Source organism: Rugosimonospora acidiphila (assembly GCF_039543385.1).
GTDB classification, from domain to species: Bacteria; Actinomycetota; Actinomycetes; order Mycobacteriales; family Micromonosporaceae; genus Rugosimonospora; species Rugosimonospora acidiphila.
Map to the genome: position 1 here is coordinate 57,672 of NZ_BAABJQ010000013.1, position 57,089 is coordinate 114,760.

A 57,089-nucleotide genomic window follows, 5' to 3' on the forward strand; every position below is an offset into this window, starting at 1 on the left:
CCGAGCCGTCCACCCCGCGTGGCGTCGTACCCGTGGCCGACCCGCCGGAGGTCGCCGGCTCCCTGCCCTGCCCGATGGCGGCGTACACCTCCGGCCGGATGGACCGCAGGACGAGCGCCCAGGCGATGCCGACGATCGCCGCGACGCCGAAGATGGCCGGGAGCACCCTCGCGGACGTGGACCCGGGCGCCACGCCGAGCAGGGTCGAGTAGTTGTCCAGCGCCAGGCCCAGCATGATCAGCACCGCCACCGCCGCGATCCCGGGTGCGACCACCCGGTGCCAGGCGGTCTCGCCGTGACGGTCGCGGGCGAAGAACCTGATCACCGCTATCGAGGTCAGCGCTATCAGCAGCAGGATGCCAAAGCCGCCGGTGGTGCCGACCCAGAAGAACAGCTTGACCATCGGGTCCCAGCCGGCCAGCGCGAACACCGCGATGAACACCAGGCCCACGAGGCTCTGCGCGGCCGATGCGGTCTTGGGTACGTTGTTGCGCCCGGTGCGCCCGAGCACCGCCGGAAGCACCGACTCGCGGCCGAGGGCGTACATGTACCGCCAGACCGCGTTGTGGAAGGCCAGCGCGGCCGCGAACAGCGAGGTCAGGAACAGGACCCGCCCGGCGTCCGGCAGGATGCCGCGCCCCATGGTGAACAGCAGCTCCGGCCCCTGCCGCGCGGCGGCGGACGCGACCTGGCCGTCGCCGTTGTGCACCGCCATCGCCCAGCTCGCCCCGGCATAGAGCAGCGCGATCATGGCGAGCGAGAAGTAGGTGGCGACGCGCACGGTACGCCCCGGATTCCGGGCCTCCTCGGCGAACACCGCGCTCTGCTCGAAGCCGACAAAGCCGAGTACGGCGATGACCAGGGCGGCGCCGATGCCGCTGGTGGTCAGCTTCAGCGGCGACAGCGTAGCGAAGCTGACGTGCCCGCCGGCCGGGTGCGACAGGCCGGAGACCGCCAGCGCGACCGCCACCACGATCTCGATCGACAACAGCACGGCCAGTACCTTGCCGTTCAGGTCGACGCGCAGCAGGCCCAGTACGGTGACGATGGCCCACGCCGCGAGCGCCCACACCCACCACGGGGCGTGGATGCCCAGCTTGTCGGCCATGAAGCCGGCCGTGCTCGGCCCGAACGCGCCGTAGAGCCCGACCTGCAGCAGGTTGTAGGCGACCACGGCCACCATCGCCGCGCCGACGCCGACGGGACGGCCCAGGCCACGCGACACGAAGGCGTAGAACGCGCCAGCATTGGTGATGTGTCGCGCCATCGCCACGTACCCGACGGAGAACAGGCCGAGCACGACGGCCACGGCCAGGAACGCGGCCGGCACGCTGGTCAGGCCGGTGACGGCGTACGCTGTGGTGACCACGCCGGCGGCCACGGTCAGCGGGGCCACCCCGGACAGCACGAAGAAGACCACCGCCGGTATGCCCAGTCGGTCACGGGCGAGCGCCCGCGGGACGTCGGTGCCGCTGCTGCTTGGCATGGGTACTCCAGGGGTCGCGGGGTGATGGAGTGCTATGCGTCGATGGCATTGTCCGTCGCGCGGGCCGGCGGGCCACCCCTCCGGCGCCCCACCGGACACCCGCGTTTCAACCTTTCGCGGGGGTGACCGGCAGCGCGACGGGGGCGGTACCGCTGACCGACGGAGTGGGCGTGCTGACCGCGAAGGTGCCGGCGACCATCGAGGTGCGTGCGGGCGGCCACACCGCCCAGGTTGCCGAGCCGGCCGGCGCGGCGCGGCTGGTCTTCGGAGTGGCGTACACGGCGGGCTGAGGCCACTCACATCGCGCGGGCCGCCGCCGGGGCGCTTCGGTGCTCGGGCGGCGGCCCGCGCGCATTGACAGGAGGGTCAGCCGAGTTCGGCGATCAACCGGCGCAGGGTGTGGAACGCCGGCTTGGGGGAGTAGTCGTCGCGCAGCACGCCGAACCGGTGGAACAGGTCGTCCTTGGAGCTGTCGGCGTCGCGGAGGGTGAACAGCTCCCAGTGCGTGACGTTGAGTTCCGCGCGCAGGGCGTACACGGTGCGGATGATGGTCTCCAGGACCACCGCCTGCCGCTCCTCGGGCCGGTCCGGGCCGGTCGGCCAGCCGTTCTCGCAGATCCGGATGGGTACCGAGGCCGGGATGCCCGCCGTCGCCAGGTCCCGTTCCCGGAAGTCGCCCAGCAACCGCTCCACAGTGGACGGTAGCTCGTCGGGGCTGCGCCTCGGCCCGAACACGTCCGGGTAGATGTCGATGCCCGCGTAGTCCACCGCCGCCGCGAAGTCCGCGCCGCCGGAGTCCCGTACCCCCGCCCAGAAACCATTCGCGGCCGGGTCGATGTCCGGAACCACGGCGAACCCGATCGCGACGGTAGCGCCCGTCTCGCGCTTCGCCGCCGCGCCGGCCAGCACCCCCTGGACCAGGGCGTCCCGCGCGTTGAGGAACGCCCCGTCCGCGGCGGCCCCGGCCCAGGTCAGGTTCGGCTCGCCGGTGACCTGGAGCGCGGCGAACTCCCGCCCGTGCCGGGTCACCACCTGCGACACGAACGAGGCCCACGCCGCCACGTCGCCGCCGGGATCCCGGAAGCACAGGACCAGATCCCACGGCACACCGGCCGCGGCCAACTGGTCCAGCTGCGCGTGCGCCGCCGCGGTCGACTCGGGGCCGGACCAGACCACGTACATCCGCGGCAGCAGGGTCTTGCCGTCCCCCTGCAGCTCGGACAGCGCGCGCCCGATCGCCTCGATATTGTCCGGCGGCCCCACGGCGAGCCCGCCGGGGGCGCCGGCCATGCCGAGCGGAAAGACACCGAAGATCAGGGGAGCGGCCACGGGCCGATCCTAGGCATACACCTCAAGCTATCCGGTGACGACCGCCACGATGGTGGTGCCGCCGCCAAACGCCCCCGCGTCCACCAGGTCGAAGACGCCGAACATCATCTTCGCCACGTACACCCGGTCCAGAATGATCCCGTGGCGGTCCGCGAAATCGTCGATGAAGGCCGCCAGCCGCGGCGTCGTCTTGGCGAATCCCCCGAAGTGGTAGCCGCACTCGACGCGCCAGTTGGCGGACACCGTGCCGGCCTCGGACTGCAGCCGCCCCACCTCGCCGGCGAGGAACTCTCCGCCGGCCAGCGCGGAGAAGCCGATCGCCCGCTGGCCGGTCCGCAGGCCGGCCGCGATGCCGGCGAGGGTCGCACCCGTGCCGACCGCGCAGCACAGCACGTCGAACGGCTCGTCGATCTCCCCGGGCAGCTCGGCGCAGCCCTTGACCGCGAGCGTATTGCTGCCGCCCTCGGGCAGCAGGTAGAAGCGGCCCCACTCGCGCCGCAGCGCCTCGATCACGGCCGGGTCGCGCTTGTTCCGGTAGGTCGCGCGGTCGAGGTACGCGAGCCGCATGCCCCGCCGCTCGGCGTACGCCAGGGACGAATTGAGGGGCAGGTGTTCCTCGCCGCGGACCACGCCGATGGTGCGGAACCCGAAGTAGTGTCCGGCGGCCGCGGTGGCGCGCAGGTGGTTGGAGTAGGCGCCGCCAAAGGTCAGCAGGGTGTCGTGGCCGCCGTCGGCCGCCGCCGTCAGGTTGTACTTCAGCTTGCGCCACTTGTTGCCCGGCACCTCGGAGTGGATCAGGTCGTCGCGCTTGATCAGTAGCCGGACGCCGGCTCGCTCCATCCGGTCGTCGCGCACCTCCAACACGGGCGACGGAAGTCGCAGTGCCATCGGGGTACGCCGGATCTCGTCCACCCCCACAGCCTGCCACCACCCTCAACCTAGTGTCCTAGGATCCCCAACGGGATGTGACGCACCCGGCCAGCATCGCCTCGGAAATCAGCTCTACCGCCTCCACGAACCGGCCCTGCCGCAGCCGCAGCTCGCCCCAGGTGCAGGCGGGTGACGCGCCATCTCCTCGCCGGTCCTGCCCGCCAACCGCCGCGCCGCGGCGGGCTGTCGCCGACAACAATTCTGCAAGCCATTGACCTACAGCGGTGTCCCATCGTAGAGCGGTCGGGCCCGCGCCGGCGAGGGCAAGATCAAACGGGGGACGCCGGGGCGGGCTCGACCGGCCGGCGCCCGCGACGATATGCGCGACGGATGGGGACCGGGGGCTCTTGTCGTGGCGCACGTCGTCGCGGGTCACGCCGGTCGGTGGCCGGGCCGCGCCGGTGGCACCCCGGCGCGGCCGTCGCCGTCGCACTGCCGTGTGGACCGGCCGACACCGCGGTGCCCCGGCGGGAAGCTCTCCCGTCGGGGCACCGGCGTGTGCGGCTACCAGCGATACCAGCGGCCGCGGGTACCGGTCGAGCCCGTGCTCCGGAAGACGAACCCGACCAGCCAGACCACCAGCACGATCAGCGCTATCCACCACAGCACATGGACGGCGAAGCCCAGGCCACCCAGGATCAGTGCGAGCAGCAGGACGAGGAGAAGGATGGCCATGTCACGCTCCTTTGTTCGATGCTGTTCGGTGCCCGATCGGCGCCGGGACCAAACCCGGCCCGCGGTGGTATACCCGAGGTTGGCCGAGTTCGAGGGGAGCCCACGATGGCGGATGAGTGGCATGGCGCGCTGCACCACGTCCGGGCCGGGCAGCTGACTGGTCAGACCGGCCAGACGGCGGGGATGACCCGGCTCGAGGCGGTGTCCGGGAAGACGGTCGGGTCGTCGAAGATCTGGATGGGACAGACGCACGTGGCGCCCGGTACGTCGTCCGGCGACCACCACCACGGTGAGGCGGAGACGGCCATCTACGTCGTGTCGGGCCGCCCGGTCTTCGTGTTCGCCGAGGCCGGCTCCGAGGTGCGGATCGAGACCGAGCCCGGCGACTACGTGTTCGTGCCGCCGTTCGCGCCGCACCGCGAGGAGAACCCGGGTGCCGAGGAGGCGGTGGTGGTCATCGCCCGCAGCAGCCAGGAGGGCATCGTGGTCAACCTGCCCGGCCTGTGGCCGGGCCGCGCCGGATGACGGTCCGGCATCGCCCGGGGCCGGTGGTCAGCGGCGCGGGGCGAGGTCGCGCGGGCTGACCAGGCCACTCTGGTAGGCGAACACGACGAGCTGCGCGCGGTCGCGCGCGCCGAGCTTGGTCATCGCCCGGCTGATGTGAGTCTTCGCGGTGGTGGGGCTGAGCACCATGGACTCCGCGATCTCGTCGTTGCTCAGCCCGTGCGCGGCGAGCGCCACCACCTCGCGTTCCCGGTTCGTCAGCGACTCCATTCCCGTCGCCGCTATCGCGTCCGGCGGCCGGGCGACGAACTCGCTGATCAGCCGCCGGGTGACGGCCGGGGACAGCAGCGCCTCCCCGCTCACCACCACGCGCAGGGCCCGCAGCAGCTCGGCCGGCTGGGTGTCCTTGAGCAGGAAGCCGCTCGCGCCGGCCCGCAGCGCGCGGAAGATGTACTCGTCGAGTCCGTAGTTGGTCAGGATGACGACGTGCAGGCTGGCCAGCCGCTCGTCGGCGACGATCTGCCTGGTGGCCTCGATGCCGTCGAGCACGGGCATCTGGATGTCCACCAGTGCGATGTCCGGGCGGTGCACTCTGGCCAGCGCCACGGCCTGGGCGCCGTCGGTGGCCTCGGCGACCACCTCGATGTCGTCCTCCGCCTCGAGCAGCGCCCGGATCCCACTGCGGATCAGCGCCTGGTCGTCGGCCAGCAGAATCCTGATCACGGCGCCGCCTGTACCGGTAGCTCGGCCCACACCCGGAAGCCGCCGAGCGCCCGCGGTCCGGCGTCCAGCCGGCCGCCGAGCGCGCTGACCCGTTCCCGCATGCCGATCAGGCCGAGCCCCTGGCCCGCCGACGGGGCGCCGCTGCCCTTACCGTCGTCGTCGATCTGCACCGTCAGGGCGTGCGGCGCGTATCGCAGGTGGACCGCCGCGTTGGCCTCGCCGGCGTGGCGGCCGACGTTGGTGAGCGCCTCCTGCACGATCCGGTACGCCGCCTGGTCGACGTCGGGGGGGAGCGGCCGTTGCGGGCCGGTCACGGTCACGGTCACCGGCAGTCCGGCCGAGCGTGCGCGGTCGACCAGGCCGTCCAGGTGACCGAGGCCGCTGCCGTCGCAGTCGTCCTGGGTGCGCAGCACGCTGAGCGTCGCGCGCAGTTCCCGCGCGGCGTCCGCGCCCGCCTCCTCGATCGCCAGCAGCGCGGGCGGGACCTCCTCGCCGCGCTTGCGCGCCAGGTGCACCGCCACGCCGGCCTGAAGCTGAACCACCGAGATGCTGTGCGTCAGGGAATCGTGCAGTTCCCGGGCGATGCGCAGCCGTTCCTCCACGGCCCTGCGGCGGGCGACCTCGTCCCTGGTCCGCTCGGCCTCCTCGGCGCGCTGCTCGACCTCCCGAAGGTGTAGCTGCCACATGCGAAACGCCACCACCATGACGCCGGCCGAGATGAGCCAGCCCGCCCTGTAGAACCTTCCCCACCCGCGATCGGTCAGCATTCTTCGAGCGTACGCGCCGGGTTCGCCGACACATCCGCTCGCCGGACCCATTGCGGCCTACTCCACGTGGAGTACTGCGCGGGTCGGCCGCACCCCAGCCGGCCAGTGGGAACTCGCTTCCCGGGTACGACGACGGGAGGGTCGCCGGGTCGGCACCATCGGCTCCAGCTTGTGCCGGCACCGACAACCGGTGTGACGGCCGTTCGCGAAGGAGCCCTATGTCCCAGACCCGAGCCGCGCTGGCTCCCCCCACCGTCCTTCGACCGCAGTTGCCGCTCGGCGTCATCGTGGCGATGGCCTGCCTGGCGCAGTTCATGGTCGTGCTCGACTCGACCATCGTCACCGTGGCCCTGCCGGACATGCGCACGGAGCTGGGACTGTCGACCAACCAGCAGCAGTGGGTGGTCAGCGGCTACCTGATCACCCTGGGTGGCTTCCTGCTGCTGGCCGCCAGGGCCGGCGACCTGTTGGGCCGCAAACGGGTGTTCCTGTTCGGCGCGGCCGTCTTCACCGCCGCCAGCCTGGCCGGCGGCCTCGCATCGAGCCCCACCACGCTGCTCGTGGCCCGGATCGTGCAGGGCGTCGGCGCCGCCGCGCTGGCACCCAGCAGCCTGAGCCTCATCACCGCCAGCCACACCGACGAACACCGGCGGCACCGCGCGCTGGCCCTGTGGAGCATCATGGGCGGGGCTGCCGGGGCGGTCGGGGTCGTGCTCGGCGGAGTCCTCACCGCCGGGTTGAGCTGGCGGTGGGTGCTGTTCGTCAACCTCCCGCTGGGCGTCGGGCTGCTCGTCGCCGGGATCCTCACCCCGCTGCCGTCCTCGGCCGGCGCCGAGCGGACCGGGCTCGATGTTCCCGGCGCGCTGAGTGCCACCCTCGGGATCGGTGCACTCACCTATGGGCTGTCGCAGGCGTCCTCCGACGGGTGGGGGTCGCGCGGCGTGGTGACCGCACTCGTCGTGGCCGCGGTGCTCATCGCCGGCTTCGTGGCGGTCGAGGCCACCAGCTCCCGGCCGCTGATCCCGCTCGCCCTGTTCCGCCCGCGCGCCCTGCGCATCGGGAACCTGGCCATGCTCAGCCTGGGGGTGACCATGACGTCCGCGTCCTTCTTCATCTCCCTGTACCTGCAGCAGGCCCTTGGCTACAGCGCACTGCGTACCGGCCTGGCCCTGCTGCCGCTGACCATCGTGCTCGTCGTCGGCGGCCTCGCCTCGCGCCGGCTCGTGCCCCTCGTCGGCGCCCGCAACCTGCTCGTCGCCGGCGGGCTCATCACGGCCGGTGGCGTCGCCTGGCTGGCCGGTACGCCCGCTCACCCGGCCTACCTGAGTCACCTCCTGGGCCCGAGCCTCGTCGCCGGGGCGGGCATCAGCCTCATGCTCCTGCCGATCACCCTGGCCGCCACCACCGGCGTCGACCCGAGGGACGCCGGTGCCGCCTCCGGTCTGGTCAACACCGCCCGCCAGCTCGGCGGGGCGATCGGCCTCGCGGTGCTGGTCACCGTCGCCGCCACCGCGACCACCCACGCCGCCGGCCACTCCACCCGCCTCGTCGCCCTCGTGCACGGCTACCACGTCGCGTTCCTCGTCAACGCGGCCGTGCTGGTCCTCGCCGCCCTGGCGGCCCTGGCCCTGCCCGCCGAGGCGCGGGCGCGGCGGCGCCAGTCCCTCCGGTGAGCTGAGGGCCCCGGCCGGTCGCCGGACCGGCCGGGGCCGGCACCCCGGCGGGGGAGGTCCCGCGCGCATCCGCGATCGGAGTGTGCCTCCGTGGGCAGACTGGCGGTTGAGGCGGGCGGGAGAGGCGGCGGGATGACCGGCAATCAGGCGGAGCAGGTACTCCGCGGGCGCGAACGGGCGCCCTCCGCCTCCTACATGGAGCTGTTCTTCGACCTGGCGTTCATCTTCTCGCTGACCGAGCTGACCCGCGTCCTGCTGGTGGATCTCAGCGTGGGTGGGGCGCTGCGCTTCCTGCTGCTGCTGGCCGCCATGTGGTGGGTGTGGACGGTCACCGCCTGGTCGACCGACTGGTTCGACCCCGAGCAGCGGTTCGTGCGGGCGCTGCTCGCCTGGGTGATGATCGGGATTCTGCTGCAGGCCGTCGCGTTGACGAGGGCGTTCGGCCCGGAAGCGCTGGTCTTCGCCGGTACCTATGTGGCCATCCATCTCGGTCGCGGCGCGGGCCTGGCGTACCGGCTGCGCGGGCATCCCGCCGCGCGGCGCAGCGCCCGGGTGGCGATCTGGTTCGTCATCACCGGCGTGGCGTGGATCGTCGGGGCTCTGGTGCCGGCCGCCCGCCATCCGCTGTGGGCGGTGGCCATCGTCATCGACGGGACGATCGGGCTGTTCGGGTACCCGGTGCCCGGGCTGGGCCGGTCGACGCAGGCTGAGCTTCGAGTGTCCGGCGAGCACTTCTCCGAGCGGTTCGGTCAGTTCGTCATCGTGGCCATCGGCGAGTTGATCCTGATGTCGAGCCTCGCCATCCGCGAGGTCGGTTTCCACCCGGCCAGCACCGTCGCGTTCGTGCTGTCGTTCATCAACGCACTGCTGTTCACCCAGATCTACCACCTGCCGCTCGGGCGCGGGCTGCCCGCCTTCATGGAGGAGTCCCGCACCCCGGGTCGCACGGCGCTGATCTCCGGATATCTCCACTATCTGCTGCTGGCCGGCATCCTGACCGCCAGCGCCGGCAACGTGTTGGTGATCGAGCACGCGGGCGGGCCGGGGCAGATCCGGTACAGCCTGGTCGTGGTCGTCGGGGCCGCGGTGTTCCTGGCCTGGCGAATCGTGCTGCTGTTCGCGGCGGCCGGCCGGGCGGCGTGGTGGCGGGCGCTCGCGCTGGTGGCGGTCCTCGCCGTGGTCCCGGCCACGGCGCGGCTGCACCCCGTCACGGCGACCGCGGGGGTGGACCTCGTGCTGTTCGCCACCGGCCTGGCCGAGGGGGCCCGGGCGCGGCGCGACCTGGGCAAGCCGGCATGGCGTAGCGCCAGCTGAGTCCAGCGGGCCGGCTGAGTCCGCCGCGCCGGCACCCGCGCGGATTCGCGGTATCGCGGCGGCCGGAGGCCGTGCTAAGTTCTTCTCGTGCCGAGAAATACTCACTATGAGAGGAACTGGCGATGACCGAGGAGGAGTTCCTCGCGGCGTACGACCCGAGCGCGTTCCCGCCGGTCGCCGTGACCGTCGATGTCGTGGTCCTGACGATCCGCGACGAACAGCTGAACGTGCTGCTCGTGCGGCGGGGAGAGGCGCCGTACGAGGGCCGCTGGGCGCTGCCGGGCGGCTTCGTGCGGCCCGACGAGGACCTGGCCGCCGGTGCGCAGCGCGAGCTGGCCGAGGAGACCGGTGTCGGCGCCCGGTTGCGCCGCGTCCACCTGGAGCAGCTGGCCAGCTACGGCGCACCGCGCCGCGATCCGCGCATGCGCGTGGTCTCCGTGGCGTACCTGGCGTTCGTGCCCGACCTGCCGGAGCCGGCCGCTGGAACCGACGCGCGCGAGTCGGCCTGGGTGCCGGTCGCCGGGCTCGGGCTGCCCGACGCCGCCGGCGCACCCGGCCGGCCGGTCCGCCAACGGCCCGGTGCGACCCGCGGGCTGGCCTTCGACCACGCCCAGATCCTCGCCGACGGCCTGGAACGGGCTCGGTCCAAACTGGAGTACACCCCGCTGGCCACCCGCTTCGTCGGCGAGGAGTTCACCATCGCCGAGCTGCGCCGGGTGTACGAGACGGTGTGGGACGACTCGCTGCACGCCGGCAACTTCCACCGCAAGGTGCTGTCCGTGCCCGGCTTCATGGAGAGCACCGGGGTCACCACCGACCGCGGCGGTTCCCGGGGCGGCCCGCGCTCCCGCCTGTACCGGGCCGGCGACGCCCGGCTGCTGCACCCGGCCCTGCTGCGACCGTCCCGAGAGGACTCGATCCGATGAGCCGGACCGGCGCCCCCACCGCCCCGCGGGACCTCGCGCTCGGCGAGGCCATCCGGCAGGTGATGTCGGCGGCCGGCGCGCGGGAGCTGTTCGGCGTCCACCAGCCGGAGCGCCGCTACCGGCAGTTGGCCCGGGCGCTGCACCCGGACCGGGTGCCGGCGGCCGACCGTCCACAAGCGACGGATGCGTTCGTCCGGCTGACCTCGCTGTGGCGCGAGCGCCGGGGCGTGGTCATCCGGTCCCGGCACGACGAGTACCGGCTGACCGACCGCCGGTACGCCGGCGACCTGGCCGACCTGTACGACGTCGGCGCCGACCGGCTGCTCAAGCTGCCCCGGCAACCGGCCAACAACGACCTCATGGGGCGCGAGGCGTACGCCCTGCGCACGCTGGCGCTGGCGCTGGCCGAGAATTCCCGCTACCTGCCGTACGTGCCGCGGCTGGTGGACTCGTTCCGGCTCGAGGACACCGCGACCGGTGCCCGTCGGCTGGTGAATGTCGTGTCGGCGGCGCCCGGACTGCACAGCCTCGCCGAGGTGCGCCGGGCCTACCCGGACGGCGTCGATCCACGGGACGTGGCCTGGATGTGGCGGCGGCTGCTCGTCGCGCTCGGCTTCGCGCACCGCGCCGGGTTCGTGCACGGGGCCGTGCTGCCCGATCACGTGCTCATCGAACCGACGGGGCACGGGCTGGTGCTGATCGACTGGTGCTACTCGGCCGACCTGGACACGGGGATGGGCGGCGACCGGATCCCGGCGATGGTGCCGCAGTACGCCGCGTGGTACCCGGCCGAGGTGTCCGGCCGCCAGGACCCGGGGCCGGGTACCGACCTCGCCATGGCCAGCCGGTGCATGACCTGGCTGATGGGCGAGCGAGCGCCCCAGCCGCTGCGCCGCTTCGCCGCCGGCTGCCAGCTGGATCCCATGAGCCACCGCCCGAACGACGCCTGGCGGCTGCTCGCCGAACTCGACGAGCTATTGGAAAGACTGTTCGGCCCTCGAAGGTTTCGACCGTTCACCCTCTAAGGTTCTAGGAGGAGCCATGGGAAGCGGAATCTGGTCCACCGACGTGTACGACGCCGCGAAGCGCTACCGCGCGGCAACCGGTACCAGCGCGTTCGCCTACAGCGACGGCGGGGCGCGCACGGTCCACGCCGACCTCGACCCGCGTGGCGTGAGGGCACGGGAGAGCCGGGACTCGGCCGAGCACCCCGACTCGCTGGCCATCGCCGTGCTGTTCGACGTCACCGGATCGATGGGACACGTGCCCCGGGTGCTGCAGACCAAGCTGCCGCAGCTGTTGGGTCTGTTGCTGCGCAAGGGGTACGCCACCGACCCGCAGATCATGTTCGGCGCGATCGGCGACGCCACCTGCGACCGGGCGCCCCTGCAGGTCGGCCAGTTCGAGTCGGACAACCGGATGGACGACGACCTCGGCCGCATCGTGCTGGAGGGCGGCGGTGGCGGCCAGCTGACGGAATCCTACGAGCTGGCCATGTACTTCATGGCCCGGCACACGACGATCGACTGCCAGGTGCGGCGCGGCCGGCGCGGATACCTGTTCATCATCGGTGACGAGCTGGCCTACCCCCGGGTCAAGGCGCATGAGGTGCGCGACGTGATCGGCGACGACCTGACCGAGGACATCCCGGTGCGGCAGATAGTGGACGAGGTGCGCCGCTCCTACGACACCTACTACCTGCTGCCGGCCGGCAGCGCGCACGCGGGCGACGGCCGCGTGCTCGGCTTCTGGCGGGGCCTGCTGGGCCAGAACGCGATCGAGCTGGACGACCTGGACGCGGTGTGCGAGACCATCGCGTTGACCGTCGGGCTCGGCGAGGCGGCCGTGGACCTCGACGAGGGCCTGGCCGACCTGGACGAGTTCGGCTCGGATGCCACGGGGTCGGTGTCCAAGGCACTGGCCCGGGTGGGCGCCGACCTCGGCGCGGTGGCCCGTTCGGCGCTGCCGGACACGGCGGCCACCGACGACCGGGTGGCCCGGCTGTGAGACCCGTCGTCCTGGTCGATCTGGGGTACGGCGACGCCGGCAAGGGCACCGTCGTGGACTGGCTGTGCGCGAGCCGGCCGGTCCGCACGGTGATCCGGTTCAACGGCGGCGCGCAGGCGGCGCACAACGTCGTGCTGCGCGATGGCCGGCGGCACACGTTCGCCCAGTTCGGCTCGGGTACTTTGCGCCCGGGCGTGGGTACCCACCTGTCCCGGTTCGTGGCGGTCGACCCGGTGGCACTGGCCGCCGAGGCCCGCCACCTCGCCGAGATCGGTGTGCCGGACGCCCTGTCCCGGCTCACCGTGGACCGGGACGCGCCGCTGGCCACGCCGTACCATCGGGCCGCCAACCGGGCGCGCGAACGAGCTCGGGGAGCCGGACGGCACGGGTCGTGCGGCATGGGGGTGGGCGAGACGGTGGCGTACCAGCTCGCCCACCCCGACGAGGCGCCGCGGGTGGCCGACTGCCAGGACCCGCGGCGGCTGCGGCGCCGGCTGCTGGCCCTGCGCGAGCGCCTGGCCGCGGACGTCGGGCCGCTCGACGCGCCACCGGTGGACGACTGCGTGGCCGCGTTCACCGGGTTCGCCGACCGGGTGTCCATTGTGGACCAGACGTTCGCCGGGCAACTGATCCGCGCCGGTGGCGTGGTGTTCGAGGGCGCGCAGGGGGTGCTGCTGGACGAGTGGCACGGGTTCCACCCGTACACCACGTGGAGCACCACCACGTTCGCCAACGCGGACAAGCTGCTCGCCGAGGCGGGCCTGGCGGGCGAGGCGACCCGGCTCGGTGTGCTGCGCGTGGTCACCACGCGGCACGGGCCGGGGCCGCTGGTCACCGAGGACCCGGCGCTGCGGCTGACCGACCCGAACAACCCGACCAACCCATGGCAGGGCCGGTTCCGGTTCGGGCACTTCGACGCGGTCGCCCACCGGTACGCGCTGGAGGTGGCCGGCGGCGTGGACGGTCTGGCCCTGACCCACCTGGACCTGACCCACCGCGACCTGACCCACCGCGACCTGACCCACCGCGACCCGACCCACCGCGACCCGACCCACCGCGACCCGACCCACCGCGACCCGACCGATCGCGACCTGTTGATGTGCCACGGGTACGACTGGACCGACCGGCTGGAGCCCGGCTCCGCCGGCGACCTGGACCGGCAGGCCGCGCTGACCCGGCGGCTGTTGGCGACCCGGCCCCGGTACGGTGCGCCGCCCGGGCGCGATCCGGCCGGCCCGACCGCCGGCTGGATCGCGGCGGTCGAGCGGGTGCTGGAGGTACCGGTGGTGCTCGCCTCGCACGGCCCGACCGCCGAGGACAAGTCGCCGCTTTCGCCGCTGGCATAGCGGCGCCAGCCTCCGCCTCGCGCCGCCTCGCGCCGCCACTCGCCGGTCGCGGGCCGGGCTGTGGCCTCCCGTGCCGGGCCGTGGTCTCCCGTGCCGGGGGTCGTAGGGTGGCGGGTGCCACCCGTGCGGGTGAGGGTGACTGTCCCGCCATTGGGGTAACGGTCAGCATGTCGAACGAACAGCCCCCGCCACCACGCCACGGCGGACACCTCTATCTGCAGACGAACGAGGTCCGCAACGCCGTCATCCACTACCGCCGGTCCACCGACGGCGCACTCACCGAGGTGGCCCGCATCCCGACGGGTGGCTCCGGTTCCGGTGGCTTCAAGCCGATCAGCGGCCAGCCCAGCGCGCCGAACGACTTCGAGGGCGCGGGCAGCGTCATCCTCACGCCGGATCGCCGGTTCCTGTTCGCCACCAACGGGGGCGACAACTCGGTGTCCAGCTTCGCGGTCGGCGCGGACGGCGGGCTCACCCCGCTGGACGTCCAGCCCACCGGAAACCCGGTCACCGGCCGCAGCGGTACGGCCAAGTCGCTGGCCTACTCGCCGTCCCGGCGCACGCTGTTCGTGCTGCACGCGTTCGGCCCGGACCACGTGCGGCTGATGTCGGTCGACGGCGACGGCCGGCTGTCGGTGCGCCTGGAGCGGTACTCGGTGAACACCAAGGACAAGCCCGACCGGGTGGCCACCATGGTCACCCTCTCGCCGGACGAGCGGTTCCTGCTCGCCGGTACCACCTTCGACCAGCCGCCCACCGCCAATCCGGACGGCTCGGCGATCCTGTGGGTACCGGGGCCGGACGGCGCGCCGAAGTCGATCGCCTCCAACGAACCGGACCCCGACGGACTCGTGGTGTTCCCGGTGAGCGGCGACGGCACCCTGGGCGCGGCCTCGTTCCACGACGGCGGGGGCGGCTCTCCGTTCTACATCGCCTTCCTGCACGGGCGGCCGGACACCTTCGTCCTGGGGGAGGCCGTCGGCGACGGGATCGTCATGGGCACCCTCGACGGGGACGGCGGTATCGGCATCGGCCCGCTCGTCACGGTCGACACGAGCAAGGGCAAGCCCTCAGAACTGTGTTGGCTGGCCGTTTCCCCGGACGACCGGACGGTGTTCGCCACCAACTTCGGCTACAGCGACGTCAGCAGCTTCCACATCGACGGCACCGAGATCATTCTGGCGAAGGATCCGGCGTGCCCGCCGGTGCCGGGGGACGGCACGTTCCGGGCGCTCAACGGGACGGTCAGCAGCGGCCCGAGCGACAACTGGTTCAGCCCCGACGGCGCGTACCTCTACCAGATCTACGGCAACGCCTCCGCGCTGGTGGGCTATGCCGTCCAGCCGGACGGCTCGCTCGAGGAGATCACCCGCGTGGCCATCCCGTACAACAGTCCGCAGGGACTGGCCGGAGTCTGACTCCGGCTGTTCGCTTCCGAGGCGTTTGACCGTTTTTGGGGCTCCGCGTCGCCTATGGTGAACCAGGTGCCGGATTTAGGCACCGGCAGCCAGCGGCGTCCGTCGATCGCGGAGGGCAACGCATGTACCTGACCCCCAGAGAGTTCGACAAACTGACCATTCTTTCGGTGGCCCAGATCGCCGCCGCCCGCAGGGGCAGGGGAATCAAGCTCAACCATCCGGAGGCGGTCGCCGTGGTCGCCGCGGCGGCGCTGGAGGGTGCCCGCGAGGGTAAGACCGTCGAGGAGGTGATGCACGTGGCGAGTCACGTGCTCACCCGGGACGATGTCATGGAGGGAGTGGCCGAGCTGATGCCGATCCTCCAGGTCGAGGCCGTGTTCACCGACGGCTCGCGACTGGTCACCGTGCACTCGCCCATCCAGTAGCGGGTGGAACCGGAGATGCCCGACTCCCCACCGCCCGCCGGCGCGGATTCCGTCCGGCCCGCCGACCCCATCCCGCCCGCCGACGGCGAGCGCCCGCCGCCCGGCGGGTACCTGCTGCGCGGCGAGCCGCTGGAGCTGAACGCGGGGCGGCCCACCATCCGGGTCGAGGTCCGCAACACCGGGGACCGGCCGATCCAGGTGGGCTCGCACTTCCACTTCTACGAGGCCAACCGGTACCTCGAATTCGACCGGGACGCCACGTTCGGCACTCGGTTGGACATCCCGGCCAGCACCTCGATCCGGTTCGAGCCCGGCGACCAGAAAACGGTCCAGCTCGTTCCGTACGGGGGGCGGCAACGGGTCTACGGATTCAACGGACTGGTGAACGCCTGGACCGGCGGCGGGCCGGCCCCCGGCTACCAACCGGACCGAGCGCGGGCCGCCCGGCGTGCCGGTATCCGCGGCTTCACCTCCACGCCCGACACCTGAGCGGCCCGACACCCGAGCGGCCCGACACCCGAGCGGCACGGCGGCCCCGCCTCACGCCATCGAAGGCAGCGCGATGAGTCAGATATCCCGGCAGGAGTACGCCGGACTGTACGGCCCGACGACCGGCGACCGGATCCGGCTGGCCGACACCGACCTCTACCTCGAGATCGAGAAGGATCTGCGGTGCCTCGGCGACGAGGCCGTGTACGGCGGCGGCAAGACGCTGCGCGACGGCATGGGTGCCAGCGCCGAGCTGACCAACGCCAACGGGGCGCTGGACCTGGTCATCACCAACGTGACCGTCCTGGACGCCGGACTGGGTGTGGTCAAGGCCGACGTCGGGGTCAAGGACGGGTTGATCGCCGGGATCGGCAAGGCCGGCAACCCCGACACCATGGACGGCGTCAGCCCCGAACTGGTCATCGGCCCGGGCACCGACGCCATCTCCGGTGAGCATCTCATCCTCACGGCCGGCGGCATCGACGCGCACGTGCACCTCGTGTCGCCACAACAGGCGTACGCCGCGTTGAGCAACGGCACCACGACCATGTGGGGCGGCGGCACCGGTCCGAGCGACAGCACGAACGGGGTCAACGCCACTCCCGGGCCGTGGAACCTGCATGCGATGATGCGCGCCTTCGAGGGGATCCCGGTCAACATCGGGCTGCTGGCCAAGGGCAACAGTTCCGGGCTGGGCCCGCTGGAGGAGCAGGTGCTCGCCGGGGCGGCCGGGTACAAGCTGCACGAGGACTGGGGAGCCACCCCGCAGGCGATCCGCTCGGTGCTGTCGGTGGCGGAGCGGTTCGATGTTCAGGTGGCCATCCACACGGACACCCTCAACGAGAGCGGCTACGTGGAGGACACCATCGCCGCGTTCGAGGGCCGGACGATCCACACGTATCACACGGAGGGCTCCGGCGGTGGCCACGCGCCGGACATCATCAAGGTGGCCGGGCAGATGAACTGCCTACCCAGTTCCACCACGCCGACCAACCCGTACGGCATCAACACCCAGGCCGAGCTGTTCGACATGACGATGGTCGCCCACAACTTCAACCCGAAGGTGCCGGCCGACGTGGCGTTCGTGGAGAGCCGCATCCGCGCGGAGACCATCGCCGCCGAGGACGTCCTGCACGACCTGGGCGTCATCTCGATGATGTCCAGCGACTCGCAGGCGATGGGGCGGGTGGGCGAGAACTGGCTACGCACGATCCAGCTCGCCGCCACGATGAAGACGACCCGCGGCAAGCTACCCGAGGACTCGCCGGACAACGACAACTTCCGGGTGCTGCGGTACGTGGCTAAGGTGACCATCAACCCGGCGATCACCCACGGCATCTCCCATGTGCTCGGCTCCGTCGCGCCGGGCAAGCTGGCCGATCTGGTGCTGTGGGAGCCGGCCTTCTTCGGCGCCAAGCCCAAGCTGGTCGTCAAGAGCGGCATGATCGTCTGGTCGCTGATGGGCGATCCGAACTCCTCCCTGCCGACCCCGCAGCCGGTCTTCTACCGGCCCATGTTCGGCGCGTACGGCAGCGCGCTCGCCGAGAACTGCGTGACGTTCATGTCGCGGGCCGGCTACGAGGCCGGGGTGGCCGACCGGCTCGGCCTGCGCCGCCGGGTGCTTCCGGTGCGCGGCACGCGCGGCCTGACCAAGCGCGACATGGTACGCAACGATGCCCTGCCGCGCATCGACGTGGATCCGGAGACCTTCGCGGTGAAGCTGGACGGCGTGCACGCCACCGTGCCGCCGGCCACGCGCCTGCCGCTCGCCCAGCTCTACTTCTTCAGCTAGGAGTCACCGACATGCTCGTGGAATCGGTACTGGGCAACGCGGACGAGCCGGCCTGGGCGGCCCGCCTGACCTCCGCCCGGGTGGAGCACCTGGTGCTCGACCAGTGGGAGGCGCAGAAGAACCGGCTGCGCAAGCGGGCCTCGGACGGCACCGAGGTGGCCCTGTCCCTGGGCCGGGGCAACCGGCCGCGCGACGGCGACGTGCTGTTCTGGGACGAGGCGGCGCAGACCGCGATCGTGGCCCGCGTCCGGCTCGGCGAGGTGATGGTCGTGGACCTGAGCGGGCTGGAGAAGGAGCCGGCCGAACTGGGCCTGCGCTCGGCGGTGGAGTTGGGGCACGCACTGGGCAACCAGCACTGGCCGGCGGTGGTCAAGGGCGGCCGCGTGTACGTGCCGCTGACCGTCGACCGGAAGGTGATGGACTCGGTGATGCGCACGCACGACCTCACCGGCATCGGTCACGAGTTCGTCCCGGGTACCGAGGTCATCGCGTACCTCGCGCCGCACGAGGCGCGCCGGTTGTTCGGCGGCGCCGACGCGACCCCGCACACCCACCTGCCCGGGCCGGTGCGGTGACGGGCAGGGCGCGCTGATGGCGACACGGCGACGGCGGTGACGGCGATGGCGACGGCGGCGGTGACGGCGGCGGCGGCGGTGACGGCGGCGGCGCCCTTGAGGCTCCTGCAGTTCGGCGACTCCATGTTCCCGGTCGGCGGCTTCGCCTTCTCCAACGGGCTGGAGGCGGCGGTGCAGGCCGGCGTGGTGTCCGACCGGGCCGGGCTGGAGGAGTTCGTGCGCACCGTCACCCGGGTGGCCGCCACCGGTGACGGCGTGGCGCTGCTCGCCGGATACCGCGGCGGGCGCCGCGGCGACCTGGACCGGATCCGCCGCGCCGACGAGGCGGTCGTGCTGCGCAAGCTGTCCGAGGAGGCCCGCACGATGACCGTGCGGATGGGCCGCAAGCTGGCCGAGGCGGCGGCACGCGTCGTCGGGGATTCCATGCTGGACAAGCGGTTGCGTGAGACCGCCACCGACCCGGTTCCGGTCACCTACCCGGTCGCACTCGGTACCCTGTTCGCCCACTGTGGACTGTCCGAACCCGACGCGTTCGCCGCGCACCAGTACGGGGTGGCGACGATGGTGCTCGGCGCGGCGGTGCGGCTGATGCGCGTCGATCACCTGGACACCCAGGCGATCCTGTACGCCGTCAACGGGGGCGTGCCGGAGCAGTACGGGCGCGCGGCGAACGCGGACCTGGACGACATGGCCGCCTTCGCGCCGGTGCTGGACGTGCTGGCGGCGGCCCACATTCGCGCGCATGTGCGCCTGTTCATGAGTTGAGAGGGTGAACGGTGAAGACAATCAGCCGGATCGGGGTCGGTGGCCCGGTGGGCAGCGGCAAGACGGCCCTCATCGAGTCGGTGGTGCCCAGGCTGGTCGACGGCGGGCTGCGGGTACTGGTGGTGACCAACGACGTGGTCACCACCGAGGACGCCGGGCACGTGCGGCGGGCCCTGACCGGGGTGCTGGTGGCGGAGCGGATCGTCGGGGTGGAGACCGGCGCCTGCCCGCACACCGCGGTCCGGGAGGACCCGAGCATGAACCTGGCCGCCGTGGAGGACATGGAGGCGCGCTTCCCGGACAGCGACGTGGTGCTCATCGAGAGCGGCGGGGACAACCTCACCCTCACCTTCAGCCCGGCGCTGGTCGACTACTTCATCTACGTCATCGACGTCGCCGCCGGAGACAAGATCCCGCGCAAGAACGGCCCGGGCATTTCCCGGTCGGACGTCCTGGTCATCAACAAGACCGACCTCGCACCGTATGTCGAGGCCGACCTGGACGTCATGGCGCGCGACGCGGCCCGGATGCGCGACGGGAAACCGTTCGTCTTCACCAACTGCAAGACCGGTGCGGGCGTCGACGAACTGGTCGCGCTGGTGCGGCGCGACGCGCTGTTCGATCTGGTACGGCCGGGGGAGTTGCTCGCGTGACCCAGCTGGACCCGGCGCCCCATCGCGACGCGCCCGAGTTGGCGCCGTACCACGACGAGCCGGCCCAGCTGCCCAGCGCGGCGCCGGGCAAGGTCGGCGTGCTCCGGCTCGGCTTCGAGCGCCGGGGTGGTCGCACCGTGCTGGCCGACCTGTTCCGGCAGGCTCCGCTGCTGGTGCAGCAGGCGCTCTACTGGGACGCCGCCATGCCGGAGATGGCCTGCGTGTTCATCATTTCCACCTCGGGCGGGACGCTGCAAGGCGACCGGCACCGGATCGAGGTGTCGCTGGGCGCGGGCGCCCACGCCCATCTCACCACCCAGGCGGCCAACAAAATCCAGGAGATGGACGCCAACTACGCCGCCCAGCACCAGCGCATCGTGCTTGCCGAGGACGCCTACCTGGAGTACCTGCCGGAGCCGGTGATCCCGTACCGGCACAGCCGCTTCATCACGCACACCGAGGTGGTGGCGCCGCCCTCGGCCACGGTGCTGTACGCGGAGATCCTGCTGCCCGGCCGCAAGCACCACCGGGGCGGGGAGATCTTCGCGTACGACCTGTTCTCCTCGACCCTGCGGGTGGCCCGGCCGGGCGGGCCCGACCTGTTCGTGGAGAAGTTCGTCGTGGAGCCCGCGCGGTTCCCGCCCGACCGGTGCGGCGTGTTCGGCGACTTCCACGTGCTCGGCAGCGTCCTGCTGCTGGCCTCGCCCGAGCGCGCGATGCGGGTCTGGGAGCGGACTCCGTCCACCTGGGACGGCGACGCCCGGCTGGCGGCCGGTGCGTGCCGGCTGCCGGGCGACGCCGGGCTGATGTACCGGGTGCTCGGCATGGAGACCGAGCCGGTCCGGGCGCGGGTACGCGAGTTCTGTGCGGTGGCACGCGCCGAGACGGTGGGCCGGCCGCTCCCACCGGCCTTCGGTTGGCGCTGAACAGGATTCAGGAGGACGGCCGCGCGGAGATCAACCGGTCGACCCGGCCCGACATCACCCGCAGCATCACCCACGCCGCTTGGCCGGGCTGCTGCCTGCTCCACGCCGCGACCGCAGAACTGGAATCGTGGGGTCACCGGCGCGCGCGGCTGTGGGTGCTCGATGGCAACGAGCCAGCCCAACACTTCTACCGCAGCCGTGGCTGGCGACGGGTGGACGGTCTGCGGCGCGACGACGACATCGAGGGCGTACCGGTCGTCGAGATCGCCTACGAACGCGACCTGCGCCCGGGCCCGCCGGCGTAGCGCTTCGTGGTGCCCGGGCGTCAGTCGGTGCGGCGCCGGGGCCTGGGCGCGTGAGCGGGCGGCACCGGTACGGCCGCCGGGCCGGGGCCCGTACTGCCGCGCACGATGAGTTCGGTCGGAACGATGGTCCGGTCGTTGCCATCGGGGCCGGCGCCGGTCACCCGGGCCAGCAGCTTCTTGATGCTGAGCCGGCCGACCTCGGCGAAGTCCTGTCGCACGGTGGTCAGCGGCGGCCAGAAGGAATGCGCCTCCTCCATGTCGTCGAAGCCGACCACGCTGACGTCACCGGGGATGTCGCGCCCGAGTTCGTGCAGGGCGCGCATCGCGCCCAGCGCCATCTGGTCGTTGGCCGCGAAGATGGCCGTGACGTCCTCGCGGCGGCCCAGGGTCAGCCCGTGCCGGTACCCGGACTCCGTCGACCAGTCGCCGTAGAGCACCCGCGGCGGAGTGACGCCACCGTCACGCAGCGTACGCTGCCAGGACTCCACCCGGTGGCTCGCCGAGAACGACGTACGCGGGCCGGCGATGTGCCACACCTTCCGGTGGCCGAGCGCGAGCAGGTGCTCGGTGGCCTGCCGGGCGCCCAGCGCCTGGTCGGTGTCCACGACCGGGTAGCCGGACCCCGCGTTCGAGTCGATGACGACGACCGGAATGCCCGGCGGTAGGGCGAATTCGGCGTCGTCGAGCAGATGCGCCTCGAAGATGATGACGACGCCGTCGACGGCCGCCTCACTTAACCGATTGTAAGCGCCCGATACTCTGCGTGATGTTCGGCCGGGCAGCGGGATGAGCGTCACCGCATAGTTGGCCTTCGCCGCCTCCTGTGCGATGGCGTCCAGGGTTCGGATGTTGCCGAAGGTCTCCAGCGTGAACATGATGACGCCGATGGTATTGAAATGCCCGCTTTTGAGCGCCCGTGCGGCCCCATTGGGCCGGTAGCCGAGCGTCCGCATCGACTCGACCACCTTCTGTCGGGTGGTGGCGTCGACGTTGCGGTGGCCGTTGGATACGCGCGATACCGTCTGTGACGAGACGCCTGCGTGGCGTGCAACGTCGGCCATCGACGGTCGGGCTGCCCTGCGGGGAAGCTCTGCGGCGGTTGCCATGCTCTGTCGTTGCTCCGATGACCTGGTGGAAAAAATCCGGGGATTTTTGGTAGTGCCCCTGTTTACGCAAACATGCTAGCATCGCCGCACGCTCATGTTTACGTGAACATCGCTGGGACCATAGGAAGAGTCACATATGTCAGTGTCCATGGATGCGTTGCCGGGTTCGTCCCGACGATCGCGACAGCATCGCAGGCGCTGGACCGGCTGGGGGTTCATCGCCCCGTTCATGGTGGTCTTCGCGTTCGCCCTCGTCGTGCCCGTGGGGTACGCGATATACCTCAGCCTGTTCCGCACCCAGCTCATCGGCGGCAACTCCTTCGTCGGCCTGTCCAACTACCACCAGGCCATCGAGGACGCGAAGTTCTGGGCGTCGCTCGGCCGGGTCGCGCTGTTCCTGGTGGTGCAGGTGCCGATCATGCTGATCCTGGCGCTGGCCGCCGCGCTGGCGCTGGACAGCGCCCGGCTGCATTGGGCGCCGCTGTACCGGCTGTCCATCTTCCTGCCCTACGCGGTCCCGGCGGTGGTCGCGTCGCTGATGTGGGGCTTCATGTACGGCAACCAGTTCGGCCTGGTCGCCAGCATCAACAACGCGCTGGGCACCCACCTGCCCGATCCGTTCTCCAAGGGCCTGGTGCTGACCGCGATCGGCAACATCGTGACCTGGGAGTTCGTCGGGTACAACATGCTGATCTTCTACTCCGCGCTGCGTACCATCCCCAACGACCTCTACGAGTCGGCGGAGACGGACGGCGCCGGGGCGTTCCGGGTCATCCGGTCCATCAAGCTTCCGTCGCTGCGCCCGGCGATCCTGATCGCGACCATCTTCTCGATCATCGGCAGCTTCCAGCTCTTCAACGAGCCGAACATCCTCAAGCCGTTGTCGCCCAACACGATCGCCACGTACTTCACGCCGAACATGTACGCCTACAACCTGTCCTTCGCCGGTCAGGAATACAACTACTCCGCCACCATCGCGATCATCATGGGCATCCTCACCGTGATCATCGCCTACGCCGTGCAGCTGTGGGGCACGAGGAAGGAGGCGTAGCCGTGGCCATCACCGAGCAGGCGCCGGCATCGGCCAAGCGTCACGCACCTCGGCTGGCGCGGACATCCTCGCGCATCGCCGGCCACGGGCGCTCGCGCAAGTCCGTGACCCTCACCGTGTTGATGAGCCTCATGCTCATCTACGCGCTGCTGCCGCTGTTCTGGCTGTTCGTCAACTCCACCAAGACCCAGGGCGACCTGTTCAGCACCTTCGGCCTGTGGTTCGGCGGGCACTTCGCCTTGTGGGACAACATCCGCGACACGTTCACCTACAACCACGGCATCTTCGTGCGCTGGCTGGGCAACACCCTGCTCTACGTGGTGGTCGGGGCCGGCGGTGCGACGCTGCTCGCGACACTGGCCGGGTACGGCCTGGCCAAGTACGACTTCCCGGGCAAGCGCGGCGTGTTCGCCGTGGTACTCGGCGCGGTGGCGGTTCCCGGCACGGCCCTGGCGGTGCCCACCTTCCTGCTGTTCAGCAAGCTCGGCCTGACCAACACGCCATGGGCGGTCATCATCCCGTCGCTGGTCAGTCCGTTCGGCCTCTATCTCATCTGGGTGTACGCGCAGGACGCGATACCCAAGGAGCTGCTCGAGGCCTCCCGGATGGACGGGGCGGGGGAACTGCGCACCTTCTTCACCGTCTCGCTGCGCCTGCTGTCCCCGGGCGTGGTGACGGTGCTGCTGTTCACGGTCGTGGCCACCTGGAACAACTACTTCCTGCCGCTGGTCATGCTGAGCCAGCCATCGCTGTACCCGCTGACCGTCGGGCTCAACCAGTGGAATGCCCAGTCGCACACGGTCGGCGGCCAGGCCATCTACAACCTCGTCATCACCGGATCGCTGCTGACCGTGGTCCCGATCGTGATCGCCTTCGTGTTCATGCAGCGCTACTGGCGCTCCGGCCTGACCGCCGGAAGCGTCAAACAATAAGGCTATAAGTCCAAAAGAACCAACACCCCCGCGTCCACCCGCAACCCGGGTGGCACCGTCCCACGGGATAACCGAACGCGAAAGGCACGTGATGAAAACACCCCATCGCATGCGGACCCTGCCGAAGCGCACCACCGCGCTCGCCGCTGCGGGCGTGGCGTTGGCCGCCACGCTGGCCGCATGCTCCTCCGGCGGCTCGTCGAGCAGCTCCGGCGGCGCGACCGGTAACGCGAGCGACATCGCCGCCGCGCTGCAGAAGAGCTCCACCATCACGGTGTGGGCCTGGGCGCCGCAGACCAAGGACATCGTCGCCGCGTTCGAGAAGCAGTACCCGAAGGTCAAGGTGAACCTGGTCAACGCCGGCACCGGCACCGACGAATACACCAAGCTGCAGAACGCCATCAAGGCCGGGTCCGGCGCGCCGGACGTCGCCCAGATCGAGTACTACGCCCTGCCGCAGTTCGCGCTGGGCGGTTCGCTGGCCAACCTGAGCAACCTGGGCATGGACAGCCTCAAGAGTGACTACTCGGGTGCGGTCTGGGGCTCGGTCGACATCAACGGCCAGCTCGTGGCGCTACCGCAGGACACCGGCCCGATGGCGCTGTTCTACAACAAGTCCATCTTCGACAAGTATGGGCTGACCGTGCCGACCACCTGGGACGAGTACGTGGCGGACGCCAAGAAGCTGCACGCCGCCGACCCCAAGGAGTACCTCACCAACGACACCGGCGACCCCGGCTTCGTCACCAGCATGATCTGGGACGCCGGCGGCCAGCCCTACAAGGTCAGCGGCACCCAGAACGTCAGCATCAACCTGCAGGACGCCGGTTCGAAGAAGTTCACCGCCGCCTGGAACCAGCTGATCCAGGGCGGGCTGCTCTCGCCGATCTCGAGCTGGTCGGACCAGTGGTACCAGGGGCTGGCCAACGGGAGCATCGCCAGCCTGGTCACCGGCGCGTGGATGCCCGGCGACCTGGAGTCAGGTGTGGCCGCGGGCTCCGGTGACTGGCGGGTCGCCCCGATGCCGACCTGGCAGTCCGGTGGCGCGCCGGCCACCGCCGAGAACGGCGGCTCCGCAGACGCCGTGTTGAAGCAGAGCAAGAACGCTCTGGCCGCCGCGGGCTTCCTGCAGTACATGAACCAGGGCGCGGGTGCCAGCATCTTCGCCAACGAGGGTGGCTTCCCGTCGGTCAACTCGGTGCTGAACTCCGCGTCGTTCCTCAACGACGCCCCGGCCTACTTCGGTGGTCAGAAGATCAACCAGGTGCTGTCGGACGCCGCGAAGTCGGTCATCCCCGGCTGGAGCTACCTGCCGTTCCAGGTGTACGCGAACAGCATCTTCGCCGACACCGCCGGCCAGGCGTACGCCAACAAGTCCGACCTCGACGCCGCGCTCAAGGCGTGGCAGACCAGTTCGGCCCAGTATGGCAACCAGCAGGGCTTCAAGGTGACCAGCAACTAAGGTTCGCGGCAACACCGTAGTTCTTCGGCAATACCGTAGTTCTTCGGCAATACCGTAGTTCGGCACCACCCGACCGTTCGCGGTTTACCCCGCGAGTGGTTTCCCGGGGGTGACCGGCCGATACCCTTCGGCCGGTCACCCGCCGGATCCATCCCAGCTAGGAGACGACGATGACCGCAGCCCGGACTCCGGGCGCGCACAGCGCCACCGCGACGGCGCTCGGCAGCGACGCCGCCGGGCCGGGCAACGGCGGCCGGCCGTTCCCCGGCGCTGAGTCCAAGCCTGGTGCTGAGTCCAAGCCCGGTGCTGAGTCCGCGCCTGGTGCTGAGCCCGCGCCTGGTGCTGAGTCGGCGCCCGGTGCTGAGCCCGCGCCCGGCGGCGGACCGGACGGCTTCGCCATCGGCGAGCACGACTTCCTGCTGCGCGGCGAGCCGTTTCGCATCATCTCCGGCGCCATGCACTACTTCCGGATCCACCCCGACCAGTGGGCCGACCGGATTCGCAAGGCCCGCCAGATGGGCCTGAACACCATCGAGACCTACGTGGCCTGGAACGCCCACGCCCGCGAGGAGGACCAGTTCGACACCTCCGGCGGCCTGGATCTGGGTCGTTTCCTGGATCTGGTGGCGGAGCACGGCATGCGTGCCATCGTCCGGCCCGGCCCCTACATCTGCGCCGAGTGGAGCAACGGCGGCCTGCCGGCCTGGCTGCTGGCCAAGACCACCGCCGGGATCCGGCGGGACGAGCCGACCTACCTCGCCGCGGTCACCGACTACCTCATCCGGCTCGCGCCGGTCATCGTGCCCCGCCAGGCCGACCGCGGCGGGCCGGTCATCCTGGTGCAGGTCGAGAACGAGTACGGCGCCTACGGATCCGACAAGGCGTACCTGCGCAAGCTGGTGGACCTCTACCGGTCGGTCGGCATTACCGTCCCACTGACCACAGTGGACCAACCGACCGACGACATGCTCGCCAACGGCAGTCTCCCGGAGCTGCACAAGACCGCGTCGTTCGGCTCCCGGGCCAGCGAACGGCTGGCGACCCTGCGCCGTCACCAGCCCACCGGGCCGCTGATGTGCTCGGAGTTCTGGGACGGCTGGTTCGACGACTGGGGCGGCGGGCACCACGTCACCTCCGCCGCCGACGCCGCCAAGGAACTCGAGGACATCTTCGCGCAGGGCGCCTCCGTCAACATCTACATGTTCCACGGTGGCACCAACTTCGGCCTCACCAACGGCGCCAACGACAAGGGCACGTACGAGCCGATCATCACCAGCTACGACTACGACGCCCCACTGGACGAGGCCGGGAACCCCACCGCGAAATACTGGGCGTTCCGGGAGGTCATCGGTCGGTACGCGCCGGTCGACACCGACCTGCCCGACGCCGCCCGGCCGGCACCGGCGTTCACCGCCGAGTTCGACCGGGCCGTCTCCCTGTGGGACGTGATCGAGCGCCTGGGCGACTGGACGGAGCACGAGGCGCCACCGACCGCCGACGAACTGGGCCATTACGACGGCTTCACGCTGTACCGCACGGAGCTGGACCTCGACGGCCCGGTCACGCTGGAGCTGGACGAGGTGCGAGACCGGGCCCAGGTGTTCCTGGGCCGGCGCCCCGTGGGCGTGCTGGAGCGTGCCCGCCATGACGCGTCGCTGCCGCTGCCCGCGCCCGCGCGGGGGACGCTGGAGCTGCTCGTGGAGGATCAGGGCCGGGTCGACTACGGCCCCCGGCTGGGCGAGCCGAAGGGGCTGATCGGCGAGACGCGCGCCGATGGGCGTCCGCTGCGCGGCTGGCACACGCTGCCGGTGCAGCTGACCGACCTGACGCCGGTCCGGGACAGCCTGGCGGCGGATCGGCCACGGCATGCGGTGGGTTCACCATGGGAGGCGGCAGGCCCTCCGGGTGCGGCCCTACCGGCTCGGCCGATATTCGCCGCGGCGGTCTTCGACCTGGCCGAGCCCGGAGACCTCTTCCTCGACACCCGTGCCTGGGGCAAGGGGATCGCCTGGGTCAACGGCTTCTGCCTCGGCCGGTACTGGAACCGGGGACCACAACACACCCTGTACGTGCCGGGGCCGGTGCTGCGTGAGAGCGGCAACGAGCTGATCGTGCTGGAACTGGACGCCGACGTCGTCGCGCCGGCGCGCTTCGTGCCCGCGGCGGACCTGGGGCCCACCGCCGCGTGACGGGCGGCGCCCCGTGCCGGTGGCGGCCACGCGGGGCGCCGTAGGCCCCATCGCGTCGCGGCTGTCGCGTCGCGGCCGTGTTGCGGACGTTGCGTCGCGGCCGTGTTCCGGTGGCGGCCACGCGGGGGGCGCCGTAGGCCCGTCGCGTCGCGGCCGTGTTGCGGACGTTGCGTCGCGGCCGTCGCGTCGCGACCGTGTTACGGACGTGGTGTTGCGGCCGTCATGGCCGGCCGGACGCGTCGTGGCTGGCCCGTTGGGTCGCGGTCGGCCCGTTGGGTCGCGGTCGGCCCGTCGTGTCGCGGCCACAGGGCCGTCAATACCATTCACACTGTGAATCTTCAGGGGCTGCTCGACGAGCAGGCGAGCCTCGGCGATGGCACGGCCGTGGTGGCGGGGTCGTCGACGGCGGGAGTACGCACAACCGCCGTCCATGGGCCGGTCGCGGTGACGGCGGACTCGTGCTTTCGGATCGCCTCGCTCACGAAGGTCTTCACCTCCGCGGCGCTGGTCCGGGCGCTGCGGGACAAGGGCGTCCCATTGAGTACACCCGCCGTCGAACTGCTTCCCGGCCTCACGCCAGACTGGCGGGCCGACGCGAGCCTGACCGTCGAGCAGGTTCTGGGGCAGGTCTCGGGTCTGCGCGAATCGGTGGACGCGGCGACAGCGGCGGCCCTGGGCGACGGGGACGGCGCGCTCCTGGAGGCTGCCCGGCTCGTGGTCCGCGCCGGGAATGAGCGGGAGCCCGGCAAGCGGTGGTCCTACTACAACGGCAACTACTTTCTGGCTGGCTCGATCCTCGCGACCTTGAGCGGCACGACGTACGAGCGCGCGCTGAAGGCCAACCTCCTCGATCACTGGGGCCTGGTGACGACGGGATTCGAGACGCCACCGGCGTCCGTCACGGGACGGAACGGCGAGACCGAACTTCCACCGCTCGACTATCCGCGCACCCGTCGGCCCAGCGGGGGCCTATGGTCGTCAGTGCGGGAACTCCTGGCCACCGGCGAGCGCCTGCTCGCCGACCGGGCCCTCCTGAATGAGACCCGCCATCCGCGAACCCGGTTTGATGACCCCATGGCCTACGGTCTCGGGTGGGCTCTGGGACCGTCAGGCCAGATGTATCTCAACGGACGCCTACCCGGCTACCGGGCCGCCCTGGTCCTGATCCCGGACCGGGACTACGTCAGCGTGGCGCTCACCAACACCGACAGCGCCCTGCCCGGCTTGGCGCGACTACTCAGCGACCTCCAGCAACCCGTGACCGGGGACGACATCGCCGAGGCAGTCAACGACTTCGCCGCCTGAGCTTTGCCCGACATTGGCGGATCGGCGCTCGGCCGGCCCGCGCTCGCGGTGAATGGTTGCGCTCGTGGGTGTCATTGCCTGCGGTGGTAGATGTTGCGGCGGGGTTGTTGGTCGGGGTCGAGGTATCGGGGTGGGATGAACTCGGGTAGCCCGTCGGGGGCGATTTTGACCTGCCAGTCGCCCTGGTGGATCACCCGGTGGTGGTGTGCGCACAGCAGCACCCCGTTGTCGAGGCTGGTGGGCCCGTCATCCAGCCAGCTGATGAGGTGGTGCCCGTCGCACCATCTGGGTGGGCGATCGCAGCCGGGAAACGCGCAGCCTCGGTCGCGGAGCACCAGGGCGCGGCGGGTCGGGCCGGTGAACAGGCGCCGTTCCCGGCCGAGGTCGAGGACCTGACCCGTGCTGCCCAGCACGGCGGGCACGATCCCGGGCATCGCAGGCCAGGCGGCGGGCGGCGGCGGGGCTGAGGACGGTGCCGTCGTCCAGGGTGGCGGCGCCGATCTGCCTGCGTAGGGTGTCCAGGTCGACGGTGACGGTTACCTGCGGTCGGTCCCCACCGTTGTCGGGCAGGTCCCCGCCGGCCAGGGCGAGTCGGCATACCTCCACCAGGGCGTCGGCGCGTCGCTGCTGCGGGCCGCGTAGCCCCGCCTCATCGGCCGGTCGGGGTGCGCACAACGGGTCGATCGCGGCCCGGACCACGGCGGCGGATTCCTGGTCCAGCCATCCGGTCAGCCGCACCTTCGCCTGGCCGGGCACGTCGGTCAGGTACAGGCACCGGTCGGCGTGGGCACGGTCCTCGTCCCGGGCCAACTGTTGCGCGGCCTGCCTCTCGGCGACCTCGGGGGCGACCACGTCCAGCAGTCGGCTGGTCAGCCGACCCAACTCCCTGGGCCCGAACACCGCACACTGCCCGACCAGGAACGCTTCCCCCTCGGCCCGAACGTGCCCCGGCAAAGTCGGGACAGCGGCCGCGATCACCTGCGCCTGCTCAAGATTGACCGTGCCGGCGGCCATCGCCTCCGCTGTCTTCGGCAACTGGCCGTGCAACGCGGCGGCGAGTTTCACCTGACGCGCCGCCGTACCCCCGGACAACCGGTATCGGTCGCGTAACCACGCGGTCGTCGTCGTGGCACCCTGCCGCCGGGCAAGGTCCCGCCCATCGATCTCCCGGATCAGGCCCAGTCGCACGGCGTCCAACCGCGACGCCAACGCATACGCCTGATCCAGACGGTCAATCAACGTCTGCGGGGACTGGGCCCAGACCGACGCGTGCGCGAGCGACCGCACCGCGTGCTCCAGCTCGATCAACGGATCCCCGTCCACGAACCAACACTATTGATGAGGTCTGACACTCTCGGGCCTAGCGATCCGGGTCACTGGCCAGATGCGTGAATGATGAACGAACCCGGCTGAGGTCTTGCCGGATAGAGCGCGTGGCCGAGCGGGGGCACGTTACGACCTGGGTGGGCAGGTGATCGTCGTGAGATCAGCGATTGCTGGTCGCCCACGAGACGATGGCGTTGCGCACGGACTCGGGCGCGAGGAAGAACTGGGGTGTGGCCTCGTCCCACCCCGGCGTCTTGCACTGGCGTCCGTAGGCGACGTGATCGCGGTCGATCGGCACGCTCTCGTCGAGCCCCGCTCCGCCCGGCCCGTAGATACTGACCCAGTAGATCCATTCGCCGTCGTCTTCGGCACGCCGGAACACGAGTTCCAGAGCCATTTTCTCCCGGTCCAAGGTGGCGACACATTCATCGACGCGCTCGTTGAGCATCGCCATCCATTCGTCGGTGAGGTCGCTCTTTCCTGACTGCACGCGAGCCCGACTCAGCTCCACCCGCAGCCCAAGCGGGATAGAGGATGGCTGCTCCAACATTTTACCTCCGCGATGACTCTCGACCAGCGCCAGGAACGTTGCGACTCCGCACAGCAGCCGGCTCCGGCGTGGCCTCTTGACCCGGACGTGGGCGACCGCCCAGACCGCTGATTATGTCATCAAGAGAGTCCGTGCGGTCCTCGCAGATTCTGCCTTCACCGGGATCAGCCGCAACCACGCGGGTGGTCTGCTACCGGCAGAACTACGAGACCGGCGGCTATCAACCTGCGGTGGGTCCGGCCGGGCCCGATGGTCGCGCTGCGCTGGCCGATGCCCAGTACGGGCAGGCACTCCTCGACGCCGGTCAGCTCGATGTCATCCCGGCGGACCCGTTCCCACGCGTCCCGAGTCAGCCGCCACTGCTGGATCCGCGCGGGCTCGCCGCGGCGGGTGTCCCAGTCCGTGCCGTTCGGTTCGTAGCCCAGGCCACGGCAGACGCGGTTGGACGCTTCGTTGTCGACAAAGGTGTCGCTGCCGGCTTCGCCTGCGTCCAGCCCGGCGAAGGCCAGTTGCAGGATCGCCGCCCGCATTTCCTTGCCGAGCCCCCGTCCGCGGCTGCCGGGGGCCAGCCACGAGAAGCTGGACACCGTGCCGAACCACGTGAAGTTTCTGCCGATGAGGTCCTGCATGCCGACCGGTTCGCTGTCAACGAGTACGGCGAAGTACAGCCGCCACGAATCCGCGCTGACGCGGGCGCGGCCGGCCCAGCTCCCGCGCAGCCAATAGGTGTGGGCCACGCCCGGACGGTAGCCCGCCCGCCCTGCCGCCGCATCCAGTTTCCCTACCGATGCCCGTAACTCAATGAGGCAGACGAATGGCCGCGCCGGGCCTACCCCGCGGCGGCGCGGCTCAGGCGGCCGGGGCGAGCACCGGTGCGGGCCGCTCCAGCGCCCGCAGCAGGACGAGGAGCGTGTGGCTGCGCGGCGCGGGCATGCCGACCTTGTCCGCCGCGCGTACGACCTCGCCGACGATCGCCTCAGTCTCCATCTCCCGTCCCGCCCTCCGGTCAGAGAGCATGGATGTGCCGTAGTCCGCGGGCAGCGAGTCGATCAGGGCGAGGCAGCCGTCGACGTCGGCGGGGGACAGGTTCGCGCCCGCGGCCCGACCGACGTTGGCCGCCTCGTTGATCAGTGCCTCGATGAGCGGTCGTACGCCAGCGCCGCGCAGCATGCCGACGGGCCGCCCGGTCATCGCGGTGACCGGATTCAGCGCGAGGTTCAGCAGCAGCTTCCGCCAGGACTCGGTGACGAAGTCGGCCGTGCGGCGCACGGGGAGGAAGCTACCGTCGAGCAGGTCGGCCAGGCCCTCGCCCAACGGGCCGGCCGGCACCACCAGCCCCTCGTCGAAGGTCTGCCGCACGCGGCCCGGCGACACCGTCTCGGCGGCGACATAGGCGAGGGCGGGCAGTACGCCCGCGGATTCGAGTACGTAGGGTGCGACGCGGTCCAGGTGGTTGAGTCCGTTCTGTACCACGGTCAGCGTCGTACCCCATCCCATGAGCGCGCGAAACCACACGGCGGCGCCCGCGGTCTGGTGTGCCTTGGTGGCCAGCAGCGCCCAGTCGACCTCCCTCGCCGCCGACGGTTCGCTGATGATCGGGATCGGTAGGTCATGAATTTCGTCACCGCGTTCGAGCCTGACCGTTGGATGCTCCGGGTGGCGGCGGGCACACAACACCACATCGTGACCGCGTTCATACGCCGCGACGGCGAGCACAACACCAACCGATCCGGCACCGATCACGGCGATTCGCTTAGGCATGACAACTCCTATCGAGTGGTTGACGACCGTTGAGCCGGGCGACAGACAGAAAGGAGAACGGAGCCCCGGCGCACCAGGTTCAGGGCAGTGCAAGACGTCACGTGACCGAACGTATGCACTCTGGCCTGCGTGAACGCGCCCACCCCAGCGGTCGGGAGGCCGTGACGCCCCAGGCCACCACCCGACCGTGAGGGTTGGTTGTTTGTTCCTGGATTCGTCGCCGCGCGGACACAAAACACCTGGCCGATCGCGACGGTCGTGGTGCCGAACGATCGCCTTCTACGCGACGTTTCAGGTGGAAACCAACGGCTGCTCGTCCTCCACGGCCAAGAAACCGAGACGGCCCGGATGCGGCTGGCCGAGCATCCGGGCTGGCCGAGCATCCGGGCTGGCCGAGCATCCGGGTGGGAGCCGTGTCGAGGCCGAGCCAGCGCGCGATCGGACCGCCGATCGTCGCGCGTCCGATCGCGGAACGAGACGACAGCTCGCGGCGCCGCGGATCAGATCGCGCGCCGCTGAGGGTCAGACTGCACTGCGGCGCGGGCCAGGTGGCGCGGGTCAGGCGCCACGGTGCCGTGGGTCAGGCGCCACGGTGCCCTGGGTCAGCCCGCGCGCCGCCGTGGGTCAGGCGCCACGGCGCTGAGGATTAGGCGACGCGGCGGCGAGGGTCAGGCGGCGGTCCAGCCGGCGTCCACCGGGAGCACCGCGCCGGTGATGAAGCTGGCGTCGCGGCTGGCGAGGAACGCGATGGCGGCGGCCACCTCCTCGGGCTGCCCGATGCGCGGAATGGCATGGTGGGCGTCGACCATCGCCTGCATCGCGGCCGGGTTGGTGCCGCCGCCCACCTTGCCGTTGCGGATCAGCGGGGTGTCGATGAGCCCGGGCGCGACACAGTTGGCGCGCACACCGTCCCGCCCGTGGTCCAGCGCCATCGCCCGGGTCAGGTTTTCCACGCCCGACTTCGCGGCGCAGTAGGCGCTGCGGTTGCGTTCGCCGACGGTACCGATGGCCGAGGAGATCGTCACTATCGCTCCCGAGCCCTGGCGGACGAGGACCGGGATCGCGGCGCGGCACACGTGGAACACCCCGTCGAGGTCGACGTCCATGATGGTGCGCCACTGCGAAAGCGTCGTGCCCACCACGGTGTCGCACTGGTCCACACCGGCCGCCGCGACCACCACATCCAGCCGCCCGAGCCGCGCGGCGGCGTCGGTGACGATCGCGGCCATCGCGTCGGCGTCGGCGACGTCGCCCGGTGCGGCCTCGGCCCGCTCGCCGAGTTCGGCGACGGCCGCCACGAGCGGTTCGCGCGAGCGGTCCACGAGCACGACGTGTGCGCCCTCGGCGTGCAGCCGGTGCGCGGTGGCCAGGCCGATGCCGGACGCCGCACCGGTGATCAGAGCTACCTGTGACGCGAACCGTGGCGACGACATGCCGACTCCCTCGAAGATCATCACTGGACTACGGATGCTAGCCGCGCCGCCGCGAGCCGGTCAACCATTTGTGTGACGAATGAACTCGTTCATCAGATGAACGCTTGTGTTGCACCGAGGGCTGTGGCTACGCTGCTCGACGTGACCACGACCCCGGCACCGGATCGCAACTACCGCCGGGATGGTGTGCACGGCCGGCTGGTGCACGAGCTGGGCCGGCGTGTCATCGACGGGCGCTACCCCATCGGCGATGCGCTGCCCACCGAGACGGCCCTGGTCGACCAGCTCGGATCCGGGCGTTCGGCGATCCGGGAGGCGGTCAAGGTGTTGACCGCCAAGGGTCTGGTCAAGGCACGGACCAAGGTGGGCACCGTGGTGCAGCCCGAATCGTGCTGGCACCTGCTCGACCCGGACGTGCTGGCCTGGCGCTACCAGAACGACCCCAGCGACAAGCAACTGGAGGACCTCGGCGGTGTCCGGGTGGCCTTCGAGCCCGAGGCGGCCCGGCTGGCCGCCGGGGCGACCGACCGCGGCGGCATCGCCGCCATCCAGCGGGAGTACCTGTTGATGGAGCAGACCATCGACGACCCGGACGAGTTCATCGGCCACGATCTGGCCTTCCACGCCGCCATCGTGCACACCGGCGGCAATCAGTTGTTGGAACAGCTCAGTGCCCTGATGTCCGCGGCCTTCGCCGCGGCCCGCCAGGTGCACACCCGCAATGTCCGGCGCAACAAGCGGACCCTCGCCGGGCACCGCGCTGTGCTGGACGCGATTGTCGGCCGCCGCGTTGACGAGGCGGCCGAGTTGATGCGCGTACTGGTCACCGGCGCGCAACACGATATCCGCCGGGATCTGCGCAGCCGTCCCAGAGGAGATGCCCATGCCCGTGCTTGACGGATACCGCGTACTGGACGTGTCGATCGCGATGGCCGGACCGCTGGCCTCGATGCGCCTCGGCGACCTGGGCGCCGACGTGGTGAAGGTCGAGCCGGTCGGCGGCGAGTGGCAGCGGCACACCGCCGCCGGCGGAGCGCGCGGCAACGAGGTCAACGCCTCGTTCCTCTCGCTCAACCGCAACAAGCGCAGCCTCGCCGTGGACCTGAAATCGGCCGACGGCGCGCAGTTGCTGCGCGACCTGGTCCGCACCGCCGACGTGCTCCTGCAGAACTACCGGCCCGGCGTCGCGGAGCGGCTCGGAGTGGACTACCCGACCATCAGCGCCATCAAGCCGGACATCGTGTACGCCTCCATTTCCGGCTACGGCGAAACCGGCCCGTACGCCAACCGGCCCGGCCAGGACCTGTTGCTCCAGGCCATGTGTGGTGCCGTGTACAGCTCCGGCATCGCCGAGCAGACCCCGCAGGCCGGCCCGTACTTCCTGGCCGACGCCGTCACCGCGTACTCCGCCTTCGAGGGGGTGCTCGCCGCGCTGCTGCATCGCGAGCGCACGGGCGAGGGGCAGCTCGTCGAGGTGAACATGCTCGATTCGCTCATCGCCATGCAGATGCAGGAGTTGAGCGTGCGTACCGTCGGCGGGATCCCGCAGCATCGTGGCCACGAGATCCACGCGCACACGTACATCCGCGCGCCGTACGGCATCTACCCGACCGCCGACGGGTACGCGTCGCTCGCCTTCGCCGACCTGACCGTACTCGCCGAACTGCTGGACGAGCCGGAGCTGGCGCAGTGGGACGCCGAGCGTGACGGCTTCACGCACCGGGACGACATCTCCCGCCTGGTCGCCCGCGGCCTGCGCGCGCGCACCACCGACCACTGGCTGGCAACGCTCGGCGCGCGAGGGGTGTGGGTGGGTCCGGTGTACTCCTACGACGAGTTGCTGAAGGACCCGCAGGTGCGGCACAACGGATCGTTCGTCACCTACGATCACCCGACCGAGGGCACCGTGACCACCCCGGGTTTCGCGTTCCGGATGAGCGCCACGCCGCCGGCGGTGGCCCGCCCGGCGCCGACCACCGGGCAGCACACCGCCGAGATCCTCACCGAGTTGGGCATCCCGGCCGACCGGGCCGCGTCGCTGGCGGCGGCCGGGGTGGTGCGGCTGTCATGAGCGGGCACAGCGAACCCGCCCCCGGTCCCGGCCTCACCGGGCTGACCTGGGACCACCCGCGCGCCTACCGGCCGCTGGCGGCCTACGCCCGGCTGGGCCGGGGGCCGGCGGTGCGCTGGGACCGCCAGTCCCTGGAGGACTTCGAGGCGCATCCCATCGCCGAGCTGGCCCGCCGGTACGACCTGTTGATTGTCGACCATCCGGGGCTGGGTGCCGCGCTGGCCGCCGGTGCGTTGCGGCCACTGGCCGAGGTGGCCGACGCGGCGACCGTTGCCGGCTGGCGGGCGGCCAGCGTCGCCGCTACCTGGCGCAGCTACGAGCTGGACGGCGAGGCCTGGGCGGTGCCGGTCGACGCGGCGACCCAGGTGATGGTGCTGCGCCCGGATCTGGTGCCGCGCCCGCCGCGCTCGTGGCCGGAGGTGGTCGAGCTGGCCGGCCGGGTGCCGGTGACCCTGTGCCTGGGCGGGCCGCACGCGCTGCTGGGCCTGCTGGGCATGTGCGCGTCGGCCGGCGGCGCCGGGCCGCGACCGACGCCCGGCGGCGCTGGGCCGCGATCGTGGGCGCCTGCCGGCGCCGGGCCGCAATCGACGCCGGGTGGCGCTGGGCCGCAATCGACGCCGGGTGGCGCCGTGCCGCAATCGACGCCCGCCGGCGCCGGACCGCAATCGGCGCCCGGCGGTGCCGAAGAGCACCTGCTGGCGCCGGCCGTGGCCGTGGCGGCCATCGAGACGTTGCGCGCGGTGTGGGCGCGTTCCGACCGGCGGTACGGGCTGGGCAACCCGATCCAGGTGCATGAGGCCATGGCCGGTGGTGAGGTCGCGCTGTGCCCGCTGGCCTACGGGTACGCCAGCTACGCCCGTCCGGTGCCCGGGGCGCACGCGCTGCGCTGGGCCGACGCGCCGACCTTCGGCACCGATCGGCCCGGCGGCGTGCTCGGCGGCACCGGTCTGGCCGTGTCGGCCCGCTCCGGCGCCGATCCGGACGAGGTACGCGCGTGGCTGTCCGGCTACCTCGACCCGGCCGTGCAGGCCGGGCTGGTGCCCGACAGCGGCGGCCAGCCCGCGACCACGGCCGCCTGGGACCGTCCGGAGGTCGACGCGGCGTGGGGCGGCTACTACTCGAGCACCCGGCGCAGCCTGGAGGCGGCCCACCTGCGACCCCGGATCAACGGCTGGATTTCGTTGCAGGACAAGGCGTCCGAGCTGGTCCGCGAGGCGGTCACCGCCGGCGCCGACGCCGCCCGGACGGTGGCCGCCATCAACGACCACTACCGCGCCCTGACCGGTACTCTCATCTCAAGCGAAGCGAGGCGGGCGCGTGAGCGTGCGGTTTGAGGTCGAGGACGGGGTAGCTGTGATCACGCTCGACCGGCCGGAAAAGCTCAACGCGGTCACCACCGCCATGTCCGCCCGGCTGATGGAGATCGTGCGGCGGCTGGCCGACGACGACGCCATTCGGGTGGCCGTGCTCACCGGGGCCGGCACAAGATCGTTCTGCGTCGGCAGCGACATCGGGGAGGTCGACGCGTACCCGGACCCGTGGAGCTTCCGCAACCGGCGCGACTACTGCGACGCGCTGCGGGCCGTGGGAAAGCCGGTCATCGCGGCGGTCAACGGCTACGCGTACGGCGGCGGCCTGGAGTTGGCGCTGTCATGCGACATCCGGCTGGCCAGCACCACCTCCTCGTTCGCCGCCGCGGAAATCAAGCTCGGCTGGATCGGTGGCGGTGGCGTGTCGGCGTTGCTGTCGGCGAGCCTGCCGGCCAGCGACGCGGCGCTCATGCTGCTGACCGGTGACCCGGTGCCGGCGGCCGAGGCGCACCGGGTCGGACTGGTCAGCCGGCTGTACGAGCCGGCCGAGTTGACGGACGCGGCCCGCGCGCTGGCCGTCACCATCGCCGGCCGCCCGCCGATCGCCGCCCAGGCGGCCAAGGCGAACCTGCTCGCCGCGCGCAGCATGGGCCTGGAGGCCGCTATCCAGTACGAGCGGGAAATGCAGGCCATCTGCATGGGCACCCGGGACGCCGCCGAGGGGCGCCGCGCCTTCGCCGAAAAGCGGCCGCCCCGATTCACCGGCCACTGAGTCCACCATGGACTGAGCCCGCCATGGACCAAGCCGACACGGACTGAGCCCGCACGGACTGAGCCCATCACGCGACAACGGAAAGAGGACGCCGTGAGCATCCAGATCGTGCGGTACGCCAGCGCCGGTGACGTCGGCATCGGCCTCCGCGACGGCGACACCGCGACGGTACGGGCGCTTGCCGCGCCGTCCCTGGCCGCCCTGCTGCGGGAGGGGCGCGCGGCGCTGCGCGAGGCCGTCGAGTCACCGGGGGAGGTGGTGCCCGACGCCCGGCTGCTGCCGCCCGTGGACGGGCTGACCGAGGTGTGGGCCGCAGGCGTCACGTACCTGCGCTCCAGCCAGGCGCGGCAGGAGGAGAGCCAGGTCGCCGACGTGTACTCCCGGGTCTACGACGCGTCCCGGCCCGAACTGTTCTTCAAGTCGCCGGCCTGGCGGGTCTGCGGCGACGGTGAGCCGATCGGGGTACGTGTCGACTCCGACATCGACGTGCCAGAGCCCGAGCTGGGGCTGGTCTGCGACGCGCGCGGCGACCTGATCGGGCTGACCGTCTGCGACGACGTGTCCTCGCGCTCGATCGAGGGAGAGAACCCGCTCTACCTGCCGCAGGCGAAAATCTACTCCGGCTCCTGCGCGCTCGGCCCCGGCATCGTGCCGATCTGGCAGCTCCCCGACCCCGCCGCGCTGGACATCGCGGTCACCGTGCTGCGCGACGGCGCCCCCGCCTGGTCCGGGCGGACCTCGACCGCGCGGATGCGCCGCGGCTTCGACGAGCTCATCGAGTACCTGTTCCGCCAGGCGACCTTTCCGGACGGGGTGATCCTGTCGACCGGCACCGGGCTGGTACCCGATCTGGACTTCAGCCTGGCACCCGACGACGAGGTGGTCATCGAGATCGAGGGAGTGGGGCGGCTGGCCAATCCGGTGCGCCGGGCGACCGATGAGGCGTTCGCCTGGCTGACCCCGGCGCCGGATCGACGGCCGGCATGAAACGCTTCGCCGGGGACTGGATCCAGATCCGCACCGAGTACCTGGAGACCTGCGGGCTGCCGCTGTACCTCAACGCCATCGCCGGTGAGGACGGCATCGTGTTGCTGGACAGCGGTGTCGCGGCTACCCCGGAGGCCTCGATCTCGGGAGAGCTGGCCGCCGCGGGGCTGCGCGTGGAGGACATCGCGCTGGTCGTCAACAGCCACGCCCACCCGGACCACATGGGCGGCAACGCCAACCTGCGCCGGCTGGCCGATCCCGAGTTCGCCGCGCCGGCCGCCGAGGCGGCCTGGCTGGAGGACAACGACCTGGTCATCCGCGAGCTGTGGGAGCCCAACCCGGACGCGTACCTGCTCGACGACGCCGAACGGGCCGACCTGTACGGCCTGTTCGGCGATCGGGTGCGCGTGGACCGGCTGTTGCGCGACGGCGACACCATCGTGGCCGGTGGCACCCCGCTGACCGTCATCACCACCAGCGGCCACAGCCCGGGACACATCGCCATGCACGATCCGCAGCGGGGTGTGCTGTTCACCTTCGACGACGTGCAGGGCGCCGGAACCCCCGTCGCGCACAGCGACGTGTGGCTGCCCCCGCTCTACCACGATGTCGAGCGCTACCTGGCCGGGCTGCGCCGGCTGGCGGCGGCGGACTTCGAACTGCTGGTGCCGGCGCACGGCGACCACCTCGACCGCGCCGCCGGCCTGGCGCGCATCGAGGAGAGCATCGCGTTCGTGGAGCGGGCCGGCGACTTCGTGGCCGGGTATGTCGCCCGGCACGGCGAAACGCGGCTGGGCCCGCTCGCCCACGCGCTCGGCACCGAGCTGGGCCCGTACGACGGGGTGAACCTGCAGACCATGTCCGTGGCCAAGGCGCACCTCGACCAGCTGGTGCGCCGTGGCGCGCTCACCCCGGTGTGGCGGCATGCGCCCGGCCCCGCCTGACCCGGCCGGGTCAGCTGCCGCAGCACAGTCCCAGGAATTGCTCGGTGTCGGCGCGGGCCACCTCGACGACCTCGCGCATCGTCTCCTCCGCCTTGCGGTGCTGGTGCCGGCGGATGGCCACGGCGACCTTCTCGTGGTTGGGCAGGGTCTCCTTGTTGTGCTCGATGGAGCGGGTGTGCACCTCGCGGACCGAGCGCAGCGCGATGGCGACCATCTCGTAGATGTAGAGCAGCAGGTCGTTGTCGCTGGCCGCGAAGATGGCGCGGTGGAAGGCGAGGTCGGCCTCGATGAACGCGTCCGCGTCGTCGGCGGTCGCGTGCAGCGCCGCCATCGCCTCGTCGATGGCCCGCACCGCCGCGCGGTCGGCCCGCTCGGCGGCTACCCGGGCCGCGCCGGGCTCCAGAGCCACCCGCAGGTCGGCCAGGATCCTGGTGTCGTACAGGCTGGGCTGGCCCTCGTAGCGCCAGCCGAGCACCTCGGGGTCGAGCAGGTTCCAGGAGCTGCGCGGCCGGATCCGGGTGCCGGCGCTGGTGCGGGTCTCCAGCAGTCCCTTGCCGACGAGCACCTTCACGCCCTCGCGCACGGCGGAGCGCCCCACGCCGAATTCGGCTACGAGCTGGTCCTCCACGGGCACCGAGGTGCCGGGCTCCAGGTCGCCGCGAACGATCCGGGCACCCAGGGCGTGCACCACCCGCCCGTGGCGGGGCCCAGCCGGGTACGGCGGCGTCACCATCGTTGGCCTCCGAGAATGGTTGGCGAGGACCCGGCGGTTCCGGGTCGGCGGGGCCCACATTACACCGCGGAAAAGTTTTCCGTCGTCACGAATTGATCGGATGAAGCTGACAGTTCATCAGATCAAGACATTGACACGTGAATCACCTGACCGTAGATTTCTACTACGTTTCCCGCACGGTTCAGTTCGGTATCCGCCGCCGGTGTGGTGATGGCGGTCGCGAGCCGCCACGGCAGTCGATCGCCTCGGCATTCGATCCCAGCGGTGGCGACCTGCACCCGTTACGGCACGAGAGGTGAGGGGTCCATGGGTATCCCGAAAATAGTGTCCCGCGCACTCATCGCGGGGTGTTGTGGTGTGTCCACGTTCGCGCTGGCCGCCTGCGGCGGTGGCGGCGGCTTCGCCGGCAGCGGCGGCAACGCCTCCTCCGGCAAGCAGACGGTCACCATGCTGGTGAACGTCACGCCCAACCTGAGCGAGACGTACTGGCGCAACCTGGTCGCGCCGTACGAGAAGGCCAACAACGTCACCGTGAAGATCCAGGCGCCCAGTGGCAGCGGGGTGTCCGACACCCTGCCGCAGCTGCTCGCCGCCGGCACCGCGCCGGACATCGTGGAGACGCTGATGGCGAACAAGACCCTGGCGCCGCAGATGCTCGACCTCACCGACCAGTCGTGGGTCAACGACACCCCGCTGGTCAAGGAGGCGTCGCTGGGCGGGAAGGTCTACACGGTCGGCGTCGGCGAGCAGGCCCAGTCGCTGGTCTACTACAACGAGGACGCCTTCACCAAGGCCGGCATCGCCGCACCGCCCAAGGACCTGGACGAGTTCACCACGGACCTGGGCAAGCTCAAGGCCGCCGGCTACCTGCCGCTGCAGACCGGCGGCGACTACATCACCGGGCTCCAGCTGCTGCAGCTCGCGGATCCGTCCATTGTGGCCGGTGACGCCAGCTGGTACCAGGATGTCAAGGCCGGCAAGGCGGACGTCGGGCAGAGCCTGCAGCCGCTGCTGCAGCGCTACCAGGACTGGCTGAAGGCCGGGTACCTCGACAAGAACGCGCTCGGCCTCAAGGCGGACGCCGCGCAGACCAACTTCCTGTCCGGCAAGGCCGGCATGTACATCATGGGCAGCTGGCTGGTGTCGACCGTCGCGTCCACCAAGACGAGCTTCCCGGTCGGCGCGTTCGCGGCGCCCGGGGCGCCGGGCGGGCCGTACCCGGGGGCGCAGGGCGCGACCATGGCGGCGCCGTACATGGTGCTCAAGTCGAGCCAGCACCGCGACGCGGCCGTGGCACTGGTCAAGTGGCTGGTGACCGACCACACCGCGGTGACCAGCCAGCTCAAGCAGGACGGTGACTTCCGGCCCGGCTTCGACTGGTGCACCATCGACCTCTGCAAGCAGGTGCAGCAGATCCTGACCGACGCCCCGGCCACCACGCCGCAGGGCGAGGGGTACGGCGACCTGACCCTGCCGGCCGGCTTCAACACCGAGTTCAACAAGGATGCCCAGGGCCTGTACGTCGGGCGTTCCCCGGCCCAGGTGGCGCAGGCCGTCGACGCCTGGGTGAAGTCGAATTCCTGACGCGGACCGCGGCCCGGCCGACCCGGTCGGGCCGCCATCCGCGGCGACTGGTCCGGGCCGAGGCGCGGCGTCGGACCGGCCGAGGTGGCGTCTCTAGAAGGGGGAGGGCGGGGAGTGTCACGGGTGGGTAGCGCGCCGGCACGAGGGCGCCGGTCGGACTGGCTGACGACCACGGTGATGACCGCGCCGGCGGTGGTGGTCTTCGCCGCCATGGTGGTCGTGCCGATCGTCATCTCGGTGTATCTGAGCCTGACCGACTGGGACGGCTACAGCGCCAACCCGCACCTGGTCGGGCTGGCCAACTACGCCAGCATGTTCACCGATGACGAGGTCATCACCTCGGCGGTGGTGACCCTGATCGTCGCGGTGGTCGGCACGCTCGCGCTCAACCTGATCGGGCTGGGCTTCGCCCTGCTGGTCAACCGCAGCGACCGGCTGTCGAGGCTGCTGCGGATGCTGCTGTTCTACCCGCACGTGCTCTCCGCGCTGGTGGTCGGCTTCCTGTGGGGCGCCATCCTGGGTACCAACGGCGCGGTCAACCAACTGGTCACCGCGCACGGCGGCGAGGTCCTGCCGTTCCTGTCCGACCCGAACTGGGCGGTGCTGGCACTGCTCGCCGTGCTGGTCTGGGCCGGCTTCGGGGTCAACGTCCTGCTCTACCTCGCCGGCCTGCAGACCGTGTCGCCCGAACTGCTGGAGGCCGCCCGGATCGACGGAGCGGGGCGGTGGCAGGTGTTCCGGGCGGTGACCGCGCCGGCGCTGCGCCCGTCGGTGACCCTCAACGTGGTGCTGTCGCTGGTCACCCTGCTCAAAACCTATGACCTGGTGGTGTCGCTGACCGGCGGCGGTCCGGCCGGGCGCACCCAGACCGTGGCGTATCTGATCCTGTGGAACTCCTTCCACAACAGCCGGTTGGGCGCGGGGTCCGCGCAGTCGGTGGTGCTGATGGTGGTCACCGCGCTGCTCGCGCTGTCGGTGGTGAAGCTGCGCCAGCGCGGCGACCTGGCGGCGCTGCGGTGACCGGGAAGACGGCGGGGGAGGCCGAGATGGTAGAGGCACCGGTGCGGGCGCGGCCGCGTGGGCGGGCGACTCCGCTCGCGGACGGCACGGCGCTCCACGAGTCAACGGTCCACGAGTCAACGGTCCACGAGTCGACCGGGCGCGTGCGGGTGGGGCGGATCAGCGTGCGCGCCCTGCGCGTCGCGTTCCTGTCGGTGACCGCCCTGGTCATGCTGATCCCGCTGTACCTGCTCGTGATCGGCGCCTTCAAGTCGCAACAGGACATCCTGCAGCACCCGTTCTCGCCGACCCTGCAGCGGTTCACCGGCCAGTATCTGGTGCGCGCCCTGCACAACCCCGACTTCAACGTGGTGCAGGGCTACGCGGTGACCATCCTGTTCGTGGTGCTGGTTAACGCGCTGTCCATCGCGTTGGCCGGCCCGGTGTCCTATGTGATCGGTCGCGGTAAGGGCGCCCGCTACCAGTTCCTGCTGCTGTTCTTCGTGGCCGGCACGTTCATCCCCAGCCAGGTGCTGGTGATTCCGGTCGTGTACACCCTCAAGGCGCTGTCGCTGATGGGCACGATCCGCGGCTTCGTGCTGTTCGAGACCAGCCTCACCCTGCCGTTCTCAATTTTCCTGTACGCCAGCTACATCCGCACCCTGCCCGTCGAGATCGACGAGGCCGCCGCGCTGGACGGCGCCGGCCGGATCCGCACCTTCTGGCGGGTGATCCTGCCTCTGATGCGGCCGGTCATCGCGACCATGGTGGTGCTCAACACCATCTCCATCTGGAACGACTTCGTGAACCCGCAGATCATTCTCGGCCCCGGCAGCGGCCTGTACACGGTGACCACCGGCATCTACGCGGCCGTCGGCCAGTACTCCACCGACTACACGGTGGTCTTCCCGACCCTGCTGCTGGCCATCGCGCCCGTGCTGGTCTTCTTCATCTTCATGCAGCGCTACATCGTCGGCGGGCTGACCGCCGGCGCGACGAAGGGCTGAGCGCATGCCTTCGCGACCGGAATCCGGCACCGGTTGGCCGGTGCTGACCGCGAGCGTCCCGCTGGGCGCGCCACCCACCTGGGCGGTGCTGGAGCGGCGGCTGTTCGACGTGCTGGACGAGGCGTGGCGGGCGTTCCGGGACCGGTACACCGAGCCGGACGGCCGGCTGCGCTTCACCGGTACGGCGGCCTCCCGGGACGGCGCCGACGACTTCTACGAGACGTTCTTCAACTGGCCGACCCTGTACTTGCTCGGCGGCCACGACGACCTGCTGCCGGCCACCAAGCTGCACTGGGAGGGCGTTACCCGGCAGCTGTCCGGGCTGGGCTACCTGGTCGACGAGTTCGAGCGCGGGTACGACTGGTTCCACCAGGGCGAGTCGATGCTGCTGTTCTACGGCATCTGCGCCGCCGACCCGGCCGACGAGCGCTTCCGCGAGCGGGCCGAGCGCTTCGCGCGGCTGTACCTGCCGGACTCGCCGTCGGGGAACTACGACCCGATCACCAACACCATCCGCGCGCCCCACAACGGCGCGGGCGGGCCGCGCTACGGGGTCAACGAGGAGTGGGCCAGCTACCCGGCCAGCCTGTCCAACATGCGCCCGTACGGCCTGCCGCTGGACGACCTGCCCGGCATCGGGACCTGGTCCGACCTCGAGGACCCGGGCAACGCCGCCGCCATGGGCGCCGCCATGAACCGGCGGCTGGGCCACGGCGACACCGCCATCAACCTCGCCGCCACGGGCCTTGCCACCAACGCCTGGCTGTACGGGCACGACGAGCGCTACCGCGACTGGGCGCTGCGCTACGTCGACGGCTGGCGGGAGCGCGCGGCGAAGCTGGGCGGAGTCCTGCCCGACAACGTGGGGCCGCACGGCGAGGTCGGCGAACTGCACGACGGCCACTGGTACGGCGGCACGTACGGGTGGGCGTGGCCGCACGGCATCTACAGCGTCGGTACGGCCGCGGTGGTCGCGGCGGTGAACACGGTCCTGCTGACCGGTGCCACCGACCGGCTGGACCTCGGTCGTGAGGCGCTGGATCTGGTGCTGGACAAGGGGATCGACGGCACCGTCACGGCCACCGAGATGACCAACAAGCCACGCTGGCTGGCTTCACTGGGTGAGGGGGCGGACCGGCCGACGCTGCTCGTGCCCAACCGGCACGGCAGCGCCGGCTGGTTCGACTACCAGCCGCCGCAGCTGGGCCTGTCCGCGTGGCTGTGGCAGATCTCCGGGCAGGAGTGCGACGCGCGCCGGCTGGCCGACATCCACCGGCGCAGCGGGTACGACTGGCGGACGGTACGCGAGTTCCGCGACAAGGAGGAGGCCGGGCACGAGGCACCCTGGCTCGCATACCTGCGCGGGGACAACCCGACGTTCCCGGAACAGATGCTGCGCCAGGCGCTGGCTCAGGTCGGTCGGCGGATGGCGCTGATCGAGGTGGACGACGCCGACCCGGCGGGCGTCCACTTCCACCACTGGCAGTGGCACAACCCGGTGGTCACCGAGGCGCTGCTGCAACTGGCCACCGGAACCCCGCAGGTGCTCTACAACGGCGGGCTGCTGCCGACCCGGCTCGCGTACTTCGACGCCGACCGGCGCCGCCCCGGGCTGCCGCCGGACGTCGCCGCCCTGGTCGACGGTGCCGCCGCAGTCGACGATGCCGCCGCAGTCGACGGTGCCGCCCCGGTCGGCGGCGGTGAGCCGGAGCGCATCGGGGTGCGGCTGGTGAACCTGAGCCCCACCCGTACCCGGCGGGTCGTGGTGCAGGCCGGCTCGATGGGCGGGGACACCATCGACGCGGTGAGCCTGGACGTGACCGCCGACGGCCGGTACCCGGGCGACATGCGCGAGTACGCGGCCGGCCCGCTCAGCGGGTGGCGGCAGCGGGTGGCGGTGAACGGGCCGCGCGTCGAGGTGGTGCTGCCACCGGCCCGCCAGGTACGCCTGGAGCTGGAGTGCCGGCGGCGCACCGGCCTGCCCCGCTACGCCACCCCCTGGACCTGACGCCAGACACCCTCAACCACCACCGAATCCACACCCGCCCCGCCGGCCGCGCCACCCCACGCCACGGAATGTCGTGTCGGATCGCGCAGTGCAGTGCAGTGCAGCGCAGTGCAGTGCAGTGCAGCGCCGGGGAGGGTGCGCCACGCCGTCATCCGAGGGAGATACACCGTGTCGATCGACCAAGCCAGCCAATCCGACCACCAGACCGAGACGCCGGCCTGGGAGCTGCCGGTGCGCGGCGGACCATACGAGCGGCCCGATCCCGGGCTCATCGAGGGCATCCGGGGCATCAGCGCGGCCAGCGCCTGCGCCAAGCTGCACGCGCAGGGCATCCGGCGCACCTTCATGCAGGGCCCCCGGCCGCTGGCCGGCGGGCAACGGGTGGTGGGCAGCGCGCTGACCCTGCAGTTCATGCCGCAACGCGAGGACGTCGCCTCCGGCCTGGGGCAGGAGTACATCGAGCGGCGCACCGCGCTGTGGGCGGTGCTGGAGGCGGTGCGGCCGGGTGACGTGCTGGTGGTGCAGGCGTACGGCGACTCGCGTACCGGGTGCCTCGGCGACATGCTGGTGCGCTACTTCAAGCGCAAGGGCGGCGCCGGCATCGTGGTGGACGGCTGCGTGCGCGATTCGGCCAGGGTCGCCGCGCTGGGCGTGCCGATCTGGTGCACCGGCAGCACGCCGCACTACGCCTCCCAGTCCGACCTGTTCCCGTGGGCGTACGACGTGCCGGTGGCCTGCGGCGGGGCGCTGGTGCTGCCGGGCGACATCGTGCTCGCCGACGACGACGGCGCCGTGGTGGTGCCGCGGCGCCGGGCCGGCGCGGTCATCGAGGCGGCCCGCGACCACGAGCAGTGGGAGCAGTTCAGCCGGATGCGGCTGGACGAGGGGGCACCGCTGGCCGACTACTACCCGCTGACCCCGGACAGTCGGGGCGAGTACGAGCGCTGGCGCGACGCCGGCAACGGCACCTCCCGCTGATCCCGGCCGCCGAGCCGGCCGCCGAGCCGACCGCCGAGCCGGCCGCCTTGCCGACCGGCTGACGCGACCGGCGGGGAAGCGAAAGGGCCGGCCCGATCGGGCCGGCCCTTTCGCGGGCACCCTCCGTCCTTGAACTGTCGGCGTGGAGGCAGCCGAGGTGATCGAGGTCGTGCGGGAGTGTCGCGCGGCGGGAATCGAGGCTCGATGTCCAGGCGATGAGTGAGCGGTTCGGTTTCGAACTCCCGCCCGCCTACCGCGCCGGATCCTGACGCTTCCCCAAGGTGCGTCTCGAAGTTGGTACCGCTGGCGGCCAGCACGGGACCTCAGCCAGTCTGAGGATGGCCCGAATGGAACCAGGTTTTTACATGTATGTAGCAGTCACTTGGAAACATGCTGGATGCGTGTGCGGCAACCGCACACATGTCGGATCTCCCACAAGAGACTTGAGGGGTAAGACGTGACGCATGACAGCTCGGGCCCGCGACGCGGCCCGCTGACTCTCCCATCGCAGCATCAGGACCGGAGGGTAGCGGCGCCGGGCCTCACCTCCCAGGAGCCCTCGTGACCCGACCCTCGGGCGCCAGCCGGCGCACCGTATTGACTGCGGGCCTGGCCGCCCCACTTGCCGCCGGTCTTGTAGGCGGCGCCGCTTCGCCTGCCATCGCGACCCCTCGCACCCCGCCAGGTCGCGGTCCGCGCTGGGATCACTATCTGAAGTCCACACCCGACAACCTGTACTGGGGCGGGTTCCCCATCAACCAGAGGCCCGGCGTCACGATGCGATCCGGTGAGATCGTACGCGTCGACGCCCTCTCCCAGCAGGGCCTGACCGGCAGCCAGAACCCGGTCGACTACTTCGGCGCGTTCGGCATCAAGCCCGAGGAGGTGCTGCCGGACGCGATCGCGTTCTGGGAGACCCTGCCCGCCCGGCGGGCCGCCAACCAGAACTACGGCGGCGGCCACATCATGACCGGCCCGATCTATGTGAAGGGGGCCGAGCCCGGCGACACCCTGGCCATCGAGTACCTGGCTCTGGATACCCGAGTCGACTATGGCTTCAACGGCACCTCACCAACGAGCGGCGTGATGGCCACGACCTACCCCGGGTGGAGGGCCGGCGACGCCCCGCTGGACATCCCGTCCGACGCCCTCACCCACATGTACCGCACCGGGATGTGGCGCGGGCAGGAGGTGGTGCACTTCTCCGACACGATCAAGATCCCGACGCGGAAGTTCATGGGTACGATCGCCGTTGCCCCGCCGACCGGTGAGTTCGTCGGCAACACCCCCGATGCCGCGCCTCCGGCGACCGGGGTGCAGAGCTCGACGACGCCCGGCAAGTTCGGGGGCAACATGGATAATCGCGACCTGACCGTTGGGACGACGCTCTACCTCCCGGTCTTCCAGCCGGGCGCCCAACTGTTCATGGGCGACTGTCACAGCGTCCAGGGCGACGGCGAGGTGAGCCAGACCGCCGTCGAACACTCGCTGTCGGGGACCTTCCGCCTCAGCGTGCTCAAGAACACCCCGACCGAACTGCCTTGGGCGGAGACCGACACCGACTGGATCATTATGGGTATCGACTGGGATCTGGATCGAGCCACGAAGATCGCGGTTGAGAAGACGATCGACTTCCTCGGCCGCACCCAGGGAATGACCGTGGCGCAAGCCTTCTCCTTTGCCTCTCTCGCCGTCAACTACCACGTCACCGAGGTCGTCGACCGCACCCAGGTCGTCAGCGGGTATATCCCGAAGTCCGTGTTCACCGCGAGCCGCAGCGGCTCGCGTCGGACCTCGTAGACGACCAGGCCCGAAGGGGCTCCTATCAGCGCATAGCGGCACCGCGCGGCGGGGCGGTTACCCACCCGGACGCCGCGCGGTGCCCCGCGTGGTGTGAAGGATTCCCTCGTCCTCAGGACAGAGCGGGTATCACTCCTGCGCCTGGCCGCTGGTGATCCGGGCAAGAATCAGCGCGACCAGGATGATGGCGCCGTTCAGCGCCGAGATCCACTGCGCGGGTACCCCGCCCAGGGTGAGCACGTTCTGGATCATGTAGAGCAACAGCACGCCGGTGAACGCGCCGAACATCGTGCCCTTGCCGCCGTTGAGGCTGACCCCGCCGATGACCGCCGCGGCGAACACCGTGAAGATGTCGCCGTTGCCCTGGGAGGCCGCGACCGAGGCGAGCCGGCCGGACAGCAGCAGGCCGCCCAGCGCCGCCAGCGTGCTGGCGAGGACGAGGGTCAGCCACATCACCCGGTCGGTGCGGATGCCCGCGGCCCGGGCCGCGTCCACGTTCCCGCCGATGGCGTACAGCGAGCGGCCGGAACGGGTCAGGCTCAGCACCACGATGGCCACCGCGAACGCGATGAGGCACACCCAGATCGAGGCCGGCATGCCCAGCCAGTTGGTGTTGCTCAGGTACAGCATCGAGCTGGGCAGCCCGAAGAAGGTCCGGCCGCCGGAGACGCCGGTGAGCAGGCCGCGCAGCACGATCAGCATGCCCAGCGTGACGATGAACCCGTTGAGCTTGAAGCGCACGATGAACAGCCCGTTGACCAGGCCGATCAGCGCGCCGACGATCAGCGTGATCGGGATGGCCCAGGCGCCGGGCAGCAGGCCGAGCCCGTGACCGACGCCGGGCTTGACGATCAGCCAGGCGGCGATGCCGGGGGCCAGCCCGAAGGTGGACTCCAGCGACAGGTCCATCTTCCCGGCGACCAGCACCAGCGTCTCGGCCAGTACCAGGATGGCGATCTCCGACATGGTCTGCACCACGTTGAGCAGGTTGTCGGCGTGCAGGAAGACCGGGTTGACGATCTGACCCACTATCGCGATGACGATGATCGCCGGAATCAGCGCGAGGTCGCGCAGGCGGGCGATGGCCAGCCTGCGCCCGGCCGCCGCGGGCGCCGGCTCGGTCGCCACGGCGGCCGGCGTGCCCTCCTGTACCGGCGAAGCGATCTCAGACATGATGCAGGTCAACCCCTTCCATAGCGGCGACCAGCTCGTTGTCCTCCCAGCCCCGGGCCATCTCCCGTGCGATGGCGCCCTGGAACATGACCAGCACGCGGTCGCAACTGCGCAGGTCGTCGAGTTCGTCGGAAACGATCATTACGGCGGTGCCCTTGGCCCGTACCTCGTCAACGGCCGACAGCAGCGTCTGCTTGGAGCGCACGTCCACCCCGGCCGTCGGGGTGATGAGTACGAGCAGCCTGGGATCATTGGCCAGTGCTCTGGCCATGACGACCTTCTGCTGGTTGCCGCCGGACAGGCCGGCGACCGGCAGCGCCGGACCGGGAGTCTTGATGGTCAGGGAGTCGATCAGGTCGCGGGCCAGTGCGTCGCGCTGGCCCGGCACGATGAACCCGGCCGGCCCGAGCCGGCGCGGCACCGTCATCGTCACGTTCTCCGCGATGGACAGCATCGGTACGAAGCCCTCCCGGTGCCGGTCCTGGGGCACCAGGCCGACCCCGGCCGCCAGCGCCGCGGGCACGCTGCCCGGCCGCACCTCGCGCCCCTCGACGGCCACCCCGCCGGCGGCCGGCCGGCGCAGCCCGACGATGGACTCGGCCACCTCGACCTTGCCGCTGCCCCCGCCGCCGGCCAGCCCCACGACCTCACCGGCGCGCACGGTGAAGGACACCTCCGGCGCCCGGTCGCGCCAGCGCAGCCCGGTCACGGACAGCACGGTCGGCGCGTCGGCGGGCGGCGCCGAGCGGCCGTCCGCGCCGGCGGTGCCGGGCTGTTCACCGGTCATCGCCGCCACCAGCCGCTGCCGGGACACCTCGGCCACCGGCGCGGTCAGCACGTGGGTGGCGTCGCGCAGCACGGTGACGGTGTCGCAGATCTCGTAGATCTCCTGCAGGTGGTGGCTGATGAACAGGAACGTCACGCCCTGCGCCTGCAGGGTGCGGATCCGCTCGAACAGTCGGCCGATCGCCGCCGCGTCCAGGGTCGCGGTCGGCTCGTCCAGGATGATGAACCGGGCGCCGAAGGACAGCGCGCGGGCGATCTCGACCAGTTGGCGCTGCTCGACGCCGAGGCTTGCGGCCGGCTGGCGGGGATCGACGTCGACCGACCACGCCGACAGCAGCCGGCGCGCCTCCCGCCGCAGCCCCGCCCAGTTGATGAGCCCGGCGAGGCCCCGGGCCTGCCGGTTCAGGTAAAGGTTCTCCCCGACGGTGAGCGTCGGGATGATCGTGGACTTCTGGTACACGCAGGCGACCCGCTGGCGCCAGCCGTCCCGGTCACCGAGCGCCGGCGCGGGCTGCCCGTCGAAGGCGATCCGGCCGGTGTCCGGTGCCTGCAGCCCGGTCAGCAGGCTGACCAGGGTCGACTTGCCCGCGCCGTTGCGGCCGACGAGGGCGTGGGTGCTGCCGGCCCGTACCGTGATGCCGACGTCGTTCAGCGCCAGCGTCGAACCGTACCGCTTGCTGAGATTGGTGGCCTCGACGATGGGCCGACCCGGCTGGGCCGGCCCATCGCTCGGGGCGCACGCGCTGCTGCTCATTCGCCCGCCGCTTTCTGTCAGTGAAGGTTGTTGCCCCACAGGCTCGAATCGTCGGACTTGAGCGTCGCCACGCCGCCGACGGTCGCCCCGTCCGCCGTGACCAGCGGGGCCGCGAGCTGGTCCTCCAGCACCCCCGACCGGACCCGCACGATGGTGCTGTCGTGGTCGGTCGGTCCGGGGTTGAAGGTCTTCCCGGCGATGGCCGCGTTGATGTAATACAGGGCGTACTTGGCGTACAGGTCGGCCGGCTGGCTGACCGTCGCGTCGATCTGCCCTGCCGCGATGTCCTTCAGCTCCTCGGGGATGCCGTCGTTGGACACCACGAAGACGTGCTTCGGATCGGTCGGCGGCACCAGCAGGTTGTGTTGCTTGAGTACCTGCAGCGTGCCGGCCAGCGCGAAGCTGGACTCCATGTAGACGCCCTTGATGTCCGGGTCGGACGCGAGCTGGGTCTGGAACTTGGAGGCGGCCGTGTTGCCGTCCCAGTTGGTGGCCTCGCCGAACACCGTGACGCCGGGGAAGTTCTTCTTCATGCAGTCGTTGAACGCGTCGGTGCGGTCCCGCCCGTTGATGGAGGTCAGGTCGCCCTCGAACACGATCACCTTGCCCTTGCCGCCGAGCTTGGTACCGAGGAATTGGCACGCCTTGGTGCCGTAGGCCTTGTTGTCGGCCCGCACGACCATGTAGACGTTTCCGGTGTCGGGGCGGGTGTCCACGCTCACCACCGGGATTTTCTTCGCGGCCAGCGTCTGCAGCGAGGGCGCGACGGCGGCGGTGTCCTGCGGCGCCACCACCACGCCCTTGACCCCCTGGCTCACGAAGGTCTGGACGTTGGAGATGAGGTTGGAGATGTCGTTCTGCGAGTTGGTCGTCTTGAGCTGCACGCCCTCGGACTTGGCGAACTGGGGCACGTACTTGATGTAGGAGTTCCAGAAGTCGGTGTCCGACCGCGGGTAGTCGACGCCGACCAGGGGCTTGCCGCTGGCCGCGCCGCTCGCCGATGAGCAGGCGCCGACCATGCTCGCGGCCAGCAGGGCAACGCCGCCCAGCAGGAGGAGTTTATTGACTTTCACGCCTACCTCGCTCTCATACCGGCCGGGCGAACACGCCCGGGTCGTCTGTCGTTGCCCGCGCGCCCGCGCCGAGACCCGTGCTGCCGCTGGGATCCACGCTGACACTGGGATCCGCGCTGGCACGGGGATCCACGCTGACACTGGGATCCACGCTGGCGCCGGGATGGGTGTTCGGGGTGTCGTCGCGCCAGCGCGGGCCGTCCGGGTAGAGGTACTCGGCGACGGAGATGGGCAGCATCTGAGCTCCGGCGCCCGGGCCGCGCGGCGCCACGTAGTGGCCGTCAGCCACCCGTGCCGGCTCGACGAAGTGTTCGTGCAGGTGGTCGATGTACTCGATCATGCGGTTTTCTGTGCTGCCGCTGACCGCCACGTAGTCGAACATCGCCAGGTGCTGGACCATCTCGCACAGCCCCACGCCGCCGGCGTGCGGGCACACCGGCACGCCGTATTTCGCGGCGAGCAGCAGGATCGCCAGGTTCTCGTTCACGCTGCCGACCCGGCACGCGTCGATCTGCGCCACGTCGATCGCGCCCGCCTGGAGCATTTGCTTGAACATCACCGCGTTCTGGACGTGCTCCCCGGTGGCCACCTTGGTGGGCGCCACCGCGCGGCGTACCGCGGCGTGCCCCAGTACGTCGTCCGGGGAGGTGGGTTCCTCGATCCAGTACGGGTTGTAGGGGCGCAGCCGGTCCATCCAGGAGATGGCGTCGGGCACCCCCCACGCCTGGTTGGCGTCCACCGCTATCAGCACGTTGGGCCCGACGGCGTCCCGGGCCAGCCGCAGCCGCCGGATGTCGTCGGGCAGGCTGGCACCCACCTTGAGTTTGATGAGCCTGAACCCGTCCCGGACGGCCTCCCTGCACAGCCGGACCAGCTTCTCGTCGGTGTAGCCCAGCCAGCCCGGTGTGGTGGTGTATGCCGGGTACCCGTTGGTGAGCAGCCGCTGTTCGCGATCCTGCCGGCCCTCCCCCGCCCGGGTCAGGATGTCGATGGCCTCCTGCTCGGTGAGCGCGTCACGCAGATACCGGAAGTCCACAAGGGACACAAGTTGCGCCGGCTCCAGGTCGGCCAGCAGCTTCCACAGCGGCTTGTTCGCCGCCCGGGCGACCAGGTCCCACATGGCTGTCAGCACGGCCGAGGACGCCATGTGGATGACACCCTTTTCCGGGCCGAGCCAGCGCAGTTGGCTGTCACCGGTCAGCTCGCGCGAGAACGCGCCGAGGTCGTTGAGTATCTCGTCCACCGGGCGACCGACCACCAGCGGAGCGAGCGCCCGCACGGCGGCGACCTGCACATCGTTGCCGCGCCCCACCGTGAAGGTCAGGCCGTAGCCCTCCCGGCCGGTGCTGGTGCGCACGACGACGTACGCGGCGGAGTAGTCCGGGGCTGGATTCATCGCGTCCGAGCCATCGAGCTGGCGCGAGGTCGGGAATCGAACGTCGAAGGTGTCCAGGGCGCAAAAGAGCTCAGTCACGGATCTGCCTTCCCTGCGCGCAGGCGCCATCGGCTCGTTGGACAAGCGGGAGCCGTTCGGTGCCGCGGGGCAGCGATTGAAAGGCCGCCCGTAGGCGGCGACCAAACATCTGATGTCTTTATAGCCTGTGATGATCGTGCATGTCTAGGGTGATCTCGCTGGCGTCCCGCAGCCGGCCCCCCGTCGAGGGGCCGGGTCGGGCAACTGTCCAGATGGACGCGGGGTCCGGCAATACATACGATGTCTGCCGCCCGGCGGCATCAGGCGGAGGGATTGACCGATGGCTCTGACGGACGACGCGATCGCCCGGCTGCGCAACATGATCCAGTCGGGTGAGCTGCCGCCCGGCGCCAGGCTGCCGTCCGAACAGCAGCTCGCGGCCCAGATGGGGCTGTCCCGCAGCGGGGTGCGCGAGGCCGTGAAGGTGCTGGAGTCCGCGCGGGTGCTGGACGTACGCCGCGGCGACGGCACCTACGTGACCAGCCTGGCCCCGCGGCTACTGCTCGAGGGCCTCGGGTTCGCCGTCGAGCTGCTGCGCGGCGACACCCTGCGGGAGGTCATGGAGGTGCGCCGGATGCTGGAGCCGTCCGCCACCGCGCTGGCCGCGGCCAGGATCACCGACGAGCAGGTCGAGGCGCTGGCCGGGCTGGTCGACCGGATGGGCACGGTTGCCGGCGACGCCGAGGCGCTGATGGAGTGCGACATCCAGTTCCACCAGCTGGTCGCCGGCGCCACCGGCAACGAGACGCTGACCTCCCTGCTCGAGGGGCTGTCCGGCCGCACCGTGCGGGCCCGGATCTGGCGCGGCCTGATCGAGGGCAATGTCGCGGGGGCCACCGTCGACGAGCACCGGGCCATCTTCCTGGCCCTGCGGGCCCGCGACCAGCCGCTGGCCTACGCCGCCGCGCTGCTGCACGTGAACACCTCTGAGGCCTGGCTGCGCACCATCGTGAAGCCGCAACGCCCCGACTGACCCGCGCGCCGTCCGGGACGGGGGCGGCGAAAAAAATCCGAGGTTCACCCGACCCGGGCCGTGACGCGTTTCCGGCCCGGAACCTCGCCGCCACCGCGCCGGCTGGACCGCTGGCGATCGATCCCTCTCTAGACACGGTCGTCGAGATGGTCTAGAAAGACATCTGACGTCTACGGTGATCACACCGTTTACCGCTGGAACGGACGTGGGCGCCACCGGGCCGCGAGCGCGCGGCATCGGTCTTTCCGTCAATGCTGCCCGCGCCGCCGCGATCTGCCGCGGCGACGCACATCCGCGAACCCCCGTTCATGAGCGAGGAGAGGCGCATGACCACACCCCACGACGCCCCGGGTAATGCCACCGCAAGCCACAACACCGCAAGCCACAACACCGCAAGCCACAACACCGCGGGCCACAACGCAGCGGGCCCCGACCCGGCCGGCGGCGGCCTGAGCCGGCGGCGGATGCTGGGCGGCGCGCTGGCTGCCGGTGCCTTCGCGCTGACCTCGGCCGCGTACAACCGGGTGTCCTCGCCGGCCGCGTGGGCCGGCACCGGCACGTCCGGCGCGGGGCAAACCACCAATCCCTCCCTGACCCTGTGGTTCAACACGGTCGGGGTCGACTGGCAGAACGACGCCTTCCCGGTCGGCAACGGCCGGGGCGGCGCGATGATTTTCGGCGGGGTACAGACCGAGCAGATCCAGTTCAACGACGAGACGCTGTGGACCGGTGGGCCGGGCTCCGCCGAGGGCGGACACGACTACACCTTCGGCAACTGGGACCCGCCGCGGCCGGGCGTGGTGGACTCGGTGCGTGCCACCATCAACACGCAGGGCAGCTCCGACGAGCAGGTGACCGCGGGGGAGCTGGGCCAGACCAAGTGGGGGTACGGCGCCTACCAGACCTTCGGCGACGTCTTCCTCACCGCGCCCACCGCGCCGCAGACCGTCACCGACTACCGCCGCGACCTGGACATGTCCACCGGGCTGGCGCACGTGCGGTTCGTCGGAGACGGAGTCACCTACCAGCGGGAGTACTTTGCGAGCTACCCCGACGATGTCACCGTCGGCCGGGTGACCGCCGACCGGCCGGGCCAGATCAGCGTCACGGTCAGCATCACCACCGCCGACAACCGGTCGGTCACCCTTACCGCCGCGTCCGGCCGCATCACCATGCGCGGCAACCTGCAGGACAACGGGCTGCTGTACGAGGCGCAACTGCTGGTGCTGGCCGAGGGCGGCAGCACGGTGACCAACGCCGACGGCACGGTGACCGTCACCGCCGCCGACGCGCTCACCCTCCTGCTGACCCACGGCACCAACTATGCCAACAAATACCCGCACTACCGCGGCGTCGACCCGCACGACAAGGTGACCAAGGCCCTCGACGCGGCGCGCCGCCGCTCGTACCAGCAACTGCGCGACCGGCACGTCGCCGACCACACCGCGCTGTTCGGTCGGGTGCGCATCGACATCGGTCAGGCGGCCTCCACCGAGCCGACCGACCTGCAGCTCAACGAC

The 57,089-nt window shown here is 71.0% G+C and carries 54 protein-coding genes (2 of these 54 cut by a window edge); 36 read left to right on the forward strand and 18 right to left on the reverse strand.

Annotated elements, in window-relative coordinates:
* A protein-coding gene (locus ABEA87_RS21780) for an APC family permease (protein ID WP_345632248.1) crosses the window boundary here: on the reverse strand, positions 1-1,486 show its 5' portion. Its footprint begins 20 nt before the window's first position; 1,486 of the gene's 1,506 nt are visible here — the first part of the coding sequence; it begins with the start codon at positions 1,484-1,486; its stop codon lies beyond the left edge, outside the window.
* 122 nt (positions 1,487-1,608) lie between these two features.
* Between ABEA87_RS21780 and ABEA87_RS21785 the strand changes: the two genes are divergently transcribed.
* Positions 1,609-1,776: a hypothetical protein gene (locus ABEA87_RS21785; RefSeq protein WP_345632250.1), complete on the forward strand. Its 168-nt coding sequence runs from the start codon at positions 1,609-1,611 to the stop codon at positions 1,774-1,776.
* Positions 1,777-1,852: 76 nt separating this feature from the next.
* Here ABEA87_RS21785 and ABEA87_RS21790 read toward each other — a convergent pair whose 3' ends face one another.
* The 3 genes from ABEA87_RS21790 to ABEA87_RS21800 all read right to left on the reverse strand — a co-directional run bounded on the left by ABEA87_RS21790 (position 1,853) and on the right by ABEA87_RS21800 (position 4,420).
* Positions 1,853-2,815, reverse strand: a complete 963-nt coding sequence (locus ABEA87_RS21790; RefSeq protein ID WP_345632252.1) for a glycoside hydrolase 5 family protein — start codon at positions 2,813-2,815, stop codon at positions 1,853-1,855.
* A gap of 27 nt (positions 2,816-2,842) precedes the next feature.
* Positions 2,843-3,727, reverse strand: a complete 885-nt coding sequence (locus ABEA87_RS21795) for a 1-aminocyclopropane-1-carboxylate deaminase/D-cysteine desulfhydrase (protein WP_345632254.1) — start codon at positions 3,725-3,727, stop codon at positions 2,843-2,845.
* Positions 3,728-4,249: 522 nt separating this feature from the next.
* Entirely contained in the window at positions 4,250-4,420 is a 171-nt protein-coding gene (locus ABEA87_RS21800) for a hypothetical protein (RefSeq protein ID WP_345632256.1), read from the reverse strand.
* 105 nt (positions 4,421-4,525) lie between these two features.
* On the opposite strand from ABEA87_RS21800, the gene ABEA87_RS21805 reads away from it, so the two are divergent.
* Positions 4,526-4,945: a cupin domain-containing protein gene (locus ABEA87_RS21805; RefSeq protein WP_345632258.1), complete on the forward strand. Its 420-nt coding sequence runs from the start codon at positions 4,526-4,528 to the stop codon at positions 4,943-4,945.
* A gap of 27 nt (positions 4,946-4,972) precedes the next feature.
* Here the strand turns inward: ABEA87_RS21805 and ABEA87_RS21810 are convergent, their stop codons facing one another.
* The gene (locus ABEA87_RS21810) at positions 4,973-5,647 is read right to left on the reverse strand and encodes a response regulator transcription factor (protein WP_345632260.1); all 675 of its coding nucleotides are present in this window, start codon (positions 5,645-5,647) and stop codon (positions 4,973-4,975) included.
* On the reverse strand, positions 5,644-6,414 hold the full coding sequence (locus ABEA87_RS21815) for a sensor histidine kinase (RefSeq protein WP_345632262.1): 771 nt from the start codon (positions 6,412-6,414) through the stop codon (positions 5,644-5,646). Before ABEA87_RS21815 ends, ABEA87_RS21810 begins: the two co-directional genes overlap by 4 nt.
* 218 nt (positions 6,415-6,632) lie before the next feature.
* Between ABEA87_RS21815 and ABEA87_RS21820 the strand changes: the two genes are divergently transcribed.
* The 15 genes from ABEA87_RS21820 to ABEA87_RS21890 all read left to right on the forward strand — a co-directional run bounded on the left by ABEA87_RS21820 (position 6,633) and on the right by ABEA87_RS21890 (position 21,028).
* Positions 6,633-8,087 carry an MFS transporter gene (locus tag ABEA87_RS21820; protein ID WP_345632264.1) on the forward strand — a complete coding sequence of 485 codons (1,455 nt, stop codon included), beginning with the start codon at positions 6,633-6,635 and terminating at the stop codon, positions 8,085-8,087.
* A 132-nt stretch (positions 8,088-8,219) separates the two neighbouring features.
* Positions 8,220-9,401 (forward strand): low temperature requirement protein A, encoded by a 1,182-nt coding sequence (locus tag ABEA87_RS21825; RefSeq protein WP_345632266.1) that lies wholly within the window; start codon positions 8,220-8,222, stop codon positions 9,399-9,401.
* Between the two features lie 122 nt (positions 9,402-9,523).
* Positions 9,524-10,327, forward strand: a complete 804-nt coding sequence (locus ABEA87_RS21830) for an NUDIX hydrolase (protein ID WP_345632268.1) — start codon at positions 9,524-9,526, stop codon at positions 10,325-10,327.
* Positions 10,324-11,352: a serine/threonine protein kinase gene (locus ABEA87_RS21835; RefSeq protein WP_345632285.1), complete on the forward strand. Its 1,029-nt coding sequence runs from the start codon at positions 10,324-10,326 to the stop codon at positions 11,350-11,352. Before ABEA87_RS21830 ends, ABEA87_RS21835 begins: the two co-directional genes overlap by 4 nt.
* Before the next feature lie 16 nt (positions 11,353-11,368).
* Positions 11,369-12,334: a hypothetical protein gene (locus tag ABEA87_RS21840; RefSeq protein ID WP_345632287.1), complete on the forward strand. Its 966-nt coding sequence runs from the start codon at positions 11,369-11,371 to the stop codon at positions 12,332-12,334.
* Positions 12,331-13,680 (forward strand): adenylosuccinate synthetase, encoded by a 1,350-nt coding sequence (locus ABEA87_RS21845; RefSeq protein WP_345632290.1) that lies wholly within the window; start codon positions 12,331-12,333, stop codon positions 13,678-13,680. The genes ABEA87_RS21840 and ABEA87_RS21845 overlap by 4 nt, the downstream gene beginning before the upstream one ends.
* Before the next feature lie 167 nt (positions 13,681-13,847).
* Positions 13,848-15,098, forward strand: a complete 1,251-nt coding sequence (locus tag ABEA87_RS21850; protein ID WP_345632292.1) for a lactonase family protein — start codon at positions 13,848-13,850, stop codon at positions 15,096-15,098.
* A 122-nt stretch (positions 15,099-15,220) separates the two neighbouring features.
* The gene (locus tag ABEA87_RS21855) at positions 15,221-15,523 is read left to right on the forward strand and encodes an urease subunit gamma (protein WP_345632294.1); all 303 of its coding nucleotides are present in this window, start codon (positions 15,221-15,223) and stop codon (positions 15,521-15,523) included.
* A 15-nt stretch (positions 15,524-15,538) separates the two neighbouring features.
* Positions 15,539-16,012 (forward strand): urease subunit beta, encoded by a 474-nt coding sequence (gene ureB, locus ABEA87_RS21860; RefSeq protein ID WP_425570934.1) that lies wholly within the window; start codon positions 15,539-15,541, stop codon positions 16,010-16,012.
* A gap of 73 nt (positions 16,013-16,085) precedes the next feature.
* The gene (locus ABEA87_RS21865) at positions 16,086-17,804 is read left to right on the forward strand and encodes an urease subunit alpha (protein ID WP_345632296.1); all 1,719 of its coding nucleotides are present in this window, start codon (positions 16,086-16,088) and stop codon (positions 17,802-17,804) included.
* Positions 17,805-17,815: 11 nt separating this feature from the next.
* Positions 17,816-18,379, forward strand: coding sequence for an urease accessory protein UreE (locus ABEA87_RS21870; RefSeq protein WP_345632299.1), 564 nt, complete (start codon positions 17,816-17,818; stop codon positions 18,377-18,379).
* A 45-nt stretch (positions 18,380-18,424) separates the two neighbouring features.
* Positions 18,425-19,144, forward strand: a complete 720-nt coding sequence (locus tag ABEA87_RS21875; RefSeq protein WP_345632301.1) for an urease accessory protein UreF — start codon at positions 18,425-18,427, stop codon at positions 19,142-19,144.
* 11 nt (positions 19,145-19,155) lie between these two features.
* Positions 19,156-19,797 (forward strand): urease accessory protein UreG, encoded by a 642-nt coding sequence (ureG, locus tag ABEA87_RS21880; protein WP_345632303.1) that lies wholly within the window; start codon positions 19,156-19,158, stop codon positions 19,795-19,797.
* Complete coding sequence (locus ABEA87_RS21885) at positions 19,794-20,723, forward strand: urease accessory protein UreD (protein ID WP_345632305.1); 930 nt, start codon at positions 19,794-19,796, stop codon at positions 20,721-20,723. Before ureG ends, ABEA87_RS21885 begins: the two co-directional genes overlap by 4 nt.
* The gene (locus ABEA87_RS21890; RefSeq protein WP_345632307.1) at positions 20,714-21,028 is read left to right on the forward strand and encodes a GNAT family N-acetyltransferase; all 315 of its coding nucleotides are present in this window, start codon (positions 20,714-20,716) and stop codon (positions 21,026-21,028) included. The genes ABEA87_RS21885 and ABEA87_RS21890 overlap by 10 nt, the downstream gene beginning before the upstream one ends.
* Positions 21,029-21,048: 20 nt before the next feature.
* Here ABEA87_RS21890 and ABEA87_RS21895 read toward each other — a convergent pair whose 3' ends face one another.
* Positions 21,049-22,134 (reverse strand): LacI family DNA-binding transcriptional regulator, encoded by a 1,086-nt coding sequence (locus ABEA87_RS21895; protein ID WP_345632309.1) that lies wholly within the window; start codon positions 22,132-22,134, stop codon positions 21,049-21,051.
* A 148-nt stretch (positions 22,135-22,282) separates the two neighbouring features.
* Between ABEA87_RS21895 and ABEA87_RS21900 the strand changes: the two genes are divergently transcribed.
* From ABEA87_RS21900 to ABEA87_RS21920, 5 genes are all read left to right on the forward strand, one after another.
* Complete coding sequence (locus tag ABEA87_RS21900) at positions 22,283-23,185, forward strand: carbohydrate ABC transporter permease (protein WP_345632311.1); 903 nt, start codon at positions 22,283-22,285, stop codon at positions 23,183-23,185.
* Between the two features lie 122 nt (positions 23,186-23,307).
* Positions 23,308-24,117 carry a carbohydrate ABC transporter permease gene (locus tag ABEA87_RS21905; protein ID WP_425570935.1) on the forward strand — a complete coding sequence of 270 codons (810 nt, stop codon included), beginning with the start codon at positions 23,308-23,310 and terminating at the stop codon, positions 24,115-24,117.
* 109 nt (positions 24,118-24,226) lie between these two features.
* Positions 24,227-25,579 carry an ABC transporter substrate-binding protein gene (locus tag ABEA87_RS21910; protein ID WP_345632315.1) on the forward strand — a complete coding sequence of 451 codons (1,353 nt, stop codon included), beginning with the start codon at positions 24,227-24,229 and terminating at the stop codon, positions 25,577-25,579.
* A gap of 170 nt (positions 25,580-25,749) precedes the next feature.
* Positions 25,750-27,768, forward strand: coding sequence for a glycoside hydrolase family 35 protein (locus ABEA87_RS21915; RefSeq protein WP_345632317.1), 2,019 nt, complete (start codon positions 25,750-25,752; stop codon positions 27,766-27,768).
* Positions 27,769-28,098: 330 nt separating this feature from the next.
* Positions 28,099-29,073 carry a serine hydrolase domain-containing protein gene (locus tag ABEA87_RS21920; RefSeq protein ID WP_345632319.1) on the forward strand — a complete coding sequence of 325 codons (975 nt, stop codon included), beginning with the start codon at positions 28,099-28,101 and terminating at the stop codon, positions 29,071-29,073.
* Between the two features lie 71 nt (positions 29,074-29,144).
* Here the strand turns inward: ABEA87_RS21920 and ABEA87_RS21925 are convergent, their stop codons facing one another.
* From ABEA87_RS21925 to ABEA87_RS21950, 6 genes are all read right to left on the reverse strand, one after another.
* Positions 29,145-29,408, reverse strand: coding sequence for an HNH endonuclease signature motif containing protein (locus tag ABEA87_RS21925; protein WP_345632321.1), 264 nt, complete (start codon positions 29,406-29,408; stop codon positions 29,145-29,147).
* Positions 29,320-30,396, reverse strand: a complete 1,077-nt coding sequence (locus ABEA87_RS21930) for a DUF222 domain-containing protein (protein ID WP_345632323.1) — start codon at positions 30,394-30,396, stop codon at positions 29,320-29,322. The genes ABEA87_RS21925 and ABEA87_RS21930 overlap by 89 nt, the downstream gene beginning before the upstream one ends.
* Before the next feature lie 163 nt (positions 30,397-30,559).
* Positions 30,560-30,949, reverse strand: a complete 390-nt coding sequence (locus tag ABEA87_RS21935) for a DUF6176 family protein (protein ID WP_345632325.1) — start codon at positions 30,947-30,949, stop codon at positions 30,560-30,562.
* 164 nt (positions 30,950-31,113) lie between these two features.
* Positions 31,114-31,686 carry a GNAT family N-acetyltransferase gene (locus ABEA87_RS21940; protein WP_345632327.1) on the reverse strand — a complete coding sequence of 191 codons (573 nt, stop codon included), beginning with the start codon at positions 31,684-31,686 and terminating at the stop codon, positions 31,114-31,116.
* 112 nt (positions 31,687-31,798) lie between these two features.
* Entirely contained in the window at positions 31,799-32,710 is a 912-nt protein-coding gene (locus ABEA87_RS21945) for a 2-dehydropantoate 2-reductase (protein WP_345632329.1), read from the reverse strand.
* A gap of 668 nt (positions 32,711-33,378) precedes the next feature.
* Complete coding sequence (locus ABEA87_RS21950; RefSeq protein WP_345632331.1) at positions 33,379-34,143, reverse strand: SDR family NAD(P)-dependent oxidoreductase; 765 nt, start codon at positions 34,141-34,143, stop codon at positions 33,379-33,381.
* A gap of 141 nt (positions 34,144-34,284) precedes the next feature.
* Here ABEA87_RS21950 and ABEA87_RS21955 point away from each other — a divergent pair, with 141 nt between their 5' ends.
* The 6 genes from ABEA87_RS21955 (at position 34,285) to ABEA87_RS21980 (ending at position 40,227) form a co-directional block, all read left to right on the forward strand.
* Positions 34,285-35,040 (forward strand): FadR/GntR family transcriptional regulator, encoded by a 756-nt coding sequence (locus tag ABEA87_RS21955; RefSeq protein ID WP_345632333.1) that lies wholly within the window; start codon positions 34,285-34,287, stop codon positions 35,038-35,040.
* Complete coding sequence (locus tag ABEA87_RS21960; protein ID WP_345632335.1) at positions 35,027-36,214, forward strand: CaiB/BaiF CoA transferase family protein; 1,188 nt, start codon at positions 35,027-35,029, stop codon at positions 36,212-36,214. The genes ABEA87_RS21955 and ABEA87_RS21960 overlap by 14 nt, the downstream gene beginning before the upstream one ends.
* Positions 36,211-37,548: an extracellular solute-binding protein gene (locus tag ABEA87_RS21965; protein ID WP_345632337.1), complete on the forward strand. Its 1,338-nt coding sequence runs from the start codon at positions 36,211-36,213 to the stop codon at positions 37,546-37,548. The genes ABEA87_RS21960 and ABEA87_RS21965 overlap by 4 nt, the downstream gene beginning before the upstream one ends.
* Positions 37,532-38,296, forward strand: a complete 765-nt coding sequence (locus tag ABEA87_RS21970) for an enoyl-CoA hydratase/isomerase family protein (protein ID WP_345632339.1) — start codon at positions 37,532-37,534, stop codon at positions 38,294-38,296. Before ABEA87_RS21965 ends, ABEA87_RS21970 begins: the two co-directional genes overlap by 17 nt.
* A gap of 93 nt (positions 38,297-38,389) precedes the next feature.
* Entirely contained in the window at positions 38,390-39,283 is an 894-nt protein-coding gene (locus ABEA87_RS21975; protein ID WP_345632341.1) for a fumarylacetoacetate hydrolase family protein, read from the forward strand.
* Positions 39,280-40,227 (forward strand): MBL fold metallo-hydrolase, encoded by a 948-nt coding sequence (locus ABEA87_RS21980; protein WP_345632343.1) that lies wholly within the window; start codon positions 39,280-39,282, stop codon positions 40,225-40,227. Before ABEA87_RS21975 ends, ABEA87_RS21980 begins: the two co-directional genes overlap by 4 nt.
* Before the next feature lie 10 nt (positions 40,228-40,237).
* Here ABEA87_RS21980 and ABEA87_RS21985 read toward each other — a convergent pair whose 3' ends face one another.
* The gene (locus ABEA87_RS21985) at positions 40,238-40,960 is read right to left on the reverse strand and encodes a FadR/GntR family transcriptional regulator (RefSeq protein ID WP_345632345.1); all 723 of its coding nucleotides are present in this window, start codon (positions 40,958-40,960) and stop codon (positions 40,238-40,240) included.
* A 357-nt stretch (positions 40,961-41,317) separates the two neighbouring features.
* Here ABEA87_RS21985 and ABEA87_RS21990 point away from each other — a divergent pair, with 357 nt between their 5' ends.
* The 6 genes from ABEA87_RS21990 to ABEA87_RS22015 all read left to right on the forward strand — a co-directional run bounded on the left by ABEA87_RS21990 (position 41,318) and on the right by ABEA87_RS22015 (position 49,336).
* Complete coding sequence (locus ABEA87_RS21990) at positions 41,318-42,544, forward strand: ABC transporter substrate-binding protein (RefSeq protein WP_345632347.1); 1,227 nt, start codon at positions 41,318-41,320, stop codon at positions 42,542-42,544.
* 123 nt (positions 42,545-42,667) lie between these two features.
* Positions 42,668-43,564 carry a carbohydrate ABC transporter permease gene (locus ABEA87_RS21995; RefSeq protein WP_345632349.1) on the forward strand — a complete coding sequence of 299 codons (897 nt, stop codon included), beginning with the start codon at positions 42,668-42,670 and terminating at the stop codon, positions 43,562-43,564.
* Positions 43,565-43,590: 26 nt separating this feature from the next.
* On the forward strand, positions 43,591-44,550 hold the full coding sequence (locus ABEA87_RS22000; RefSeq protein WP_345632351.1) for a carbohydrate ABC transporter permease: 960 nt from the start codon (positions 43,591-43,593) through the stop codon (positions 44,548-44,550).
* Between the two features lie 4 nt (positions 44,551-44,554).
* Entirely contained in the window at positions 44,555-46,558 is a 2,004-nt protein-coding gene (locus tag ABEA87_RS22005; RefSeq protein ID WP_345632353.1) for a hypothetical protein, read from the forward strand.
* Between the two features lie 168 nt (positions 46,559-46,726).
* Positions 46,727-47,536 (forward strand): RraA family protein, encoded by an 810-nt coding sequence (locus tag ABEA87_RS22010; RefSeq protein WP_345632355.1) that lies wholly within the window; start codon positions 46,727-46,729, stop codon positions 47,534-47,536.
* 777 nt (positions 47,537-48,313) lie between these two features.
* Positions 48,314-49,336: an acetamidase/formamidase family protein gene (locus tag ABEA87_RS22015; RefSeq protein WP_345632357.1), complete on the forward strand. Its 1,023-nt coding sequence runs from the start codon at positions 48,314-48,316 to the stop codon at positions 49,334-49,336.
* A 129-nt stretch (positions 49,337-49,465) separates the two neighbouring features.
* On the opposite strand, the gene ABEA87_RS22020 is transcribed toward ABEA87_RS22015, so the two are convergent.
* From ABEA87_RS22020 to ABEA87_RS22035, 4 genes are read right to left on the reverse strand one after another with little or no spacing between them, the layout of a single operon-like run.
* Complete coding sequence (locus tag ABEA87_RS22020) at positions 49,466-50,509, reverse strand: ABC transporter permease (RefSeq protein ID WP_345632359.1); 1,044 nt, start codon at positions 50,507-50,509, stop codon at positions 49,466-49,468.
* Entirely contained in the window at positions 50,502-52,049 is a 1,548-nt protein-coding gene (locus tag ABEA87_RS22025; protein ID WP_345632361.1) for a sugar ABC transporter ATP-binding protein, read from the reverse strand. The genes ABEA87_RS22020 and ABEA87_RS22025 overlap by 8 nt, the downstream gene beginning before the upstream one ends.
* 17 nt (positions 52,050-52,066) lie before the next feature.
* Positions 52,067-53,122, reverse strand: coding sequence for a sugar ABC transporter substrate-binding protein (locus tag ABEA87_RS22030; RefSeq protein ID WP_345632363.1), 1,056 nt, complete (start codon positions 53,120-53,122; stop codon positions 52,067-52,069).
* A 13-nt stretch (positions 53,123-53,135) separates the two neighbouring features.
* A complete protein-coding gene (locus ABEA87_RS22035; RefSeq protein WP_345632365.1) occupies positions 53,136-54,596 on the reverse strand; it encodes an enolase C-terminal domain-like protein in 1,461 nt (486 codons plus the stop codon).
* Positions 54,597-54,876: 280 nt separating this feature from the next.
* Between ABEA87_RS22035 and ABEA87_RS22040 the strand changes: the two genes are divergently transcribed.
* Positions 54,877-55,569, forward strand: coding sequence for a FadR/GntR family transcriptional regulator (locus ABEA87_RS22040; protein WP_345632367.1), 693 nt, complete (start codon positions 54,877-54,879; stop codon positions 55,567-55,569).
* A 326-nt stretch (positions 55,570-55,895) separates the two neighbouring features.
* Positions 55,896-57,089, forward strand: the 5' end (the start) of a protein-coding gene (locus ABEA87_RS22045) for a glycoside hydrolase family 95 protein (RefSeq protein ID WP_345632369.1). It continues 1,398 nt past the right edge of the window; only the first 1,194 of its 2,592 coding nucleotides appear in the window; its start codon is at positions 55,896-55,898; its stop codon lies beyond the right edge, outside the window.

Excerpts from the sequence above, each read along its gene's own strand:
- ABEA87_RS21800 (WP_345632256.1), bottom strand. The coding sequence starts at position 4,420 with ATGGCCATCCTTCTCCTCGTCCTGCTGCTCGCACTGATCCTGGGTGGC.
- ABEA87_RS21805 (WP_345632258.1), top strand. The coding sequence starts at position 4,526 with ATGGCGGATGAGTGGCATGGCGCGCTGCACCACGTCCGGGCCGGGCAG.
- ABEA87_RS21815 (WP_345632262.1), bottom strand. The coding sequence starts at position 6,414 with ATGCTGACCGATCGCGGGTGGGGAAGGTTCTACAGGGCGGGCTGGCTC.
- ABEA87_RS21820 (WP_345632264.1), top strand. The coding sequence starts at position 6,633 with ATGTCCCAGACCCGAGCCGCGCTGGCTCCCCCCACCGTCCTTCGACCG.
- ABEA87_RS21825 (WP_345632266.1), top strand. The coding sequence starts at position 8,220 with ATGACCGGCAATCAGGCGGAGCAGGTACTCCGCGGGCGCGAACGGGCG.
- ABEA87_RS21830 (WP_345632268.1), top strand. The coding sequence starts at position 9,524 with ATGACCGAGGAGGAGTTCCTCGCGGCGTACGACCCGAGCGCGTTCCCG.
- ABEA87_RS21835 (WP_345632285.1), top strand. The coding sequence starts at position 10,324 with ATGAGCCGGACCGGCGCCCCCACCGCCCCGCGGGACCTCGCGCTCGGC.
- ABEA87_RS21840 (WP_345632287.1), top strand. The coding sequence starts at position 11,369 with ATGGGAAGCGGAATCTGGTCCACCGACGTGTACGACGCCGCGAAGCGC.
- ABEA87_RS21850 (WP_345632292.1), top strand. The coding sequence starts at position 13,848 with ATGTCGAACGAACAGCCCCCGCCACCACGCCACGGCGGACACCTCTAT.
- ABEA87_RS21855 (WP_345632294.1), top strand. The coding sequence starts at position 15,221 with ATGTACCTGACCCCCAGAGAGTTCGACAAACTGACCATTCTTTCGGTG.
- ureB (WP_425570934.1), top strand. The coding sequence starts at position 15,539 with ATGCCCGACTCCCCACCGCCCGCCGGCGCGGATTCCGTCCGGCCCGCC.
- ABEA87_RS21865 (WP_345632296.1), top strand. The coding sequence starts at position 16,086 with ATGAGTCAGATATCCCGGCAGGAGTACGCCGGACTGTACGGCCCGACG.
- ABEA87_RS21870 (WP_345632299.1), top strand. The coding sequence starts at position 17,816 with ATGCTCGTGGAATCGGTACTGGGCAACGCGGACGAGCCGGCCTGGGCG.
- ABEA87_RS21875 (WP_345632301.1), top strand. The coding sequence starts at position 18,425 with ATGGCGACGGCGGCGGTGACGGCGGCGGCGGCGGTGACGGCGGCGGCG.
- ABEA87_RS21895 (WP_345632309.1), bottom strand. The coding sequence starts at position 22,134 with ATGGCAACCGCCGCAGAGCTTCCCCGCAGGGCAGCCCGACCGTCGATG.
- ABEA87_RS21900 (WP_345632311.1), top strand. The coding sequence starts at position 22,283 with ATGGATGCGTTGCCGGGTTCGTCCCGACGATCGCGACAGCATCGCAGG.
- ABEA87_RS21905 (WP_425570935.1), top strand. The coding sequence starts at position 23,308 with ATGAGCCTCATGCTCATCTACGCGCTGCTGCCGCTGTTCTGGCTGTTC.
- ABEA87_RS21910 (WP_345632315.1), top strand. The coding sequence starts at position 24,227 with ATGCGGACCCTGCCGAAGCGCACCACCGCGCTCGCCGCTGCGGGCGTG.
- ABEA87_RS21915 (WP_345632317.1), top strand. The coding sequence starts at position 25,750 with ATGACCGCAGCCCGGACTCCGGGCGCGCACAGCGCCACCGCGACGGCG.
- ABEA87_RS21935 (WP_345632325.1), bottom strand. The coding sequence starts at position 30,949 with ATGTTGGAGCAGCCATCCTCTATCCCGCTTGGGCTGCGGGTGGAGCTG.
- ABEA87_RS21945 (WP_345632329.1), bottom strand. The coding sequence starts at position 32,710 with ATGCCTAAGCGAATCGCCGTGATCGGTGCCGGATCGGTTGGTGTTGTG.
- ABEA87_RS21950 (WP_345632331.1), bottom strand. The coding sequence starts at position 34,143 with ATGTCGTCGCCACGGTTCGCGTCACAGGTAGCTCTGATCACCGGTGCG.
- ABEA87_RS21960 (WP_345632335.1), top strand. The coding sequence starts at position 35,027 with ATGCCCGTGCTTGACGGATACCGCGTACTGGACGTGTCGATCGCGATG.
- ABEA87_RS21965 (WP_345632337.1), top strand. The coding sequence starts at position 36,211 with ATGAGCGGGCACAGCGAACCCGCCCCCGGTCCCGGCCTCACCGGGCTG.
- ABEA87_RS21980 (WP_345632343.1), top strand. The coding sequence starts at position 39,280 with ATGAAACGCTTCGCCGGGGACTGGATCCAGATCCGCACCGAGTACCTG.
- ABEA87_RS21985 (WP_345632345.1), bottom strand. The coding sequence starts at position 40,960 with ATGGTGACGCCGCCGTACCCGGCTGGGCCCCGCCACGGGCGGGTGGTG.
- ABEA87_RS22000 (WP_345632351.1), top strand. The coding sequence starts at position 43,591 with ATGGTAGAGGCACCGGTGCGGGCGCGGCCGCGTGGGCGGGCGACTCCG.
- ABEA87_RS22005 (WP_345632353.1), top strand. The coding sequence starts at position 44,555 with ATGCCTTCGCGACCGGAATCCGGCACCGGTTGGCCGGTGCTGACCGCG.
- ABEA87_RS22015 (WP_345632357.1), top strand. The coding sequence starts at position 48,314 with ATGCGATCCGGTGAGATCGTACGCGTCGACGCCCTCTCCCAGCAGGGC.
- ABEA87_RS22020 (WP_345632359.1), bottom strand. The coding sequence starts at position 50,509 with ATGTCTGAGATCGCTTCGCCGGTACAGGAGGGCACGCCGGCCGCCGTG.
- ABEA87_RS22025 (WP_345632361.1), bottom strand. The coding sequence starts at position 52,049 with ATGAGCAGCAGCGCGTGCGCCCCGAGCGATGGGCCGGCCCAGCCGGGT.
- ABEA87_RS22040 (WP_345632367.1), top strand. The coding sequence starts at position 54,877 with ATGGCTCTGACGGACGACGCGATCGCCCGGCTGCGCAACATGATCCAG.